The organism is Salinispirillum marinum, from assembly GCF_042650105.1.
Taxonomy (GTDB): Bacteria; Pseudomonadota; Gammaproteobacteria; order Pseudomonadales; family Natronospirillaceae; genus Salinispirillum; species Salinispirillum marinum.
The window spans coordinates 1,489,953-1,547,623 of the sequence record NZ_JBHSAL010000001.1 but is presented as its reverse complement, the minus strand read 5'-3'; the positions used below and the strand labels follow the sequence as shown (position 1 = coordinate 1,547,623).

Sequence of the window (57,671 nt, the reverse complement as noted above, 5' to 3'; positions counted from 1 at the left end):
GGGTTATACAGATGGTCATTAACACCCATCACCACATTCAATACACCCGGCTCTTTAACTGGTGCACTAACCACCACGCGCTTAACGCCTTGATCAAGATAGGCCTGCAAGAGAGCGGTTTTCTTCATCACACCTGAACATTCCAGCACCACATCGCAACCCGACCAATCGGTATCCGCAATGGCTTTATTGTGGGAAACAGCGATAAGTTGATTACCCACCCGAATGCGTTCGCCCTCGGTAACGGCTTCATGCGCCCAGCGGCCATGCACAGAATCAAAATTCAGCAAATGCGCTAGGGTAGCGGCATCGCCAGCCGGGTCGTTGATCTGCACGAATTCAACGTCTGCCCAATCCCACGCCGCTCGCATCGCCAAACGGCCTATGCGCCCAAATCCGTTAATGCCTATTTTAATCGTCATGTGCCACCTTCAGTTTTCAAATACAACGAATTGTTCCGGTTAATGTGTTCTCGCGCTCTATCAGTCTCCGCTCCAAATCGGGCCTAGCCTGCGCTGACGCAACCAGAACACCCCAAGCCCAAGCTGGCAGTTCATCCGCTAAACGGTAGTAGACCCAACGCCCTTGCCTACGGTCGTTGACCACACCGCGCTCCCGCAATAGAGCAAGATGCCGTGAAACTTTCGGCTGAACTTGCTCAACTAATTCAGTGAAGTCGCACACGCACAACTCTTTCGACCAATACAGCAACAGTAGCAATTGGAAGCGCGTTTCGTCGGCCAGGCAACGATGCCATTCAATAGGATCAATGATGTCTTTCATGAGGGAAACTATACATATGCGTTATGACATATATATGACAAGGCATATGTGTTTTTTAACAACACATAAAAAAACCCGGCGATTGCCGGGCTAAGGTGTGATGCTCTATTTCTTGGCGTGCAATTTTTCCTCAATGGTGTCCGGGTCAGTGTGCCGCATATCCTTACCCTTGACCATGTACATAATGTATTCCAACAAATTCTGGCAACGATCACCAATTCGCTCTAAGGAACGCACCGCCCACATGACATTCAGTATTTTAGGGATAGAACGCGAATCTTCCATCATGTAAGTCATCAAAAGACGCAACAATGCTTCATATTCACGATCAATCTTTTTGTCTTCTTGGTGAATCCGCACCGCAGCTTCCATATCCATGCGGGCCAAAGCATCCAATGAGTCCGTCAACACACTCAACACATGCTTGCCCAGGTTATCAACGTTACCCAGTAAGTCCTGCTGCTGCGAATTACTGAACGACTCCAGCGCAACACGCGCGATACGCTGTGCTTCGTCCCCGATACGTTCCAAGTCACCAATCGCTTTCATCGCCACCAGCATCAAACGCAAATCACCGGCTGTTGGTTGACGCTTGGCGATGATACGCGTTACCTCAGCATCAATCGTCATTTCCAGATTATTGATTTTAACATCGGAGGTTAAGACCTTACTGGCCAGCGCTGAATCCGAATTAACCGCCGCTTGCAAGGCATCGCGCACTTGCATTTCCACCAAGCCACCCATTTCCATCAACTGGCTGCGTACGCTTTCAAGCTCATCATTAAACTGCGACGAAATGTGTCTATCTAAATTCATTTTATCCATTGCGCTTCTCCTCGTGGCGTTCAAAGTCAATCATGCCGATAACGCCCGTTAATCAACCATAACGACCTGAAATGTAGTCTTCGGTACGTTTTTGCTGCGGGTTGGTGAACAAGTCGTCGGTCACCGCAAATTCGATCAACTCGCCTAAGTGGAAGAAGGCCGTGCGGTCGGACACCCGCGCCGCCTGTTGCATGTTGTGCGTCACCATCACGATGGTGAAATTATTCTTCAGCTCCGCAATCAACTCTTCCACGATATACGTGGCAATGGGATCCAGCGCCGAACAGGGCTCATCCATTAGAATCACTTCCGGACTTACGGCAATGGTACGAGCAATGCACAAACGCTGCTGCTGACCACCGGATAACCCGGTACCCGGCTGATCCAGCCGGTCTTTTACTTCTTCCCATAACCCGGCTCGACGCAGACTGGATTCAACAATGTGGTCCAGCTCGGCCTTACGCGTTGCCAGCCCATGCAAACGAGGCCCATAAGCGATATTTTCATAAATGGACTTTGGAAATGGATTGGGCTTTTGAAACACCATGCCAACTTGCGCACGCAACTGCACCACGTCGAGCGATGCATCATGAATATCCTTTCCGTCCAAGGCGATTTTGCCGGTTACTCGGCAACCATCAATGGTGTCATTCATGCGATTGAAGCAACGCAGAAAGGTCGACTTACCGCAACCGGAAGGTCCGATAAAAGCCACAACTTCATTTTTGTAGACGTCCATATCGATGCCTTTAACGGCCTCAGTTTCGCCATAAAAAACCTTGACGTTTTCAGCCTTCAGCGTCAATTCGCGCTCAGCCGTATTGGCCTGTGGGGTCGACATGGTTGCACCTACTCCGCTTTGCGTATTCGTTTGTGTACGGCTATTGTCCAGATCAAACATAGTATTTACCACCGTGTTTCGAATTTTTTGCGCAACCAAATGGCTGTGCCATTCAGCGTGATCATCAAGCACAACAAAACAATGATCGCGGCAGACGTTCTCGCTTCAAAGAAGTTACGCAGCTCATTGCCTTGCCAAAGAAAGATCTGTACCGGCAATGCGGTTGATTGCTCAAAGGGAGAGGATGGCACAGCGGCCACAAATGACTTCATGCCAATCAACAATAACGGGGCCGCTTCACCCAACGCCTGCGCTACACCTAGAATTGAGGCCGTGAGAATGCCGGGTATCGCTAACGGTAGTACATGGTGAAACACCGTTTGTACTTTTGAGGCACCCAGCCCCAACGCAGCCTGCCGAATAGATGGAGGAATGGCTTTCAACGTTGAACGGGTTGCAATGATCACCGTTGGCAAGGTCATCAGCGACAACACCAAACCACCCACAACCGGTGCCGAGATGGGCAGATTGAACCATCCGATGAACACCGCAGCACCCAACAAACCAAACACAATCGATGGCACTGCAGCCAGGTTATTGATGTTGACTTCAATCAGATCTGTGATGCGATTTCTCGGCGCAAACTCTTCCAAATAAATCGCCGCTGCAACGCCCATCGGCACCGCCAATACGATAACAATCAGCATCATGTACAAAGAGCCCATGAAAGCTCCCGCTAGACCGGCCGACGCCAACGAACTGCGTGAATCAGCGTTCATAAACAACGCCCAACTGAAACGGTTTTTAATCACGCCGCTGGCATAAAGCTCATCGGCCCATGCACGCACGACGGGGTGCAATTGCTGTTGCGAGTCAGGCAATGAACGGTCTATGTTGCCTTTTAACCAGACATCAATATTCGCGTCTGTCAAAAGGTTCAAGCGCTGCGTTTGACCGATAATGCTGGGGTCATCAATAACCATCTGACGTAAAGCGAAACGCTCACCTGAGGTCACCATACGCAACACGTGACGTTGATTGGAGCGTTGCTCCGAACCTGGTAAAACCGGCGTTAAAGCATTGGTAAGAACGCGACTGAAGTTCGCCATGCCGACTTCAGTTTCCCAATCCAGCATACGATCACGAAAATCTGCCGTGGCCTCACCGTCTTCACGCACTGGCTTTGGACTGATATCAATGATCTCCGGGTCAAAATATACGTCAACCGTGATGCTCGTTTGAAAAAACGCCGGGAGCCCTTTCGAAAATATATTAACGAACAACAAGCCCACCAGCATCAAGCTGATCAGCACGGCAATCAACCCAATCGACTTAAAGACTTTTTCCTGGCGGTGGCGACGCTGTAATGACGCCGCAACACGACTGCGCACCAGTTCTTGATCTTGAGGCTCGATCCGCGGACTGTCGTTATCAATGAATGTATTGGTCATAAATTACTCGTATTGTTCCCGGTATTTGCGAACGATCATCAAGGCCACCACATTAAGCAGCAAGGTGATCACAAAGAGGGTCAACCCCAGCGCAAAGGCGACCAGTGATTGCGGGCTGGAGAAGTCATTATCGCCCGTCAACTGATTCACGATGGTTACCGTCACGGTAGAGACTGCATCGAAGGGATTAGCCGTCAGTACCGGGCTATTTCCCGCTGCTAATACCACAATCATGGTTTCACCGATGGCGCGACTACCCGCCAACAGAATCGCGCCCACGATGCCGGGCAAGGCCGCTGGCAGTACCACTTTACGGATGGTTTCAGACTTGGTGGAACCTAAGCCAAGCGAGCCATCACGCAGTGACTTGGGTACCTGAGTGATGATGTCGTCCGACAGCGACGAGATAAAGGGGATGATCATGATACCCATGACCACACCGGCCGTCAGTGCCGAAGTAGCGCGAATGTCTAAGCCTAGCAGTTCACCAAACTCAGATAAAAACGGTCCCACCGTCACCAGGGCAAAGAAGCCATACACAATGGTCGGAATACCCGCCAACACCTCGATAATAGGTTTGGCAATATTGCGCAGGCGCGGCGAGGCGTATTCCGCAAGATAAATGGCGGCCAGCAACCCGAGTGGTATGGCCACCAACAGGGCAATGCCCGCAATTAACATCGTACCACCCAACAGTGGCAACAGCCCGAAAGCGCCTTGCCCCTCCGAGCCTGTGGTGCTGAACCGCGGGTTCCATGTCGTTCCGAAAAAGAAATCGACAGGACGTATGAAACTGAAGAAGTTTAATGTCTCGCCAACCATGGACATGACAATGCCAATGGTCGTCAGGATCGCAACGGCTGAACTCAGCGCAAGCACCACCTGCACAAACTGCTCGATCTTGTTGCGCGCCCGCTGCAACGGTGAAATAGAACGGTAGCTGTACGCAATACCGAGTGCAGCCAACGCCGCCATCAGTGCAACCATCAAGGTGTTGCTGAGTTGCTGCAGATTTTTTAGGTAGGCCGCCGCTTGGACCTCCCACGCTTCAGCATCTGCGGACGAGCTGAATTCAGATGCCAAGTTACTGATGCGGCGCAACACGGCATTTATTTGTGCGTCCGGAGCCAGGAATTGCTGAATCTCCGCCAACACCATCTGCTCAATCAGGGATGGAGATAACCATCGCCAGAAAACAAAAACCAGAAAGGCCGGCACTACGGCCCAAAGACCCACATACATTCCGTAATGATGTGAGCGAGAGTGCATACGAACGGACGCTGCTTGCCCTACTTTACGGCTACGCACCATACCAGCCTGATAGGCAATCGCCATCACCACCAGCAACAACACCATTAAAGAAATATTACTCATGCAAGCTCCATTAACCCTTAGTCGGCTAGGGTAACCGTACGAACGCAGCTAGCCTATCAAGCCAATATGACAATATTGTTACAAACTAAAAAGGCTGCCGAAGCAGCCTTTTTACCACATTGCCCCCTGTTTGTTACAGAGACGTGCGGTTACGGATGTTACGCAGAATGGTTTCGCGCTCGTCATCAGCCAGTGGAATCAAGCCAGCAGCTTCCAGCGGGCTACCAAAACCGGCATTGCCTTCAGAGATAAAGAAGCTCGCGTACTCTTCCAGACCAGGAATCACACCGATATGATCGCCTTTTACGTAGAAGAACAGAGGACGTGATACAGGATATTCGCCATCCAAAATAGTATCTACGGAAGGTGTGACACCGGATACGGTAGCTACTTTGATGCGGTCACGGTTGCTTTCATAGAAGCTCAAACCGAACACACCGATCGCATCACGGTTGGCATCCAAACGCGCCAGAGTTTCGGTGTAGTCACCGGCGATTTCAATCACACGACCGTCAGTACGCATCGCCAAGCAGAAATCATCGGAGTCATCCATCGCCTGCACTTCTGGGAACGTTTCACAGCCATCCAGAATTACACGCTCTTCATACACTTCACGCGTACCATGGTTTGACGCAGGAATTGCCAAGGTGATTTCTTGGTTTGGCAAAGCAGGGTCAATTTGGTTCCAGCGCGTGTAAGGGTTGGCTACCATGCGGCCGTTTTGCGGCACTTGAGCTGCTTGTGCCAGAAATACATGGCGTGGCTCTAATGCGAAGTCGTTCGCGTCGATGCGCGAAGCAAAGACGATACCGTCATAGCCGATTCGTACTTCAATGATGCTGCTAACGCCAGCCGCTTTACAGGCTTCAACTTCGCCCGGGCGAATTTGACGTGAAGCGTTGGCGATATCGATGGTGTTTTCACCGACGCCTTGGCAGAACTGACGCAGACCGCCAGAAGAACCACCAGAACCAACAACCGGTGTCGGGAAGCGAGCAAAATTGTTGCCGAACTCTTCCGCAGCAATAGACGCGAAAGGCAACACGGTTGAAGAACCGGCAATTTGAATTACGTCACGCGCTTGTACAGAAGCCGCCAACGTGAGGGCAGCAGCAGCGGTAAACGCTACTTTGGTCAATTGGTTAAGTTTCATCTCTAAAGCCTCTTATTGAATGTGTTGTCTTCCAACGCCGCCTAGTGTGCCCAAGGTTTATGACACAGATGTGACAGAGGTTGATGGGTATCGCCAATTTTGTAACAAAATGTAATCATCGCTCTTGCGCAATCAGGCAGCAAAAACCTGCACCGCTGCGACCATAGATGTAGCCTTATGGCGCACTGTTTGACTCCCTGTAGCCGAGCGCACTGCAATGCGTGACACTTCCGTGACATCATCACTTAAGCGATGCACATTCTCGGTAATACTGGCCGCCACATCATGTTGTTCGTGCGTAGCCTCTGAAATATGCTGTGACGCTTGAACCACCTCTTGCATCTCTGCGGCAATACGCGCAAAGGCTTGTTCACTGTGGCGGGCCAACTGCACGCAGTGCTGTGATTTGACCTGACCTTCGGTCATAGCCTGTGCCACCGTATCCGCTTGTGACTGCAACCCCTGTGTCAATACTTTTATAGAATCCGTTGCGGCATGGGTTTCAGCCGATAGCGCACGCACTTGGTCCGCTACCACTGCAAAACCACGGCCGGCATCTCCTGCCCTTGCTGCTTCTATGGCTGCATTCAATGCCAAAAGATTGGTTTGTTCTGAAATGCTACGAATTACGGTGAGCACTTGGCCGATCTTCTGAGCATCTTGCTGCAACAAGCCGACTTCATGGTTGGTCTGCTCCAGCATGGCCGACAAGCTTTCAATATCACGCATGGTTTGTTGTGCCGTCGCTTCACCTTCCTGGCAAGCCCTACCGGTCGCTTGGCTACGCTCTGCGGCCTTAGCCGCTTCTTCCGCCACGCGCTGTATCGCCGTACTCATTTGCTCGACCGCCGTGGCGATTTGATCAATTTGATTCGCCTGTCGTGTCGTACCACCACTGACCTGTTGCGACAACGCATTCAACTCATCCGATTCGCCCTGCTGTGAGGTGGCCGATTGCGCCAACTCCGCAATGGTGTCCTGCAAGTGTGTAATCAAATGATTGAATGCTTGGGCGGCTTCCACAAATTCGTTGCGCCCCTTAATTTGCATACGTAAGCGCAAATCCGACGTGCTTTCCATCTGCAGCAACAGGTCACGCAGGGCGCGTAGAGGCCGGATAACAGAACGTTGAATAGCATAGATAAGAGCGCTGATGATCAACACTACGGCCGAGCCACCGAACAGGTAAACAGCCAGCACTTGTTGCGTCAATGCTTCAGCTCCGGCTTTTACCTCCGTCGCTGCGGCTAGTTGCTGCACAATAAAAGCATCAATGGTTTGCGCAAAACCATTAATGACCGCATCGGTCTGCTGAGTTACCGTAGACTCGTTCAAAATCCGGATTTCTAGAGCATCCGTACCCGCGGGGGTTAACCAGCGTTCATATTGTGCAAGCGCTTTCGCATAAGCATCATCCAGTTCGGCGTAGTCTGCCGTGGTTGGGCGCAACGCGATGAATGATGCCCAATGCTGTTGCGTTTCTTCTAACAACACCGCCATGCGCTCTTCAGTGGATGCCATGGTGGCCCAGCCCGTGCGGTATTGCCGAAGATGAAATACCCCTTCTTGTTGTACTTTGCGCTGTACCGCCATGATGTCTGTTAGGAAGACGAGATGATCATCATACAGCCGGTCGAAATAGGTATCTTTCTGGTTCACCACAACAAAAGAGGCGAGCAGAACGCCCAAGACACAAAACAGGGGGATTAGGCCCAGCCATAACACACGCGTACTGATTCGGAAGTTCGACAACATAGATGATCTCCAAGACTAAACGGCTCTTGACCGGACGCTCAGGAGATTACTGGCAAATACTTGCAAAAATGTGACAACAGGCAGGCGCAATACGTTTTAAGCCCGCATGGCAGGCGGATACCATTCGTCCATAAAAGCATTGATTTGGTCACCGTCAAATCCGATTCGCCCTAACAGCCGACGAATTTCCTTACGCTCGCCTTGGCTGAGCACCAATCCGGCGATGCGCATGATAATACGGTCTACTTTTACCGTGCCGGGTTGTAAGCTGTACATGGCTCCGACACGCACCCGAAGATTGAGCGGTAACCGCCACTGCATTTTCAGTAGATTACCCACTTCCGGCGCATGTTTGGCGAGTTCATGACGACACTCTGCCTCTTCAGGTTCTCCGCCAGCGGTAACCCAACGCTGGATCAGTTGCAAACACGCTAACTCGCCCATGCGGAACAACATAGCCGCATTGATACAAGGATCCGGTGGTGCACCTGCAGCGCGCGCCAACCGCGTGGCAATTGCCGCTATGCGCAAGCTGTCATTGAGAAATTCTTTCACTAAGTCTTGCAGCAGCGGATGCTGAATATCACTGCCCGGTTGCATCGCCAAACCCTGAATCAAGGTATTCGCGGTTTGAAATCCGAGCAACTTTACGGCCTCGGTGAAGCTTTCTATGGCTCTCCCGTCCAGATTATAAGCGCCGGTATTGGCCGCTCCGATCAAGCGCGCTAGGGGCGCAGGGTGCTGGCGCCACAGTTGCAGTGTTTCTGCAGGATCATGCTGCGACCCGTCTGCATTCAGGCGAAGTTTTCCGGTTACGGGTAAACCAAACTGACCACGTTGAATTTCTCGTCGAAGAAAATCAGGGAGGGGTTCGCGCAGTGCATCACCGGTCAGCGATGATTTTGGCACCGCCATGATGGCCGCTAGGCGCTGCATCACGTCTTGGATTTGAAACGGCTTGGCGATAAACCCGTCAACGCCAACCTTGCGCGCCTCAATAACCACTTGCTTATCAACGTTTCCGCTGATCATGACACGGCGTGTAAGCGGTGCTTCGCGGTGTACAACGTCTAGAAAGGCCGTGCCATTTTCGCCCGGTAGAGTCCAGTCCACCAACACCAAGTCGGCTTTATGTTCATACCAGTGCTTGAGCGCACTCGGCACATCAGAAAATGTAGACACCCGTGAACCAGCCCATAGTTGACGCACCACATGGCCCAACAATTCCGCCATTGAAGGGTCATCTTCTAGGATCATCACGCGGTAAGAGACGGCGTGGCTCATCGGTTCCCCTTTCCATGCTAAAGCGCTAATGAAGTTTAGCGCAAAGCGTGCGGAGCCACCAGAATTCCATTTCGATCAGCGTACAAAAACTGACCAGGAGAAAAGGTTACGCCGCCAAAAGTCACCGGCACATTGACTTCACCCAAGCCTTGGCGCGCGGTGCGCACGGGAAAAGCACCCAAGGCTTGCACGCCGAGGTCCAACTGACCCAGCGCATGCACGTCACGCACCGCGCCATACAGCACAACACCTGACCAGCCTTGCTGCACCGCCGACTCGGCTATCATGTCCCCCAACAAGGCTTTGCGCAGCGAACCAGCACCATCCACCACCAAGACCCGGCCATGGCCGGGTTCTGCCAACAGTTCCTTCACCCGCGAATTGTCTTCGCAAGTTTTTACCGTCACGATTTCACCGCTGAACGTTGGACGCCCACCATAGGTCATAAACATCGGCTGGACGATCTGAACGAGTTCTGGAAAGTCGTCACACAAGTCCGGCAATAAATCCTGCCCGGCTTGAAGGTTGTGTTGTGACATCTTATGTGGCCTCCATTAGGCTGTTTGCCGACGCTTGGCTTCCAACCGCCATTGGTGCAGCAACGGTTCGGTATATCCACTCGGTTGAGCACAACCTTTAAACACCAAGTCAGCAGCGGCTTGATAGGCAACTGATGTCTCAAAGTATCCGGCCATGGGTTGATAAAGTGGGTCATGCGCATTTTGTTGATCCACGACGGCGGCCATACGCTGCAGAGTTTCCGTCACTTGTGCCTCGCTGACCACACCATGGCGCAACCAATTGGCGATGTGCTGGCTGGAAATGCGCAAGGTGGCGCGGTCTTCCATCAAGCCGATGTTATTGATGTCGGGCACTTTCGAGCAACCCACGCCTTGATCAATCCAGCGGACTACGTAGCCCAAAATACCTTGTGCATTGTTGTCCAGCTCTTGCTGAATTTCTTCCGCGCTCCAGTTCGGGCTAGCCGCGACGGGTACGGTGAGCAAGCCTTCCAAAAGGCGCGCCCGCTCTTCGCGGAAACCAATGCGTTCCATATCTAACTGAATGGCCGGCACATCCACCTGATGATAATGCAAGGCGTGCAACACGGCGGCGGTGGGCGAAGGCACCCAGGCGGTGGTCGCACCGGCTTTCGGGTGGCCGATTTTTTGCTCCAGCATGGCGGCCATTAAATCCGGCATGGCCCACATGCCTTTGCCAATTTGTGCTTTACCACGCAATCCGCATGACAACCCGGCCAATACATTGTTGCGTTCGTACGATTGAATCCATGCGGTGGTTTTCATATCGCCTTTGCGCAACATCGGCCCGGCTTCCATGGCGGTGTGCATTTCGTCGCCGGTGCGGTCGAGAAAGCCGGTGTTAATGAAGGCAACCCGAGAGGCGGCGGCATTGATGCAGGCGCGTAAGTTCACTGAGGTGCGGCGTTCTTCGTCCATAATGCCCATTTTCAATGTATCACGGGCCAAGCCCAACGCATCTTCTACGCGCGCAAACAGGGTGCTGGCAAAGGCCACTTCTTCCGGGCCATGCATCTTGGGCTTCACAATATACACACTGCCGGTGCGGGAATTCCCGCGCCGTTTTAAGTCGTGCATGGCGATCAGGCTGGTGACCATGGCATCCATAATGCCTTCGGGAATTTCGCTGCCATCGGCCAACAAGATGGCCGGGTTGGTCATGAGGTGGCCAACGTTGCGCACAAACAATAACGAGCGGCCATGCAAGCGCAGCGAGGAACCGTCCGCCACGCGGTAATCGCGGTCGGCGTTCAAACGGCGGGTCATGGTTTTGCCGTTTTTCTCCAACGTCTCGGTCAGATCACCTTTCATCAGACCCAGCCAGTTGCGATAAATCACCACTTTGTCGGTGGCATCTACGGCGGCCACGGAGTCTTCGCAGTCCATGATGGTGGACAGCGCTGCTTCCATCAAAACATCCTTCACGCCCGCCAAATCCGTTTTACCGATGGGGTGTTCACGGTCGAATTGAATTTCAAAATGCAGGCCGTTGTGTTTCAGCAATACTGCTTGCGGGTTGTCAGGTGCGCCCTGATAACCCCGAAACTGATGCACGCTTTTCAGGCCGGTTTCGCGGCCACCTTGTAAAGTCACCAACAATTGCGCACCCGAGACGTGATAGCGCGTGGCTTGGGCGTGCGAGCCTTCGGCCAAGGGCGCGGCTTGGTCCAGAAAATCCCGCGCAAAGGCAATGACTTTCTGCCCACGTACGGGGTTGTATTCCGCACTACGTGCTGCACCGTCATCGTCACTGATGGCATCAGTGCCGTAGAGCGCGTCATACAGACTTCCCCAACGCGCGTTGGCGGCGTTTAAGGCGTAGCGGGCATTCATCACCGGTACAACCAACTGCGGGCCGCACTGTTCGGTAATCTCCGTATCCACATTTTCCGTGGTGGCGGTAACGGCTTCGGGTGACGGCACCAAGTAGCCAATCTCTTCTAAAAAGGCGCGATAGGCGGCGGGGTCTTGAATTGGGCCGGGGTGCGCTCGATGCCAGGCATCTAACTGCTGTTGCAGTTCATCACGGCGGGCCAGTAGGGCACGGTTTTCCGGCGCCAAGTCGTGCGCTAAGGCACTAAAAGCAGACCAGAAGTCAGCGGCGTTAATCCCTGTACCGGATAGGGCTTCTTGCTCAACGAAAGCATGCAAGGCGGCATCGACCTGCAATTGTGCGCATTGGATTCGCTGGGTCATGGTCTGTTTCCTCTTTTCTTATGGTCTATTCACCCGTGGGTGAGTGTCAGGCTCTGGGGTCCAGCACGATGTGTGTATCGGGCGGGAAAAAATGTTCGTCACAGTTCGGCAAGGTGCCCGCACGGTCAACCACCAAAAAGTCGTCAACCGGCATCAACGCAATCACCGGGTGATGCCAGACACCCGCATGGTAGTTCACGCCCTGCGCACCATTGGTAACAAAGGCTTTTATAGCGTCCGGCTCCGGCACATTACCGGGCGGTGCAACCACCACTAAAAACGGGTTGCTCAATAATGGAATAAACGCCTGGCTACCGTGCGGGTGACGCTCTAAGAGCGAAATGGTCAAAGGCAGCTTTAGTGCCGTCGCACGAAACACACTGATGATGGCTTTGCCGTCGTCCGGGCCGGTTTGTACCTCGGCCAGCCGATGAAAGCGCTGAGTACTGCCATAATTGATTGGGAAGGAATCACGCCCTTCGGTTTCGATCACATCACCAAACGGCGCAAAGGCTTCTTGAGTCAGGTATTCAGGTTTCAGGACGATGTTCATAACTGAGCCTTTTGGGCAATCTTTCCAAACAAGCGTAGCCGACTCACACCACCATCGGGAAAAATATTGAGCCGCACATGCGTTACCGGACCAATGTTGACGATGTCTTCCGAGAAGTGGTGTTCACGGTGCATGTCCAATTTTCGGTTCGGCAGCAGTTCGCGCCAAAACAGGCTTTGCGTTTCTATCTGGCTGTCGGTCCCGCCTTTCACGAAGGCCGCTTGAATAGAACAGCTGTCAGGATAATTGCCTTTGAAGTGCAGGGTATCCACCAACACTTCTTCTATAATACCGGGGTGGCCGAGCGCCAGAATCACCCAGTCGTTACCGGGTGTGCGCCGCCGGGCCGTTTCCCAACCATCGCCCATATTGACCCCACGACCGGGGTTCAAGATGTTGCTCATGTGGCCATAGTGTTGGTCGGAACAGGCCAAGGCACGACCACCGTTCAGCGCGGCAGCTAGGTCTAGGCGTTCTTCCGGGTCTTGCGCTGACCAATCACGGAACGGAATGCCATAAACACGTAAACGCGCTACGCCACCATCGGGGTAGATGTTCAGACGCAGATGCGTCCAAGGCCGATCATCCGACACCGGAAATTCATTGTGGCTATTGCCTTGTAGGTTCACCGAGGACACTATTTCCGTCCACACAGTCTTTTCATGCGGATCGCCATCCGCACAGAAACAGGCTTCCAACGAGGCCGACGGAGGGTAATTTCCGGTAAAAAAGCTCGTATCGATGTCGACACCTTTAATCACGCCCGGTACGCCCAACGCCAGCACGGCATAGTCATAGCCTTCGAAACGCTTGCGGCGCGACTCCCAACCGTCCATCCATTTGCCGTTATCGTCGTACACGCCGTCCTTCCACACCGGTGGTTCGGGCTGCAACATGCGGTCTACCGAGGCAAACCAATCGTCGGTGACATAAATAGCTTTGGTGCCCAGCCGAGCATCGGCCAGGTTCACAAAATGGGAATATGCAGATGTTGAAACGCTTGCGGTCATGTTATGCCTACCTGAATGGAAAAGCCGAAGACGTGCAACGGGCCACCACAGCTCATGCTGAACATCGTAATGTATCTGCCCGGCCTTGGCGACCTATGGGCCATACACTCGAGTTATAGCTGATATTTGCGGAAACTTATTGAACTCACCGGAGAAATATGGGTTTTCCGGGTCGGCCATGATTGATAAAGACGACACACTATATGACCACATGGTCAGCTTCTTTGGCAAGTCCTGCTCGATGCACTATGATAGAGACACAGCAAACGAGGATTTCCTATGCGCCCATCCATTCCTTGGCACCAAGCCTTACATGATTGCAAAGTACGCGGTGAGGCCTTTGTTCTGGCGACAGTATTGTCTGCAGGCGGCTCAACGCCACGTGATGTTGATGCCAAGATGGTGATTACCGCGAGCGCCCAGTTCGATACGCTCGGAGGCGGCACCTTGGAGTGGGAAATTATTCACGTGGCGCGTGAAGACATAACTCGGGGCCAAACCGGTTATCGCATTGAAAAGTTCGCGCTTGGTTCGCAACTTGGCCAATGTTGTGGCGGTGCGGTCAGTGTGTTGCTTGAATCGTTTCCCGCTACGGCGTTTCAGATCGGTCTATTTGGTGCGGGCCATGTGGCGCATGCGCTGGTGCCCATACTGGGCGGTCTACCCTGCCAAGTACACTGGGTAGATGCCCGGGCGGATTTATTTCCTGTTGAACGACCTTCCAACGTTAAAGCCTTACCCGCACAAGACCCGATAAGTTGGGTGGCGCGCTTACCCGTCGGAGTCGATGTGGTGATTATGACGCACAATCATGAACTGGATTTTCAGCTGATGGTAGCGGCCTTGCAGCGCGCCGATGTGCGCAGCATTGGGGTCATCGGTTCCGCCACCAAAGCTCGGCGTTTCAAGCATAGGCTGAATGAGCTCGGTATGGGTGATGACCATTGGGCTCGCGTCAACTGTCCTATTGGGCTGCCCAATGTACCGGGTAAATTACCCATGGAAGTAGCGGTGTCCATTGCCGGGGAACTGATCGCCCGTGAACACACAGAACGCCCGAAAACGGCATGGCGGGGCTTAGCGAAATCTGCATTAAAAGAGCTTTTGCATTCCACGGGTGAGACCGTGCACAATGAAGACAATTTAGATGTGCACAGGATGCCAACACCATGACGTTAGACGACCTCAACCAACTGACCAGCACCGAAGCCCAGCGGGTGTTTGAAGGTTGCTGTGCGTCACCTTACTGGGTAAAAGGCATGTCGCGGGCGCGTCCGTTTGAGAATTGGGCCGAATTGTTGTCGACCGCGACAGAATTGGAAGAAGAAATGACCGACGAAGATTGGTTAGATGCCTTCCATGGCCACCCACAGATTGGTGACGTTTCGACCTTGCGCGAAAAATACGCCAGCACGAAGGCGTTGGCGGCGGGCGAGCAGTCGGGTGTGGACAGCGCCGACGAAGCGACTTTGCAAGGCTTGGCCGCTGGCAATAAAGCGTACCATCATAAGTTCGGCTTTATTTTCATTGTCTGTGCCACCGGCAAAAGTGCGGCGGAAATGCTGTCGTTGTTGGAGCAGCGTTTGCCCAATGACCGTAAAACCGAGCTGCGGATTGCGGCAACGGAGCAGGCGAAGATTACGCGTATTCGGTTAGAGAAGTTGCGAGCATAGAGCGCTACCACGTTTGGAGCTCTGCGAGGGCTTTCGGGGTGTGCCTCCGGCGCTTCACGGCAGGCCGGAAGGCGCGCCTTGAGGCACACCCCTACGCCCACGCGATAGCTCATCAGTTAGTAAGAACAAAAGCAGCAACTACTCAGTGCTATGGGGAGAAGTGGAAGAGCGGTGGCGTTCGCCGTAATAGAGCGCAATTAGTAAGCCCAGCAAGACTATTCCACCCATCCCATAAAACTCCGCTGCGCTTTGCCATGCGATCAAAGCACTGGCGAGCAGCGCGCCCACGGCGGCGGCTAAGTCGCGCCAAAAGGTGAAGGTGTTGAGGGTTTGTTGGCGTTCCAGCGCTGTACCCGCTCGGTCGGACAGCAGTTTGGGCACGAGAATCATAAAAGCCCCATGGCCCAAAATACCCAGCACACTGGCCAGCAACACCACATGCAAACCCATCAAGCTGCAAGCCACCAGCATCAGGCCGAGCGCGGTGACCAGCCAGAATCGTTTATGTCGCCAGATATCAAACCGCACCGTCAGCAGGCCCAAGGTGGTGTTATAAATGCGCTTCGACACCAATAACGCCGAGGTGATGGTGAGTGCCATGGGGATAGACCACCCAGTGGCAACCAGCAGCGGCGCTAAAATAACCGTCCACACACCATCGAACAATAGGCACAGTAGAAAGGTGAGGCGATGCCATGCATCCGGCCATGGCCATTGCGCGCCAGTGGCAACGCCACGATCGGTGTGCGGTACGGGGAGCGCCAGCGCGGGAATCAGGGCAAGCAAACACAGAACAAAAGCGAGAAGCAGCACCGCTTGCGCAGAAATGTGTACCACCAATAAAGGCGTCAGCAGAATCACCAACAACGGACCCATCTCTTGAATGCTGGTGTACCAGCCGAGGTTGATCATCCGCCGCTCCGGCTCTTCCGTGGCGTAATGCAAGCAGGCCAAGCGCATCAGGGCGTAGGCACAACCCCAGAGTAAACGCGCGAACAACAACGTCCATGGGCTGAACAGAAACACAAAGCTCAAACTGGCGGCGCTGGCTAACACTACTGCCTGAAGCAGCGCGGTACGGGCACCAAAATACTGAAACCACGGCACCAGCCACGGGTTCACGAACAAACGCACAAAGCGATTGGCAGACAATAAAATGCCTACCCACAACACAGTGAGGCCGAAGCTGTCGAAGAATAGTGGCAGCAGTAAGTACAGTACCGCGTCCGACACCAGCGTGAGTGTCAGTACGAGGCTGGCGAGCACCGTTGACCGGCTACCCTGATGAATCAGGCGCAGCATCTTTTCAGTTCAGCGGTTTCGTTTACTATTTCAGAAGCTGCAGACGATTCGAGTTCATTCTTATGTTCAGAAAACCGATACGTCAGGCTTTCCGTTTGGTCGCGCAACAACAGGGTAAACCGAAACAGCTCCTCGATCACATCCACCACTCGGTCTCTGTAGGGCGAATCTTTCATACGTCCATCGGGGTGAAACTCCTGCCAGGCTTTTGCGACAGAAGACTGGTTCGGAATGGTGAACATACGCATCCAGCGCCCCAAAATGCGCAACGCATTCACGGCGTTAAACGACTGCGAACCGCCACTCACCTGCATTACTGCTAAGGTTTTGCCCTGCGTCGGGCGAATAGCTCCCATACTCAGCGGAATCCAGTCAATCTGGTTTTTAAACACGCCCGTGATGTTGCCGTGCATTTCTGGCGAACTCCACACCATGCCTTCGCACCACTGCACGGCATCGCGCAGTTCCTGTACCTTCGGGTGGTCGACCGATACATGGTCAAACACTGGCAAACCCGTGGGGTCAAATACCTTCACCTCAGCGCCAAAGTGCTTCAGCATGCCAGCGCCTTCGAGTGCCAGTTTACGGCTATAGGACTCCGCTCGCAGCGAGCCGTACAACACTAAAATGCGTGGCGGGTGTGTTTTACGATGCGCCGCGTTTTCCGCTTGCAGCGCCTGCACATCGGCCATTGAGTGATTGGGCACTAAAGACATGATGACTCCTATGTTTCTAGATAGATCGAAGTATTTGAGTAAAAAATCAACAGCGTTGGTCCACACAGCATTCATCACGCAAAAAGCCGAGCAAGGTATTCAATTGATCGTACTGCGCAAAGCAGCGCAACACACGGCCCTCACGCACTTGTCGTACCAAGCCCACGCGCACTAAACGACTGATGTGATGCGACAAGGTAGAACCCGGCACCGCCAAGCTGTTTTGTATGTCGGCAACCGGCATGCCCGTCGTGCCAGCTTTCACCAGCTCCCGGTAAATACCCAATCGAGTGGCATGTCCCAGTTCGGCTAGTTGGTCGGCGGCTTGTTCTAGTGTTAGTGTGCTCATGGCTCACCATTATCGACAGCTTGAGCTGCAAGTAAATATATTTCTAGTAATATCGAAATATTTTCTATGGCTAACTATGTCGTTATGATGGCAGCACTCTTAACCATTCATCATAGAAGCTTAAATTTTATGCCTGTTTTCGAACGATACCTTTCTGTTTGGGTCGCGCTTGCGATTGTCGTCGGCTTAGCATTGGGGCAAGTAGCGCCAGCGCTTATATCTACCTTGGCGTCATTGGAATATGGCTCGGTTAATTTCGTCATTGCCGTGCTGATCTGGTTTATGGTCTACCCCATGATGGTGTCGGTAGACTTCAGCGCCTTGGCCCGCGTGCACGAACGCCCAAAAGGCATTGTTATTACGTTGATTGTGAACTGGCTAATCAAACCCTTCACCATGGCGGCACTCGGCGTCTTGTTTTTCGATTGGATTTTTGCCCCACTGATCGAACCCGGCACCTCGGGGCAATACATCGCGGGCATGATCCTTCTGGGCGCAGCACCTTGCACCGCCATGGTGTTTGTGTGGGCACAACTCACCAAAGGCGACCCCAACTACACGCTGGCTCAGGTGTCACTGAACGACGCCATCATGGTGTTTGCTTATGCGCCCATTGTCGCATTGCTGCTGGGCGTTACCGACATAACCGTACCCTGGGAAACCTTGGTGCTGTCAGTCGTGCTGTACATCGTGATTCCGTTAACGGCGGGTATTCTGACGCGCGTGTATATGACCCAGAAGGCCACCAGCGCAGCGGATGTTCCCGCCAAAGTAAGCGCCTTCACCGCCAAAGTTAAGCCGCTGTCCATTGTGGGTTTGCTCGTGACCGTCGCACTGTTGTTCGGCTTCCAAGGCGACATCATGCTGAACAATCCACTGATTATTGCGTTAATCGCCATCCCGCTGCTGATTCAGTCGTACGGCATGTTTGCCGTTGCTTACTGGTCAGCCAAAGCATGGCGCGTGCCGCACAACGTGGCGGCACCCTGTGCGTTAATCGGCACCTCGAACTTCTTTGAAATGGCTGTTGCCGTTGCCATCGGCCTGTTCGGGCTCAACTCCATTGCAGCACTCGTCACCGTGGTTGGGGTGCTGGTGGAAGTACCGGTGATGCTCTCGTTGGTGTGGTTTGCGAATAGGACGCGGCATTGGTTTCCGTAACCTGCATTGGAGGACTGGAGGGGCCAAGAAACTCTTGCTATTAGGGCATTACATACATGCATAGTGCATCGCTAATAGACAATTGGACGGTGCTCTAATAGGCAATTAGCCGGAATCCTAATAGGCAATTGGACGCCTTCTAAAAAGAAGCACCTTACTCACGACAAACCAAATCAAGACCATCGCAACATAAGCGGTTAAATACAGGCTGACAACAAAAAACAGCGCATGAGCAAGCAGTGGGACAATAAAAAGTGATGTCCGACGGCGATATAGAAACCAACCAACGCCGAGTATAGATAGCGGCGTCAGCGCCAATAACAACGTGATCATCGTTGGAACCAATGGCGAATCGCCATCGAAAAATTGACTGAAGTTGGTATAGAAGCTGCCAATGTCTAAATAAACGATGTACCCGGCGTACACCGCAAGCGGTATAGACGACACTGCCAGCAACCAGCTGCTTTGTGTCATGAGATTCACTCATTAATCTCCCTATTGTCCTGCCTTCTTGGCAACATACCTGACGTTCGGCAGGCCCTTAAAGTCGTTATCCTGTGTCCACAGCAATGCAGAATACTTTTGAGCGGTTGCAAAAATAATGCTGTCTGCTAGTGGCAGTTTATGAAGAACGCCGCATTGAGCGGCATCCATTGCCAGCTCTGAATCCAGAGAAATTACTTTGCCTTGCTTTATATGTGCCGTAACAATCAGCGCCGCTTCTTCTCCGCGCTGGCGCAGCACGTTTTTAAAAACCTCAGTGATCGTGATGCTAGGCACCAGCAAAGTGGTTAGGTTTTCGATTGGCTCAGCGAAAACTGCGGAGTTACTGTCGTTGGCGAAGTACGACAACCACGCAGACGAATCAACAACATTCATAATCGATCATCGTCCTTATCAACCGCGGTATCAATGCCCTTTAGGAAGCCTCTCATTTCGCTCATGGGTTTGAGGGGAATCACCTCAATTCGCCCTTGATAAGACATGATCTGAACTTTCTGCCCAGAAACAATGCCCATGGCCTCACGAATTTCCTTCGGAATGACAATTTGAAACTTCGGAGAAACCGTTACAGCTGTCATGATTGTACCTCTCGACAAAACTTCGGTATTACGATACCCCTATCGATACGAACGGACAATATTTAACGATACCCGCTGCCATAAAATCGAAGCAGCATTGGTTTCCTGAGTGACAATGGTTCTTCTATAACTGCTTCCTAAAAAACACACGACTAAAACCACCCTCATGCCGACGGTCAACTTCGCGGTAACCGAACCGCTGATACATTGCCAAGTTTTCCGTCATTGCTTCGTTTGTATACAGCTCAACCGCTTGGCTTCCTGCGTTCCGCGCAAAGAGTTCCACATGCGCGATTAAGCGCTTACCAATGCCGCCGCCACTGAACTCAGGCGACACCGAAACGTTCTCTAGATGAACATGATCATCCCGTTGATAGTAAACTACATATCCCACCAGCCCGATTTCGCCCACCGCAACATCGACCCAGCCATTGGCTATCTGCAGGGCGAAGTCCGCGTGCATTGGCGCAGGCTCTTGGTTCATGCGCTCAATATACTTTGCATAAGCTTGGCGCGCGCATGCTTGAATATCTGCAAGGTCCGCTTCCGAGGCAGAACGAATTTCGATAACAGTCATGCGTTTAGTTCAACCCTCATAAGCCCGTTGCAGTTCAGCTAAATCCAGCTTCTTCATCTGCAACATAGACTGCGTTACGCGACCCAATCGTTCTTTGTTGTCATCGGCCATCATACTGTCCATAACCTCTGGTACAACTTGCCACGAAAGGCCGTAGGCATCTTTGAGCCACCCGCACTGCTCTGCCGCTGGCACTGCCGATAATGCTTCCCAGTAATGATCAATCTCTGCTTGGTCTTTGCAGTTCACAATGAACGAAACCGCTTCATTGAAGGCAAATTCATGCTCTTGGGCGCTGTCCATGGCGACAAACCACTGGCCTTCCAAAGTGAAATCCGTAAACATCACCGTGCCTTCCTTGTCCGGCTCCATACCCGCAGGGTAGCGCGCTAGTTCACCACGCTTCGCGTGCTCGAACGTGGCTACATAGAAATCACTGGCCTCTTCTGCCTTGCCACACAGGTCACCAACAAACATCAGCGCTGGCATAATGGTAGGGCGTGGTTCACCCGTCGGGTCGGTCAGAATAAGTTGCCATGACAGCCCGTATTTGTCCTGAATCCAGCCATAGCGCTCACTGAACGGGTAGGCATCGAGCGGCATCAACACCTGTCCGCCATCGGCGAGCTTCGCCCACACTTCATCAATTCTGGCTTTCGCGTTCTTGTCCTGCGCCGGGTCAAAATTAATCATGAAAGACACTGACGGGTTGAATTTGAACAGAGGCCCGGCACTGATCGCCATAAAATCCTGCCCCCACAGCGAAAACGACACGATGTCGCAATCGCCCGATGGCGTATCGCGAATGGTCGTAAGGTTCGTCACCGCTGAATCAGGAAAGACCGAGCAATAAAATTCCGCCGCGTCTTTTGCTTCGCGGTCGAACCACAGGTGCGGAACGATCTTTTGTGGGTTTTGAGTTTTCATAACTCTGTCTCCCATGGGCCAGTGATAGCGCTTTCCCTCAAGCTTTGCGTCTTAAAGCAGCTACAGCCATTTCCGCATTGGCCGCTCTCGCCGCAGCAACGACTTCTTTCGTGACAATGGTTTTGCCAATCGGAAAAATGGCGAGCCCGGCCAGTTTGATGTGCTGAATCCCGAAAGGGATGCCAATGATCGTCACAAAGCACACAAACGCAGAAATGAGATGACCGATGGTGAGCCATAGGCCAGCAAAAACGAACCAAATGATATTACCCAACAACCCAAAGCCACCAGTACCGATGTCATTTCGTTGCGTGAGTTCGTTTCGGCTGATGGCTTCTTTTCCGAACGGGAAAAATGAGAAGCTGCCAATCACGAAGCAAGCCCTTCCCCACGGAATACCGACAATGCTGATGAATGCAATGATGCCTATACACCACCACGCCAACCCCATGATGGCACCACCCAAAATAAACCACAGCACGTTGCCGATTGTTCTCATTGGAATCTCGCAATTTGAATTTAGCGCAGCAATAATCAATGTTCAGGCGGTGGCGGAGGGCTACCGGGCTAGGTTATTGCCTTATCGATTCTTCTATCAGTGCAACTTTACCAATGCAAACTGCAGAGTTGCGAAGAGCACCGCGCAAGAATGAAACACTCTCGTGTATAGAGCGACAGTTACTTGTCCGGCATCTGTCGACCTAGTTGTCATTGCTAATTTCCAAGCTTTCTACCGGTCATTGGCTGCCAGAGCTACCATCGACACGGTACTGGTTAGCCGCTTCAGCATTTAAACGCTCAACCAGCCAAACCTTGATGATCGACTGCCGAGTAACACCAATACGAGCTGCTTCACGATCTAATGATTCAACCACCCAAGTGGGAAAGTCGACATTGATACGTTTCTGGTCTTGATTAATGCGCCGCGACGTCGACAAATCAAGATCATCTATGATGTCTTCGTTGTCTTGGTCAAATTTTTTGTCAAATGTCTTAGCTTTCATACAGCTCTACCTCTCGTTTGCGGGAGCGTCGTACAGAAATGATCCGTGCTGTGCCATTCCTATAAGTGATGACGGCAGACCAATGCTTTGAACCAAGGAGGCCGACCACTAGGAAACGAGGCTCATCATCAGATCTGGCCTGTATTTCAAGCAAGTCAGGATCTTTCCAGAGAGCCTGTGCATCCAAGAAATCAATCCCATGTTTTTCAAGATTTGCTTGGCTTTTTCCGTCATCGTACTCGAAGTTGCTCATGAGTATAAATTATTCCTTTTTTACTCATCCAGCAAGATGCTCGGCGGCTCCAAATCCAACATTAATAGCGGCTTCCACTAGGGAAGCGGCTCCTTGGGAAGGGAAGCGCGTCTTTTTCAATCTTCTGGAGATTCATGGGATTAAACTGTCGTTCGTTTATCACTCAATTTTGACACGGAAAGATAGCGGGAGCCACTGACTGGTTTTTGACTTAACTCCGTCACTCTCATCCTTCACAGATTGAGCCGCAAGAAAGTGCGACATCGTTTCTGAAAGCCCAGTACGCTTCAATAAAATGCAGCCCTCAACCTACTAGAAGCTAAATCCTATACTAACCACCAACTTTCCACGATCCTCCCTTGAGAATCATGATGCAAATAAGGCTATTCAAACGACTAGTCAAAAAAACTTACTACTTTAGCTGTTCCTTAATTTCACTGTATGCGAGCGCCTTTGTTCTCATGAGAATATGAACGGCCGTATGGCAGTTCGGGCACAGTAGAGCAAAATCTGAGACTTGGACCTTATATGACTCTGAATATGTCGACACAGGCACCTTATGATGTGCTTCAATGTATTCAACACCATAGCGATCTGAGAACACCTTGCTACAGATATCACATACCCATGGCTGAGTCTTCTTAACTGCCAGAGCCGCATCCCTATTCCGCTCAATTAGCAAGTGTGATACATACTTTCGCCCACCTTCGAGATACCCTGCTTCTTGTTGACGAACTTCATTGCTGGCGGAATAGTCCTCCAACCTCGCCAGCTTCACACACGTGTCTTCAAGCTCTGAAACTCGAAAAGCGCCTTCAAATATCCAAATTAGATGTCGCTTAGTAAATTTTTGCTCCGTAAAAAGAAGGATGGGGTATCCAAATTGAGGCTGATTTATCAAGACCTTGTTGGCCTTTTCTGATTGTGAAACTTGCCCGGATCGAGCCTTGAAAGAGTAACGATAAAATTCCTTCGATCCGGCATCCCAGCCGTCTTTATCATATGAACCGAGCTTAGACTTAATTATTACAGCCCGACATTCTGGTAGCGCTCCGACCCAATTAATGCCCTGCTGAGGCGTGTTACCAATTTTTAAGTCTTCACCGGCCCAGTACGCAGACCCCTCAATTTTTGACTGCTGAATCAATTCGTTCAGATTTTTCTTTGAGACAGTATCCCCTGCTTTTAGAGCGAGAATATCTAGCGGCTTTCTAAGTTCCATATTTTCCTCCTAGTGCAGCAATGATCTTTCGCCCTTGTACAGATGACTATACTCACCGCCCACCAGCCACATCAATAAAGGTCGCTGTCGCATAACTGGCTTCATCAGACAGCAACCACAGTATCGCGTTAGCGACTTCTTCCGGCTGGCCGCCGCGCTGCATCGGCACGCCGACTTTTACACGGTCTACTCTATTCGGTTCGCCGCCTTGGGCGTGTATGTCGGTGTAGATAAATCCTGGCCGCACGCCATTCACTCGTATGCCTTCGGTGGCGACTTCACGCGCTACGCCAAGGGTGAAGGTGTCTATGGCGCCTTTGGATGCGGCGTAGTCGACGTATTCGCCGGGTGAGCCGGTGAGTGCGGCGACGGACGACACATTCACAATGGCGCCGCCCGTGCCACCGTGCTTGGTGGACATGCGTTTAATGGCCTCTCGGGTACACAGCATAGTGCCGGTGACGTTGGTGGTTAATATGCGGTTTATGCGTTCGGCGGTCATGTCTTCTACGCGCATTTGGGTTTCTAATGTGCCGACATTGTTCACCAGTGCCGCCAAGGTGCCCTCTTCTGCATCAATGTGAGCAAACAATCGCTGTACGTCTCCTTCGCGTGAAACATCGGCTTGCACGGCAAAGGCTTGCCCTCCGGCTTGCTGAATCTGCTCCACCACGGCCTTTGCAGCGGTGGCATTTTCCCGATAGTTCACGGCCACACGGTAGCCACGTTGCGCGGCCAAAATGGCGGTAGCCGCGCCGATGCCTCGGCTAGCACCCGTTACCAAAAGTATTTTGTTCATAGCGTCACCTGCGAAATAAAGGGCGCTGATGCCACATGCTGCTGGATCAAGCCCGTAATGTGCTGAATATGCTCGTCGTCGGCGCGTTCCGCCAACACATACAGCCCCACCGTATGCGGGCCTTGCGGTTCATCTATCGGTAAGGGTAGCACGCCCTGTTGGACAAAATAGTCGGCCAGTACATTGGTGTAGGTCATTACGGCGTCGCTGTCACGCAGAATGTCGAGCCCGGCGGTCATGGAGTTGGTGGCCCATACCACGCGCTCGGGCACGTAGTAGCGTTCACGTTGCGCCTGTTTCAGCGCTAAGTTGTCGAGCACTTGGGTGTAGCGCGCTTCGTCGGGAGTAACATCCAAATGCGGGTAGGCGAGCAAGTCCACCAAGCTGCAACTCGGTTGCGCAAGCAAGGGGTGCCCGGCACGCACGTAGCAGCCGTCGAAGGCTTGAAACAGCGGATTGAACACCGCGCCTGCTCGCTCGTTCAGGCCAACAATCTCATGCCCAATGAACAGGTCAATGTCGCCACAGAGCAATTGGTCCATGGAGCGCAAGTGGTTGCCGATGTCGACGTGCACAGGGGCGGTGGGGTTTTCGCGCCGGTAGTCTTGCAGCAGGTCGCGGAAGAACAAATGCCACCACGCCATCCCGACGCCGATGCGCAAGCCGCGTTCGCGTTTCACTTTGAGCTGGGCGAGTTTTTCCATGGCGTTGTCGTGTACGCGCTGCATGATGCGCGTTTGTTCCATCAATAATTCGCCGTAGGGCGTGAGCGCCATGCCTTTGGAAGAGCGCACGAAGAGTTCAACGCCGAGGTTGTCTTCCAGTTTTTTGATGTTGTGGGTGAGTGTGGGCTGGCTGATGAACAGGCGCGTGGCGGCATGGCTGAGGCTGTTCAGTTCAGCGACGGTGAGGAATTGCTTTAAGAGTTTGTCCATTGGCAGACTATAGATTTTATCTATAGAGAGAACAATAAAATGCATTATTTTTTGCGCTTGGGGTGCTGTAGGCTTCACGACATCGGGCAAGACCCACAGATCAGGGGCATGGGTAAGCCTTTTGGGGGACGCCGTAAATACGTCCATGTAGGCTCGGAAGCGCCCGTCCGGGGCGCTTACGCCCACCAAAACACTTACCCATGCCCCTGCTCTGCGATCGATGCCCAGAACACACGTCTAACTGAATTAGGAATATGAGATGACCCAGCCTTGGTGGAAAGACGCCGTGGTGTACCAGATTTACCCACGCAGCTTTAAAGACAGCAATGGCGATGGCATGGGCGACATTCCCGGCGTCATCAGCAAGCTCGACTATTTAGCCACATTAGGCATCAACGTCATCTGGTTGTCGCCGGTCTTCGCGTCGCCCATGGACGACAACGGCTATGACATTTCCGACTATCAGGACATCGCCCCCGAATTCGGCACGCTGGCTGATATTGACCGTCTGATCGCCGAGGCCGATGCACGCGGCATCAAGATCATCATGGACTTAGTGGTGAACCACAGCTCCGACGAACATCCGTGGTTCGTGTCGGCCAAGTCGTCCAAAGACAGCCCCTACCGCGACTTCTACATCTGGCGGCAACCGAACGCCGATGGCTCGCTTCCGAGCGACATGCACTCTTATTTTGGTGGCTCCATGTGGGAGTTCGACGAAGTATCCGGCGAATACTACTTCCACCAGTTCAGCAAAAAACAGCCGGATCTGAACTGGGACAACCCCGCCGTACACACCGCCGTGCACGACATGATGAACTGGTGGCTGGACCGGGGCGTGGCGGGTTTCCGCATGGACGTGATCGACCTGATCGGCAAAGACGTGGATGCTCGCATCATGGCCAACGGCCCGCGTCTGCACGAACTGATTCAAGCCATGAACAAAGCGACCTTTGGCCCGCGTGATGCGCTCACCGTCGGCGAAGCGTGGAGCGCCACGCCGGAAATCGCCAAGCTCTATTCGCACCCTGAGCGCCACGAGCTGTCGATGGTGTTTCAGTTTGAGCACATCACGCTGTCGTTCGACCCCGTACACGGCAAATGGAAGCCACGTCCGTTCAACTTGGTTGAACTGAAAGCCGTGTTCAACAAGTGGCAAACCGAGCTGGCTGGTCAGGGCTGGAACTCGCTGTTTTGGAACAACCACGACCTGCCACGCGCCGTGTCCAAGTACGGCAACGATGGCGAATACCGCGTGCGTTCCGCCAAGTGCCTAGCCACAACGCTGCATTTGATGCAAGGCACGCCGTACATCTATCAGGGCGAAGAACTGGGCATGACCAACGTGCAGTTTCCGAGCATTGAAGACTATCAAGACATTGAAACGCGCAACCTCTACACCGAACGTTTGGCCGCCGGACACAGCGAAGACGAAATGATGGCCGCCATTTACGCCAACAGTCGCGACAACGCGCGCACGCCGATGCAGTGGGACGACTCCGCGCACGGCGGCTTCAGCACGGCACAGCCTTGGTTGGGTGTGAACCCGAATTACCCCCAGATCAACGCAGCGCAGAATGTCGCCGACGAAGGGTCGATCTTCCATCACTACCGCAAACTGATCGCGCTGCGCAAAGCACACCCGGTCATTGTTGACGGGCAGTTTGAATTGCTGTTACCCGAGCACGAACAGATCTTCGCCTACCTGCGTCAACTCGACGGGAAAACGCTGTTGGTGGCGAGCAATTTTTCCAATGAAGCAGCGCACGCCGAGTTACCCGAGGCGCTACGTCTGCGTTCCGGCACCTGTTTAATTCACAATCATCAAGCCCACACAGGCACTGGCGAGCAGTTGTCGTTAGCACCGTGGGAAAGTTTTGTTTTATCGCTTGAGGAGTTAGTTTGATGTCAGCTCAACACACACCTGTTCACGCTGCCAGCCCAGAACGCGCCAACCCAAAACGCGCCTGGTGGAAAGAGGCCGTGGTGTACCAGATTTATCCACGCAGCTTTATGGACAGCAACGGCGATGGCATTGGTGACCTAAAGGGCATCACCAGCAAGCTGGACTATTTGGATGATCTCGGTGTCAACGTGCTGTGGTTGTGCCCGATTTTCCCGTCACCGAACGACGACAACGGTTACGACATCAGCGACTATCAAGGCATCATGGCCGAATTTGGCACCATGGAGGATTTCGACGAGCTGTTGGCGCAGGCCCACGCACGCGGCATCAAAATCCTGCTGGATCTGGTAATTAACCACAGCAGTGATGAGCACGCGTGGTTTCAGGAATCGCGCAGCTCGAAAGACAACCCGAAACGGGATTGGTACATCTGGCGGCCGGGCAAAAACGGCGGCCCACCAAACAACTGGGAAAGCATTTTCACCGAACCGGCGTGGGAATACGATGAGCAAACCGGCGAGTACTTCCTGCACGTGTTTTCACGCAAGCAACCGGATTTGAACTGGGACAACCTCGACATGCGTGCCGCCGTGTACGACATGGTGCGTTGGTGGTTGGACAAGGGCGTAGACGGTTTCCGCATTGACGCCATTACCCACATTAAGAAAACGCCCGGCTTGCCTGACCTTCCGAACCCTGAAGGAATGATCGCCGTGCCATCGCACGACCATCACCGAAATGTGTCGGGGATTCACGAATACATCGCGGATTTATGCGACAACACCTTCGCCCACTACGACATCATGACCGTAGGCGAAGCCAATGGTGTGACCGTGGACGAAGCGCCGCTGTGGGTGGGCGAGGACCAACATAAATTCAACATGCTGTTCCAGTTCGAGCAACTTAAGTTGTGGGGTTCGGAGGCGGACGCTGGCCTCAATTTGCCCGAACTAAAGCGCACCTTAACGCGTTGGCAAAAAGGCTTGGAAGGCAAGGGCTGGAACGCACTCTTTTTGGAAAACCATGACCTTGCGCGCATAGTCTCGACCTGGGGCGACGATCAAGGCTACCGCTACGAAAGCAGCACGGCGCTGGCGACCCTATATTTCCTGATGCAAGGTACGCCGTTTATTTATCAGGGCCAAGAACTGGGGATGACTAATTATCCGTTCCAACACCTGCATGAATTTGACGACGTGGCGGTGAAAAACCTGACCGCCAAACAGCGTGCACACGGCTGGACCGACCACGATATCCTGCACAGCATCAAGGACAGTGCGCGTGACAATTCGCGCACGCCAATGCAATGGGATGACTCACCCCATGCGGGGTTCACTACTGGCACGCCCTGGCTGGCGGTGAATCCGAACCACACCACCATCAACGTGGCGCAACAAGCGGACGACCCACAGTCAGTGCTGAACTATTACAAGCAGATGATTCAATTGCGCAAAGAACACGATGTGTTGGTTTATGGCACCTATGACTTGATTCTGGACGACCATCCCCAGGTTTACGCGTACACACGTACGCTGAACGAACAGAAGGTTTGGGTGTTGTGCAACCTGAGCGGGCAAAACGCCGATCTCGGTGACATGGGCTCCAATAGCTCTGGAACCTTACTGTTGGGGAATTATCCCACCGCTGGGCAGAATACAGAACTCAGGCCATGGGAAGCGCGCGTGATGATAGGAAGCCTGTAAAACCAGAGGCAAGGCACTACGGTGCCTTGCCTTCCAACTTCAATGTCACACCCTGCACGGCATTTTCAAAAAACTGCACATCACCCACCACTCGGGTGCCGACCAATGCGCCATTGAGAGACGACAGCCAGCCCGCCGCCTGCGCGTCAGCATCAGCTTCTTCCGACACCAATGCCGCCAACCATGCGAGGTTCTGTCGGTAGAACTGCCGTAAGCCAAGCACCACATTGTCGGGCAAAACGGCAATATCACTCGCCAACATGATGCACATGGGCAGGCGCTGGTTCTGCTTCAGTTCTGTACGGTACATGTTCACGAAGAACTGCAGTTTTTCTTCAGATGACGCGCAGTGTTCGTCAGCGTAGGCAAAGGCCGAAAGAAAACGTCCGCTGTAGCGTTTCAAAACGGCAACCACCAAATCTTCCTTCGTGGGGAAGTGGTAATGCACGCTCGCGCTCTTAATGCCCACGGCCAAAGCCACTTCACGAAAGCTGAACCCGTTAAAGCCTTTCTCACTCAACAACGCCTGCGTGACATCCAAAATCTGTTCAGCGGTACTGCTCATTACCTGTGTCCTGTCGTGCAGATGAAGTTTGGCCATTATAAGGATGATGGTTACTTTTTGTCATTCTACCTATCAGTTGATAGATTGCAATTATTGAGCTTTCTGAAGCCGTCAAAAGGTAACGATATGGATAAGAATTCAGTGGTCGAAACTGATGTGTTGGTACTGGGCGCAGGCCCAGGCGGATATTCGGCAGCATTTCGCGCGGCCGACTTGGGCGTAAAAGTCACCTTGGTTGAGCGCTACGCAGAACTGGGTGGGGTGTGCCTGAATGTGGGCTGTATTCCGTCCAAGGCATTGTTGCATGTTGCCGCCACCCTACATGAGGCCGAGGAATCCGCGCAGATGGGAGTGCGCTTTGCGCGGCCTGAACTGGATATCGACCGCATACTGGCGTTTAAAGACGGCACGGTTAAAAAGCTAACCGACGGAATTCGGAGAATGACCCGCCAGCGCAAGGTGGACGTGGAGCAGGGTACGGGAACCTTTACTGGCCCCAACCAACTGCTGGTCACTCGGGACGATGAAACAGAGACACAGATTCAATTTAAACACGCCATCATTGCTGCTGGATCTCGACCGGTAAAATTGCCCTTCCTGCCGGACGATGACCGCATCTTTGATTCCACCGGCGCCCTGGCGTTGCGTGACGTGCCGCCTCGCCTAGCGATTTTAGGCGGCGGCATCATCGGGCTGGAAATGGCGACGGTGTATCAGGCGCTGGGGAGCGAGGTCACGATCATTGAAGCGGCGAGTCAATTGGTACCGGCGGCCGATGCCGATCTGGTTCGAGTGTATCAGCGCTATAATCGCGACCGTTTTACGATTGAACTGAAAACGCGTGTAACCGGCGTGAAAGCTGAACCCGACGCGCTGATTCTCACCGTAGAGGCCGCAGACGGCACGTGCCGGGAAATTGCCGCGGACGCACTGCTGGTGGCTGTGGGTCGCCGCCCGAACGGTGATTTAACGGCTGCAACACGCGCCGGGGTCGTGGTCGATGACCGAGGATTCATTCCCGTGGATGCGCAACAACGAACCAATGTGCCGCACATTTATGCCATCGGTGACATCGTGGGTGACCCCATGCTCGCCCATAAGGCCACGCATCAAGGCCATGTCGCCGCCGAAGTCATCGCGGGCCATAATCGCCGTTTTGAACCCTTGGCTATCCCCTCCATCGCCTACACCAACCCGGAAATCGCGTGGACGGGGCTGACGGAACAGCAGGCCAAAGCGCAGGGCATTGCCTACGCCGTGGCGGTATTTCCTTGGTCGGTCAGTGGCCGTGCGCTGGGTGCCGGGCGTGGCGAGGGCAAAACCAAATTGATTTACGACCCAGAAACCGACCGGCTTTTAGGTGCTGGCCTTGTGGGTATTCATGCCGGGGAGCTGTTAGGCGAACTGACGCTGGCGTTGGAGTTTGGTGCCTCGGTTGAGGATTTAGGGCTGACCATTCACGCTCACCCGACACTGCATGAAACCGTAGGGCTGGCGGGTGAATTGGCGGCGGGTACGGTGACGGATGTGTTGAATCCCAAGGCCCGCAAAATAAGATAAAATTTGAATGGGCCCGGAGCGCGAAAACCGTTCACGAGCCTATTTTAAGACACCCGACAGAAGACACACACGCGTCACACCACACAACTCACAGATTTTTCACCAGCCTAAACAACAATGTGTTCACCACAACCCAACAAGGTGAACATCATGACTGACATTCTCTACATCTGGTCCGCCTCGCCTGCACTATCGCTGGCGATCTGGCTGGTTATCGCAATTACTGTTTTGTATCTGGGCCGTCCGCATGCGCACCATCTGTTGCGCAATACCGGGCGTGCGATTCACGGTACGCTACGCGTGGCTGCACGCAGCATTCATCAACTGGAGCAGCGCTTGGAAGCGCGCAACCGTGACGTTCTGTTGGCGATGGGCCGAGACGCTTCCGAAAAAGCCATCGAGCGCGAGTTCAGCCGCGTCAACGCGATTGTGGAACGGGACCTCAGCCAATACCCCAGCCTGCACCGCAAACTGGCCGACACGCTGAAAAAGATTCAAGACGACTATCACGCCGCCACCGATGATGCCCCCCTACCACCCGCATGGACGGAAGTCGTGGAAACCATTACGGCACTGCCCAACACCGGCGACCCAGCGGTGGTGAAGATTCTCGACAACATCAAACAGATGGTGGAAAGCTCGCATCAGCAGACACTGAAGGCGTACCAGAAAGGCACCAATGAACGGCACAAAATCCTGAATGGCATGCAACCTGACTGGCGCGCGCTGAACAACACCATGGAAAAAGTGCAGCAGACCATCACAGGTTTAGATGACCGCACGAAGATTATCGACCGCCAAATGGCCGACTACGAAAGCCTGCGTAAGTCGGAAGATAAAGCGGTACATGCTTTAACTGCTTCGTCGCTGACTCAATTCTTCGTGGCCGCATTGGTGTTAGTTGTTGCGACTTTCGGTGGCATCATCAACTTCCACTTGATCGCCCTGCCCATGTCAGAAATGGTCGGGGGCGCGAGCTACATTGGCTCGGTGCGCACTTCAGACATCGCTGCACTGGTGATCATTGCCGTGGAAATCACCATGGGCCTGTTCTTGCTGGAAGCACTACAGATCACCCGCTTGTTTCCGATGATCGGCAGCATGGACGACAAGATGCGTAAGCGCATGGCCATCGCCGCATTCGCCATTTTGGTCATCTTCGCCAGCATCGAAGCATCACTGGCTTACATGCGTGACCTCTTGGCCTTAGACCGCGAAGCCTTGGCCCAGTCGTTGGCCGGTGCGAGTGCCGCAGTAGAACACAACTTCCGCTGGATTCCGTCCATCGGCCAGCTGGTTCTTGGCTTTATCCTGCCCTTCGCACTGGCTTTTGTCGCCATTCCGCTAGAAGCCTTCGTGCACTCACTGCGCACGGTATTGGGGCTGATTGCACTGGGTACGCTGCGAGTTATGCGCCTAGTGATTCGCTTGGTAGGCGGCATCGCCAACCACGCAAGCAAGATGCTGGTGAGCCTTTACGACCTGTTCATCATGTTGCCGCTGAGTGTTGAGCGCATGGTTAAAGACCGTCGGGATCACCCCATGGCTCGCGGCAACGATGACGAGACCGAAGCCGACAACGCTAAAAGTACTCGCGCGAAACCAACCAAAGCCAAGCGTCAGGCTACCCCATCGACAGCGGATGACCTCGACGCCGACCTGCCGTTGACCACACAGGAGGCCTAAACCATGACCATACATAACGCACAAGTGCAATATTTGGTTGAACGCGAACTGGAAAAGATCGAAGCGCTGGAACAAGAACGCCAACTGCGCCGCAAGGCGCGCTGGAACAAAGCCAAACTGGCCTTGGGTGCTGTGTTCGCGGCCTTCTTGATGGGTTGTGGCGAACCGGCGAACCAAAGCCGGGCCGCATTTATATTAGTCGACATCTCCGGCGATTACGCCGGAGAACTGAACAAAGCGCGCACCCTCAGCAATTACTTACTGGCGAATTTGAACAGCGGTGATTCGCTGGCCGTGGGCTTTATCGACAACAGCAGCTTTACCGAGCGCAACGTTATTGCGCAGGCAACGTTTGACCATCGGCCCAGCGTTACCAACCAGCAGAAACGTGAATTTCAGGCCTCATTAGATGCCTTTTTGCAACGCTTTAGCGTGCCCAGTCATCACAGCGATATTACCGGCGGCGTGTTGCTGGCCACCGATTATTTAAGCGAAGTGGATGCCGGGCATAAGTATTTATTTTTGCTGTCTGATCTGCACGAAGATCTGCCGCCGTGGCTGAACCGCGATGTCAGTATGAACCTGAACAACGTGCAAGTAGTGGCCGTCAATGTGAAGCGCCAACGCAGTGACAATAATGACCCAGCGGCCTACCAACGCCGACTGACGGATTGGCAGGAGCGCATTGAAGCCGGTGGCGGTCATTGGCAAATGGTGAATGACTTAGCCCGTTTGGAAAACGCGGTGGTGTTGCGCTAACGCGCCGGAAAGTACCGAAACCACAACAATGCCACACCCTGCAAACCCCCACACAGCAGGAAGCTGACCTGATACGCCACATCGGGGTAGCCGGTCAGTGGGTCGGCAGGCCACTGAGCTACAATCACCCCCATCAGCCACTGCAACAAGAACGCACTGACAAATAACAACAGGTTCAGCGCAGTATTCACCCGCCCGGCCAAGGCCTTGGGGAATTGCTGCGTTAAGGCGGCGTACATCAAGGAACCGGATGAGCCAAAATACCCCAGTAAGAACCACAGGGGCACGTCAGGCACCGGCATGCGGATGATTAAGGCCATCAAGGCCAAAAAGAACAACGTCATGCAGAACATCGCAACTTGGGTCGTGGTAATACGATATTTCAACACCCAACTGCAAAATCCGCCCAGAGTCATGTAGCCTAAGGCCATACCCAGGGCGGCCCAAAACAGCATATCGGCCGTCGTCGCCGGCGTAAATTGCTCAACCTCGCGCAGCCAAACCGCCGCCCACAAGCCCAACAAAGCAATAAAAATTGCTTGGGTGAACACGCTGGCTGGCGCCACGCGCACAAAGATGGGGTGGACAAATACCGACAGCGCGCCGCGCATCTGTTCACCAAAAGGTGTATGGGTTCGCCCTTTTTCCAAGATGGGTGGCACCACCACACGAACCAAAACCGCGATAAACAGCGTCAATCCGCCCAAGCCCACAAACAACCCGCGCCAACCGATCAACGGCAATAGTGCTTCCACGGGCACCGTGGCCGTAATGGCACCCAAACCGCCAAAGGCCAGTTGCAGGCCATTCACGAGCGCCAAACGCTCGCCCGGCACCAAGGCTACATAAGCCCGGAAGGCTGACATCAAACAAGCCGACACACCCAAACCAATTAACCCACGCCCGAGCCACAACATAAACGGGGTTTGCGCAAAGGCAAATACCAGCGCACCGGCGGCGGCAATCAATAAGATCGCGGAAGCCACGTTACGGGTGTCGTAACGGTCCAGCAAGACACCCAGCGGCAACTGCGCAGCGGCGAAGAACAGGAAATAGGCGCTGCCAATCCAACCCAAGTTGGCGGGGCCGATACCCAGCTCCAACGCCATGGGTTCGGCAATGACTCCGTTAACAATGCGGTAGAAAAACGACAGGTAATATCCCAACGCAAACGGCAAAAATACGGTGAGAAAAAAGCGTCGGTCGAGATTCACATGCACTCCTCAGGGTGGGCGGCGCACTAAATTAAGGCATTGCGAATGGAGTTACAAGTTTAGACCGTGGGGTGGGGTTTAGGTATTTATGGTTCCGTGGTAGGGCTAGGCTCCTGATGGCCCTTTGCGGCAGGACGCCGCAAGGGAGCTCCATGGATGGATTTATGCGTGCCAGAAGGAGCCTAGTCCTACCAAGGAACCGAATAAATACACTGCCATCAGAAAATCATACAGCGGGATGCTCCACCACCCAATGCCGCGCAATATCCACTCGTCGGGTCACCCACACCCGATCGTGCGCTTCAATGTGGTCGAGAAAGCGCTGCAACGCGCGAAATCGCCCCGGCCGCCCAATCAACCGGCAATGCAAGCCAATCGACAACATCTTCGGGCTGTCTTCGCCTTCGGCGTACAGTACGTCGAACGCATCCTTCACATACTGAAAAAACTGCTCCCCACTATTAAACCCCTGCGCCGCGGCAAAACGCATATCGTTGGTATCCAAGGTATAGGGCACCACCAAATGCTGTTTTACCTCGCCTGTGGAGGTCGTCACCGGCGTCCAAAACGGCAGGTCGTCACCATAGTAATCCGAGTCGTACAGCAACCCGCCTTCTTCCACCACCAACCGCCGCGTGTTCGGGCTGTCGCGCCCGGTATACCAGCCCAAGGGGCGTTCGCCGAATAGGCTTTCCATAGTCGCCAACGCCTGCTGTAAATGCGCGCGTTCTTGCGCTTCCGGCATGTCTTGATAATGAATCCACCGCAGCCCATGGCACGCCACCTCATGCCCGAGCGATTTAAACGCCGTTACCGCTTCGGGGTTACGTTGCAACGCCATGGCCACGCCAAACACCGTGAGCGGCAATCCGCGACGCTCGAATTCACGCAAAATACGCCATAAACCCGCCCGAGATCCGTATTCATAGATCGACTCCATGCTCATGTGGCGGCTTGGATACGGTGCAGCGCCGATGATTTCCGACAAAAAGGTTTCCGAATGGGCATCACCATGCAACACACAGTTTTCACCACCTTCTTCATAGTTCAACACAAATTGAACCGCTATTTTGGCCTTACCGGGCCAATTCGCTTGCGGTGGGCGACCGGCATAGCCGATCAGATCACGGGGATATTCGGGTGTCATGGCGTTCACCTTTGCAAGAAGGGCTGTTCAGAATAATAGATCAAAATAGTAGATCAGTGACTGCGGATTGACCATAAGGTCAATTGGCCCAAAGCATGCAAGGTAGGCAAGCAGCACCTAATTCCCGTACATTTGTACACCACCGGGAAAAAACGCACCACCGAAGTGCGCCGTACAACGCACCGAGAGGCCAACACCCCATGACCGAGCACGATGACCGCCAAATACTACGCCAATTGTTTGATGCCGCACTGGCCGTTGCCCAACCGGAGCGCTGTGTGCAGCATTTTTTACCCGAGCCAACCGCAGGTCGCACCTTGGTTATTGGCGCCGGCAAGGCATCCGCGGCCATGGCGCAGGCCTTAGAACAGCATTGGGTCGGAGAGATCAGCGGCTTGGTCGTCACCCGATATGGTTATGCTGTACCCTGCACGCATATTGAAATTGTCGAAGCTGCGCACCCCGTGCCCGATGCAGCAGGTGAGCAGGCGGCACAGCACATGTTGGATATGGTGCAAGGGCTAACGGCAGATGATCAAGTGATTGTGCTGATTTCCGGTGGCGGTTCCGCACTACTCCCACTCCCAGCCGACGGCTTAACCCTCGCCGACAAACAACACATTAGCCAAGCGTTGTTGCGCTCCGGCGCGAGTATTCAAGAAATGAACATCGTGCGGCGACACCTCTCCGCCATTAAGGGCGGGCGTTTGGCGGCGGCCTGCTATCCGGCGCGGGTGGTGAATTTGTTGATTTCCGATGTGCCGGGTGATGACTTACCCGCCATCGCCTCTGGTCCCACGGTGGGCGACCCTAGCACCTGCGCCGAGGCACTCGCGGTGTTGGCACGCTACGACATCGAAGTCCCTGCGTTGGTGCAGGAAGGCCTGGCACAGGGCAGGCTGGAATCCGTTAAACCGGATGATCCACGGCTGCATAACGTCACCACGCATTTGGTGGCCGCACCGCAAGTTGCGTTGGAAGCGGCGGCACAAGCTGCCCGTACCGCCGGTATCACGCCCTTGATTCTGGGCGACAGTTTGGAAGGTGAAGCCCGCGAGTTAGGCAAAGTCATGGCGGGCATAACGCGCCAGGTGAGCACCTTTGGACAACCCATCGCACCACCCTGTGTGTTGTTATCCGGTGGTGAAACCACGGTCACCGTGCGTGGCAACGGCGTGGGTGGGCGTAATGTCGAATTTCTGCTTTCTTTGGCGGTCGCACTCCAAGGCATGTCCGGGGTAACGGCGTTGGCCGCCGACACCGACGGCGTGGATGGGATGGCCGAGGTGGCGGGTGCCTTGATTGATGAACATACGCTAACGCGCGCCCGCGCACTGAGCATTGACCCACAAGCCGCACTGGATACGAATAACGGACACGGCTTTTTTGCGGCGTTAAACGACGCGCTGATCACCGGCCCGACCTTGACCAATGTGAACGACTTCCGCGCCATTCTGATTCGTTAGTGGGCTGCATAATACGTCGGTGAAAAGGCGATAAAAGGCCATTTTAGGCACGAACCGCTCGACTTGTTGACCAAGCGGTCAAGCCATGACTACAATGCGATGGACTATAATAAAGTGACGCTTGCAGCGCAGCGGGAGATTCACCGTGCTTCAGTTCATACTCAACCAGAACATTCACACCGAAGAGACGCTTGACCCCAATACCACGGTGTTGAATTACCTGCGTCAACACTGTGGTAAAACTGGCACCAAAGAAGGCTGCGCGTCGGGCGACTGCGGGGCCTGCACCGTGGTGGTTGGCGAACTGGTCGGTGATGACATCCGCTACCGTACGCTGAATTCCTGTCTCACCTTTGTACCCGCGCTACACGGCAAACAATTGATCACCGTAGAAGACTTAAAGCATGACGGTGCCTTGCACCCGGTCCAGCAAGCCATGGCCGACTGCCACGGTTCGCAATGCGGCTTTTGCACCCCCGGATTCGTGATGTCATTGTTCGCGCTGGATAAAAACCATCCTGAACATGATCACGCGGCTACGCTAGAAGCGTTGTCGGGCAATCTGTGCCGCTGCACCGGTTATCGCCCTATATTGGCCGCTGCGCAGCAAGCCTTAAACACCCCGCATACAGACCATTTTGATGCGGCGCATGCACATACACTGCGCATGTTGCGGGACATTCACCCAACCGGGCCAACCGAACTGTCCGCCAACGGACACCGCTGTTTTATACCCCAGACCACGGCACAATTGGCCGAGTTGTACCAGCAGCACCCGGAAGCTCGCTTATTGGCGGGCGGTACGGACTTAGCCTTAGAAGTAACCCAATTTCATCGAGCCTTACCCACGCTGATTCATGTCGGCCAAATCAGCGAAATGAAAACCCTTACGGTGCTTGAGGATCGTTTGGAAGTGGGCGCGGCCGTGGCCTTGACCGACCTGTACGCCACACTCAGCCAACATTTTCCTGACTTTGGTGAGTTACTGCATCGCTTTGCTTCGCTGCAAATTCGCAACCAAGGTACCTTAGGCGGCAACATTGGCAACGCCTCGCCCATTGGCGACAGCCCGCCACTATTAATTGCTTTGGACGCAAAACTGCAACTTCGTTGTGGTACACAGCAACGTACCATTGCCCTGGAAGACTTCTTCCTTGATTACCGGAAAACCGTGTTAACCGCCGGAGAGTTCATTGAGAAAATCATTATTCCGACGTCCGAGAACGTCGAGTTTCGTGCCTACAAGGTGTCCAAGCGCATCGACGACGACATTTCTGCCGTCTGTGCGGCGTTCGCTGTACGCCTTGAGGCAGGCATCGTCGCGCAGATCCGTATCGCCTTCGGCGGTATGGCGGCGACTCCCAAACGGGCGTTGAACGCCGAACAAGCATTGCTCGGACAGCCTTGGCATGTCACAACCATAGAACAAGGGTGCCTTGCTCTGGCGCAGGATTTCACGCCGCTCAGCGACTTTCGCGCCAGTAAAGAATATCGTCTTTTGGTGGCGCAAAACCTGATGCGCAAATGGCATCTGGAGCTGAACGCACCGCTGACCACCACGCGGGTGACCGATTATGTCTAACCATCATCACCCCGTTGCCAGCCAAGCCGAACAAGAAGCCCAATTTCGCGCCGACTTAAAAACCGGTGTCGGCAAAGGCCTAAAACACGAAAGTGCCGATAAACATGTGACCGGTGAGGCGATCTATATTGATGATCGCCCCGAATTCCCCAACCAACTCCATGTGGTGGCGCGCCTCAGCGACCGAGCCCATGCGCGTATCACACACATCGATATTACGCCCTGTTACAACTTCCCCGGCGTCGCCATTGCCATCACCGCACAGGACGTGCCGGGCGAACTTGACATCGGCCCACTGGTTGCGGGTGACCCCTTGCTGGCCGATGGTGTGGTGCAGTATGTCGGCCAGCCGGTCATTGCCGTCGCCGCCAACTCCATGGACATTGCCCGCCAAGCCGCACAAGCCGCGATCATCGAATATGAAGATCTCGATCCTGTACTGGACGTGGTTGAAGCACTGGAAAAACAACACTTCGTGCTCGATCCACACCAGCATAAACGCGGTGATGCCGTGGGTGCGTTGGCTCAAGCGCCAAATCGTCTGCAGGGCGAACTGCACATTGGCGGGCAAGAACACTTCTATTTAGAAACACAGATTTCCTCTGTCATGCCGACGGAAGATGGCGGTATGATCGTCTATACCTCAAGCCAGCACCCGACGGAAATTCAGAAACTGGTTGCCAGTGTATTGGGTGTGCCCATGCACCGCGTTACCACCGACATGCGCCGTATGGGCGGCGGGTTTGGTGGTAAAGAAACGCAAGCCGCTGGCCCGGCGTGCCTGTGCGCGGTCATCGCCCACCTCACCAAACGCCCGACTAAAATGCGGCTGGCGCGGGTGGACGACATGCTGATGACCGGCAAGCGGCACCCCTTTTATGCGCGTTATGATGTGGGTTTTGATGACCAAGGCGTGCTGCAAGGCGTGAAGATAGACCTAGCCGGAAACTGCGGTTATTCCGCCGACCTGTCCGGTTCGATTGTCGACCGCGCCATGTTCCACGCCGACAACGCCTATTATCTGGGTGACGCCCTGATCACCGGCTACCGTTGCAAAACCAATCTGGCCTCCAATACGGCGTATCGGGGTTTCGGCGGGCCGCAAGGCATGATGGCGATTGAAGAAATCATGGACTGCATTGCGCGCTATTTAGGCAAAGACCCGCTCGACGTGCGCAAGGCCAATTATTATGGCCAAACCGAGCGCAACGTTACGCACTACCACCAAACGGTGGAGCACAATATTTTAGAACACATCACTTCCGAGCTGGAGCGCACTGCTGACTACGCGCAACGCCGGAAGGACATCGTCGAGTTCAACCGCCAAAGCCCTGTGCTAAAAAAAGGGCTGGCGCTGACTCCGGTAAAATTCGGCATTTCGTTTACCGCCTCGTTCCTCAACCAAGCCGGTGCATTGCTGCACGTTTACACCGACGGCAGCATTCACCTAAACCATGGTGGTACCGAAATGGGCCAAGGCTTGAACACCAAGGTCGCGCAGATTGTAGCTGAAGTGTTGCAGGTAGAGCTGGATCAAATTCAAATTTCCGCCACGCGCACAGACAAAGTACCGAACACGTCGCCCACCGCAGCGTCCTCCGGCGCCGACCTCAACGGCAAGGCGGCACAGAACGCGGCACAGACGATAAAAGACCGCTTGATCAACTTCGCCTCCGAACACTTCAAGGTGCAGCCCGACGAGGTGATCTTTCACAACGGCCATATAAAAGTAGGCGCTCACTACCTCTCATTCCCTGAACTCGCCAGCTTGGCGTATTACCACCAGATTTCTCTGTCGGCGACCGGCTACTACCGCACCCCCAAAATCTATTACGACCGCGAAAAAGCCGCCGGGCATCCGTTTTATTACTTCGCCTATGGTGCCGCCTGCTGCGAAACCATTGTGGATACCTTAACGGGTGAATACAAAATGCTGCGCACGGACATTCTGCACGACGTTGGCGCGTCACTGAACCCGGCCATCGATATCGGGCAGATCGAAGGCGGTTTTGTGCAAGGCATGGGTTGGCTGACCACCGAAGAGTTGGTGTGGAACGAACAGGGTAAACTGATGACCAACAGCCCCGCCAGCTACAAAATACCGGCGGTCAGCGACATGCCCTTAGACTTCCGCGTGCATCTGGTCGAAAGTCGCCAAAACCCCGAAGACACCGTATTCCACTCGAAAGCCGTGGGTGAACCGCCCTTTATGCTCGGCATTGCTGCGTGGTGTGCAATTAAAGATGCGGTCGCCAGTGTGGGCGATTATCGCATCCAGCCACGCATCGACGCCCCGGCTACCCCGGAACGGGTGCTACGAGGCATTCAACAACTTCGTGCCGACATCGTATCGAGCACGCACGTTTCTACCGAGCAGGGACAATAACGCATGACCGCACAAATCAAGGCATGGCGCGGTGCCATCGTACACAGTATTGCCGACCCCGCTGAAGTTGGCTTGGAAGCCTCTTATGAATACTTTCCCGATGGCCTGTTGGTGGTATCGGGCAGCCACATTCAAGCCGTAGGCCATGCGGCAGACCTGTTGCCCACCTTGCCCGCCGGAACAGACATTACCCACTGCCCAGATGCGCTGATCATGCCGGGATTTATCGACACCCACATCCATTACCCGCAAACGGGCATGATCGCCTCTTATGGCGAACAACTGCTCGACTGGCTGAACCAATACACCTTTCCGGCCGAACGCGAATTTGCCGACCCGGCCCATGCGGCCGAAGTATCCGAGCGGTTTTTAAACGAACTGTTGCGCAACGGCACCACCACAGCGTTGGTATTCGGTACCGTGCACCCCAGCTCGGTGGAAGCGTTTTTCAGCGCCGCTGAGGCCCGCAATTTGCGCATGATTTGCGGCAAGGTGCTGATGGACCGCAACGCCCCCGATTATCTCCTGGACAACGCCGACAGCGGGTACACCGAAAGCAGAGCCTTGATCGAGCGCTGGCACGGCAAAGGCCGTTTGCATTACGCCGTTACCCCCCGGTTTGCGCCCACCAGCACCCCCGAACAATTGGCGCGGGCGGGGCAACTTTTGCAGGAGTACGATGGCCTGTATATGCACACTCATCTGTCGGAAAACCCGAAAGAAATCGATTGGGTGAAGGCGTTGTTTCCCGAAAGCAAAAACTACCTCGACGCCTACGACCAGTTCAACCTACTGACCGAACGCTCGGTGTTTGCGCATGGTGTACATCTGTGCGACGACGAATGCAAACGGCTGGCGGAAACCGGCTCGGCCATTGCCTTTTGCCCCACCTCGAACCTGTTTTTGGGCAGCGGCCTGTTCAATTTACCGCAAGCTGAACGGCATGGCGTCAACGTCGGGCTCGGCACGGATGTCGGTGCAGGCACCAGCTTTTCCATCCTGCACAGCCTGAACGAAGCCTATAAAGTCATGCAGTTGCAAGGGGCCAAGTTGCACCCGTTCAAATCGCTGTATTTAGCGACCTTGGGCGGTGCACGAGCGCTCCGTTTGGAGCACCACATCGGGTCATTCGCACCGGGTCACGACGCCGACTTTGTGGTGTTAGATTTTAACGCCACGCCGCTGTTGTCGTACCGCATGCAGCACACTAAAACGCTCGAAGAACAATTGTTTGTGTTGATGACCTTGGGCGATGACCGTACCGTGAAAAGCACCATTGCCGCCGGTCAGGTGGTACACCAACGCGATGCCGCAACCGCAACGGAGAACGTTTAGTCATGGCAAATGCTAACAGCCCCATCACCACCCACGTATTGGACACCGTCACCGGCCGCCCTGCCGCCGGACTCAGGGTGCAGTTGTTCCGCCAGGACGGTGATCAATGGACAGCCATTGCCCAAGGCGAAACCAACAGCGATGGCCGTATTACCGACTGGCTGGTCGGGCAGCCCCGTGAAGCAGGTATCTACCGGTGTGATTTTGCGACCGGCGCATGGATGTCGACCCACCAACGCACCTGCTTTTACCCCAGTGTGAGCATCACCTTCGCCCTGACAGCGCCCGATGAGCACTACCACATTCCCCTTTTACTGAGTGACTTCGGTTACTCCACCTATCGCGGCAGTTGAGGACCCGAACATGACCATGGCTTACTTGATGGATTGGCTGCAACTGTTCTTCCGCTGGTTTCATGTCATCGCCGGGATCGCATGGATTGGCGCGTCCTTCTATTTTATCTGGCTCGACAATAACCTTCGCGAACCACCGCAATGGAAGAAAGACAAAGGCATAAAAGGCGACCTGTGGGCGATCCATGGCGGCGGTTATTATGAAGTCGCCAAGTATCAACTTGGACCCGAAGAACAGCCAGAAACCCTGCATTGGTTCAAATGGGAAGCCTACACCACCTGGCTGACCGGCATGGTGTTGATGGTACTGATCTACTACGTGGGCGCGCAGGCTTACTTGGTCGACGCCAGCAAATTTGCCTTCACCACACCGCAGGCGGTTATGCTCTCTGTCGCCTCCTTGTTGGTCGGCTTGGCGATTTACGAAGCCTTGTTACGCAGCCGGCTGCGCCGCAACGGCATGGCTTTTGGCATCGTGCTGTTTCTGATTTTGACCTTCTACGCTTGGCTGATGACTTCGGTTTTTTCCGGCCGCGGGGCTTACATTCAAGTGGGCGCACTGATCGGCACGATTATGGCCGGGAACGTCTTCCTCGGTATCATGCCTGCGCAACGCAAACTCGTTGCCGCCGTACAAGCGGGTGAAACACCCGACCCAGCACCTGCCTTAATGGCCAAATTGCGCTCAACGCACAACAACTACCTAACCTTGCCCATCATCTTCATCATGTTGAGCAACCATTACCCGATGACCTACGGGCATGAACTCAACTGGCTGGTGCTGGCCGCCATCGGTGCGATCAGCGCCTACGCACGGCACTTCTTTAACCTCAAACACCAAGGCAAGGTACAGCCTGCTATTTTGGTCATCGCGCTTGTTGCCTTGGCTGGTCTGGCATTCCTAATGGCACCGCCAAGCGCGCAAACCGCCGTTTCCGAAGAACGCAGCAACGCCATGGCCAACGTCAGCACCGCGCAGATCGACGACATACTGCAAGCGCGCTGCGCCACCTGCCATGCTACCAACCCCAGCTCCACCATGTTCAGTGCCGCGCCCGCTGGGTTAAATTTTGAACACAGTGACCAGCTTTTGGTTGCCGCCGACCGCGCTGTCACCTCCATGCGTAGCGGCTATATGCCACTGGGCAATATGACCGGCATGACGGACGAGGAGAGGGCATTGCTGATTGACTGGGTGGCGGCACAGCGGTGATTTTTTCACTCCCCGCGCAGGCGGGGATCCACCCGCACAGAATAACCTTAAACCATTGCCAACAGCAGCTCATGGATTTACGTTTCCGTGTTATGGATATCTGTTCCCGAGCAACCAACTGACCGACTGGTCATAAAAATGTGAACCCCGTCACATTACGCACCATATTTACAGAGTTTCCAGCTAAAAACAGACCGACTTGTACCATATGGTAGATGCCGGATTCTGCCAATCCCTTTAGCCTCAGCCTTCATTGAATGCACCGGGTCAGAAACCTGACTTACCTTTGTGCCAACTTTCAATAAAGGAAGCTGATAGCCCATGAATAAACACCTATTAACTGCATTGCTCTGTACCAGCACCCTTATGCTGGCAGCGTGCAACAGTACAAGTGAGTCTAGCGGGACAAATAGCACGTCTGACGGCACAACTCAGAGTAGCTCAAACGGAAGTAATAGTTCGGGCTCGTCCGATGGTTCGTCCAATAATGGAAATACCGGTGGTTCTAGCTCTGGTTCTAGCTCTGGTTCTACCAACACAAACACCTCGACGTTAACTGCTCGTCATCAAGCCGTTAGTGGTGGGGTCATTGTTAACTTTGCAACAGCATCTGGAGCGACAAGCTACATAGTTTATACCAACACATCTGAAATAAGTGCGAGCAGCCCTTCAGCGGGAGGAAGCGCTACATTCACCTGCTCGCAGTCGCCATGTTTGGTTACCGGCCTGGAAAACGGCAAATTACTCAACCTAAGAGTGGAGGCTGTTTCCGGGTCCTCTCAATTAGCGATCAGTTCCCAGTTAGCGGTGGTAGCAGGAGCGATCAATGACACAGGTGAAGCCAACTGCATCAGCATTACTACCGGTAGTTTCCCCAATGGAATTTCGAGCTGCGACGACCTACCCAGCGGCGCCAATCTTTGGCCAAAAGCAGTATTTTCAAATGCTGTGAATCTTCCATCTGGCCGAGCCCCACAGCAAGACGGCAATACGGGCCGTGATGCCGATGACCAACTAATCAAAGTGGGCAGTGGTAAAGCCGGTTTCGATTACACCAAGCTGGGGCCCACTGGACAAGCCTTGCCAGCGACAAGCACTGACCAAGAATGCTTCCGCGACAACGTCACGGGTCTTGTATGGCGGTCCGATGCAGGAAACTCAGCCCTCGACTATGACACGACCATTGGAGCGGCTGAACGAGCTTCAGCATGTGGCTTGACCAGTGGCTGGCGGCTACCCACTAAGGCCGAGGCCGAGAGCCTGTTGCAGTACAGCCGCACGGGGGTCAGCGTAGACACCACTTGGTTTAGCTTCGCGCCCCAAGATGCGTGGTATTGGACAAGCTCACCTTATCCAGCAGCTTTATCAGGCCCAAATGCCGGTACTGGCGTTCAGAACGATAGCCTTGGCTCCAACTTCCACAACTGGGTCATCAATTACACCACCGGGGTGCGTTCAACCTTCGACACTAATGGTACAGGAGCGTCGAGCAGCGCGCGCACGCTGTATGTTAACGACCTGAGCAGCCAATAAGGAGCATATTCATGAAAGCACAACTTTTAGCCTTCGGTATTGGAGCGCTCTTTACCGTTCAAGCCTTAGCGCAAACCTGTCAACCAAGTACGCCCACCAGCGACTTCTTACGCTACACCGATGGGGTGGTCATACACAAACCAACTGGTTTGATGTGGCAGGCTTGCAGTGTTGGCCAAACATGGGATGTCAGTGGAGCCTGTACAAACCCAACCGATCTAGGTGATACCCGCGTGACTTTTGAGGATGCGCTTGCCTATATGGAGTTTGATGGCGAGATCGACTTACAAGCCTATTTTGGAAGTAGTTGGACAAATGCCCTACCCGAGAAAATTTCAAATCCACTGGGCGCTGCCTCCCGTTTGGCCGGTTACAATAACTGGCGCATCCCCAACGCGCGCGAAATGCTCACTCTATTCGAGACCTGTGCCACGCCGAGCAGCAATGGCAACAGCTATGTGAACAACGTGGTTTTTCCCAACCAGTTTGTTGATGCTAGCAACTATCAGCACGACATTAATCGAAGCAACGACTCGGCGGCGAGCACTCGCCCTTATGGTATTTATTCCCGAGATGCTGCTACCGTCAACACTCAAGCTAGCCTCTATAACAACAATGCTACAAAGAACTTTTTCTTTAACACCTTCCTAACCTCCACACTCGGAGGGGATCGCCCAGGAGCCACGAGCACAAGTATTGTCGAGTTGATTCACGTAGCACATTTTCACCCAATCAGTGCAGAAGGTAATTTGCCTGGAACTGGAACTGCCCTATACGCGCCAGGCCAACGCTTGGGTACGACCAGCTTAGTGACTTATGACTATGGTTATACGGGAGGAGAGAAGAGCTTTCGGATTACACCCTGGGGCCGCGCCAATCCATTGGATTTGTATGAAGTGGCGTGCACGGATGCCAATATCGTTAATTGCGCACCCAGTGCCAGTGCCAGCCAAGTGGTTGACCTCGGTTTCCGTCTGCGCCCGGTACGTACTGCCCAACCGGCCGATTTCAACCGATCAGGCTTGATTCAGTAGATTCAATAAGAGGCCATGGATGGCTATGCTGACGATCGGGCAATTTCTCGATAAATCCGCTCGGGCTCACTCAATGCCAATGTGAGCCCGCTTTTTTCTATGCAATGAATCTCCACGTTAGGGTTCAGCGCTTGGAATACACTCAAGTATTCAACCGGCGTAGTCGGGTTGTCGTTACCATGCAATAACGTCAGCGGTACGTCGCACTCTTTCACTAAGTGCCCCCAATCCCGGATCATGACCTGCAGATCCACCTCAAACCCGGCACCGGATTGTCGTGTATAAAAGGGATATACCGCCACCACACCTTGATGAAATGCAGGCCTCTGTGTCACGGAAAAGTCATTGGGTACATCACCAAATACCGCTTCATACCAGCGTTCAGACCCCAGTTGACGCAGCCGTATAACCAGTAATCGCAACAACAATTTCGCCATCCATGGGGCATGCCGTGCGGCAAGTATAAATATGCCTTGCTGGGCAGGCATGTCACTGAGTTGTTCAATGCTGTGAAAAGGCGGGGCACAGGATACACCCACGATACGCTGAACAGGCTGGGGTTGCTGAGCCGCCCATGCCAAGGCAATGATCAATCCCACTTCATGGGCCACCACGCGTTTGGGCGTTACATCGAGCGTATCTAATACCGCTTGAATATCGTCCACCTGGCATTGCAACGCATCATCATGCCGATGCGGTCGATCCGTACGGCCGTACCCGGGACGCTCAATGGCGACCACATCCAGCCCGAAATGCGTGGCCCAATAACGGTCATGCTCAAACTCACCCGCACCAAACGATGGCCCGTGCACGAACAATACCGGTACGCCACCGGCTTTACCAAAGCGACGCCAGCCTATGCGTCGGCCATCCCGTTGCTGTTCACCGGTCAACCAGGGCGTGCGCTGGTTCGGCAACGCACCCATCACATCGGACTCCAGTGTTCGGTTGACGGCATTGGAGGCCGCTGCAGCTAAGGTGGCGGCTTGGGTTTGGGTTGCCGCGCCCATTTTTTTTACCAAAGACTTGGTTTGCTGCCGCACGGTGCTGAGTTTGCGTTCATTCTGCAGCGCGATTTCTTCCAGGGTCAGCCCGGAGGCTAAACCGGCCAGCACCGCCGACTCGCGCGGGGACAAACCAAATAAGTCCGTAACCGCACGTTCAATTGAGGCGGGCCAATGCTGTTGCAAGGCCACGAGGAGATACACCCCCGGCTGGGTTCCGCGCTGCCCTAGCATGAGTAGTGGTTTGCTGTACTGTGATCGGTGCTGCGGACTTAGATTGAGGAGTGTACTCTTTGCGTGCTCGGTCAGTCTTGCTTTGAAGTCCTCAAAAGACGACTCCGTCACACCCAGCTGAGCAAGAGTCGCACCAGCACTCAAGTCGATTTGTTGCCGCAAACCTTGGTTGGTCGACAATACACGGCCATATTCATCCAGCACCAAGGCAGGTGCGATATAGCCGTCGACCATGCTGTTCAGTGCATCTCGCGTGTCAGCCACATCTTCCAGCTCATGCAAGGCATTGGATAGCGCCAATGCCGTTTCGGCGGGCAGTTCTTCGCCACTTGTTAACATGGGCTGCAACAAGGCCACTAAAGCCTGAAACTCTTCGGCCTTGGTGCCGATACGGAGCACCAGTTCTCGAATTTGGTGCGGGCTTAATGGATTATCGTTTGTTGTTAAATCGGTCATGTCGCCTTACTTTAGGGCCGCTTACGTTGCTACCAACTGCGGATAGATCACGTCGGGTCGCTCGACCGCCAGCGTTTGCCCACTGCCCGAAACACCAATGAGCCTAATGTTCGGATTTAATTGGGTGAAAATCTGGGCATATTCGTAGCGGGTGGTTTGGTTGTCTTCACCATGCAGCAAGGTTACGGGCACTTTATTTTGCTGGATCAATTCTGCCCAGGCACCGAACGTCAGTTGTAAGTCGACTTCGAAACCGGCGCCCATTTGGTTTATGTTGTAGCTGTACGAACCGATAATGCCGGGTTGCAATTCAGGGCGATTCAGCACGGCCATATCGCCTGGTACTTCACCGAACACGGCATCCATCCAGCGATCTGGCCCTAACTTACGCAGCCGAACCATGCCCAAACGGATAAGTAACCGCACTAGCCATCGGGCGTGTTGGGCAGCCCAAATAAAAATGCTTTGTTGTGCCGGCATGGCGTTAACTTGCGCCAGCGCTTGAAACGGTGGGGCGGCGGATACACCTACGATTTTGACCAAGCGATCCGGTGCTTGTTGCGCCAACTGCAAGGCTGGAATTAGGGCGACTTCATGGGTAAGAAAAGTAGCCCGTTGGATACCTTGATCCTCCATTAACGCCAGAATGTCGCCGACCATGGCCTCTACTACCGGTACTTTACGATCGGAAATATCGGTCCGGCCATAGCCCGGACGTTCGAGCGCAAAGACATCCAAACCCAGTTGTGCAGCCCACTGACGGTCGGCCACGAACTCCCCTGCACCAAAGAACGGGCCATGCAGAAACACCACCGGTTGGCCACCTGCTTGACCAAACCTGCGCCAACCGATGCGGCGACCGTTACGCGTAAATTCAGCCAGTGTCATATCAGAACTGGCTTGACGTAGCATGAGCGTATCACTGCCTTGCGGCATATCGACCAGAGCATTGGCCGCTGCCGATGCCAAAGTAGCCGCTTGCACCTGGGTTGTAGCACCCAACTTGTGCAACACCGTTTTGATTTGTTGGCGCACGGTGCCTAGGGTGCGGGAACGACTGTGCGCGATCTGTTCCGCGGTTTGCCCTTGTGCCAAACAGGACAACACATCACGCTCGGAACGCGTGAGTTGAAAGAGTGCTTCCAGCGCCTTGTCGATAGACTCCGGCCAATGATGCTGCAAGGTGGTGAGGACAAAGGCACGGTATTGATGGTTATAGCGCCCAATCATCACCATGGGCAAGCCATCGGCGTCCGGGCGAACCACCTTGAGCATAGTTGGCCCGGACACCTCAGCCAAACGTTGTTGAAATGCGTGCAGCGCCTCCTCGTCCACACCCAATTGCGCCACGCTATCACCCAGCGCCAGACCAAACAACTGCCGGGCCGCCACATTCAGCGCCAGGACAGTACCCACTGCGTTCATGGCAATGGCCGGCGCAGATTGCTGATTCACCAGGCGGTATAGGGCGTCTTCTTCCAGCGCTTCCGCTTCAATGTCGTGCAGGGCCACCGACAATTCCAAGGCAGTTTCCGTAGGTAAGGCGCTGCCTTGGTGAATGAGTGGCGACAAGGCAACAATGAGATCGGGAAAGTCGGCCTTACGTTCAGCCACCATGTTGACCAGCTCGCTGAGTGACGGCACTAGGTCGATAGAAGCCGAACCGCTACCCTCATCGGGTACTTGTGGTGTTACATAAGACATGCAAAAAAGGCTCAACAACAGGGTTATGGCGGAACAGCACGTACCCTTGGGCTAATAACGTTGGTAACACAATCCATTCAGTATAGGCGGATCTGAATGCGTCTGAAACTTGAAGGTTCGTTCGATTCAACGCGGCACCGTGAATTGCCGCCGTGCTGTGGCCACCTGTTCCCGAGCCGCACAGCCTTCGGCATGATCGTTCACCAAGCCCATGGCCTGCATAAAGGCATACGCGGTGGTGGGGCCGACGAATTTCCAACCGCGCTTTTTCAATTCTTTCGACAGCGCAATAGAAATTGCCGTGGTGGCTACGGGTGGGCTGGCCGGTTGGTTGGCACTGGGTTCTTCATAGCGCCAGAAGAACGCTGCCAGCGAGCCTTCTTTCGCGACCATTTCTTGAGCTCGTGCGGCGTTGTTGATCACCGCTTCAATTTTGCCTCTGTGCCGCACAATACCGGCGTCTTGCAGCAGGCGTTCAACATCGGCTTGGGTGAACCGGGCGATGACGTTGAAATCGAAACCCGCAAAGGCAGTGCGGAAGTTTTCGCGCTTGGTGAGAATCGTGCGCCAGCTTAACCCGGACTGAAAACCTTCTAAACAGATTTTCTCAAACAGCCGTAGGTCATCCACGACCGGGAACCCCCACTCCCGGTCGTGATAGGCCATGTACTCGGGTGTAGCGCTGCACCATGAACAACGCGCTTGGCCATCAGGGCCGGTAAACAAAGACATAATGTGTCCTTTTGCCGAATTTAAGGGAAATACATGGTGCTCACTATAGCCCATCATGGTTACGCTGGCAGCCTACCGCTAGGGAAGCTACTCTAGTAAGACCTCTTTGGCATTGGATACTGTTATGAACATCCTTTGGCGTTACAAAACGGCTTGGCCACTGCTGCTGTTGGACGCCACATTTTTGTATGCCTTCACGCTCACCGGGCAATTCCCATGGATAAGTTATGCCCTGTTGTTTGGAACGGGCGTTGGTCTGCTGAGTTTCAAGCAATGGCTGAAGGTACACACAGCCAAGGATACGGCTTTGGGCTTGCTGTGTTTCTTGCTGCCCTTCACCACATGGACAAGCCAGTGGCTACACGGGCGTAAAACCGTTGCAGAACCTGACCAACCTCCCACTGTACGGCAAAAACCCAAAATCGCCCGCCCCATCCCACTGTCACGGCGTTGGGTGGCAGGCGCTGTATTGGCGGCTTTCTTTGGCGTTTTGGTCACGGGCATGGCGGAAAAACACGTCATTAACCCGGCTTTGGCACCCTTAGAAAGCACAGCCACAGAAACCCTGCAACGTTCACTGTTGTTGGCCGCAAGTTCCTATGCCTCGGCACGGTTAATTGACCGTGCCATTGCGTTTTTTGCGGAAGCGCAAGTGGGTGTTGGGGTAGCGTCGTTCAAACCCGGCCAAGTGTTTAAACCGGTACAAGACATGGCCGTACGCTACTCTGATGTGATGGTGTTGGCGATGACCTCCATCGGTATTCAATTGCTGGTGATGGAAATGGGCCAAACCATGGCCATAGTGGTCTTCGGCCCGGCGTTATGCGTGTGCTTACTGTTATTGTTTGTTTTACCACCGAGCTATCATGCCCCGCCCAAAACCTTTGCCCGATTATTTGTGGCGTTGATGGTGGTGATGCGCTTGGGCATTCCTTTGGGTGCTGCGGCAGTGGGGTTGATTACGGAACAGGTACTGGACGGCCCGCGCCAACAAGCACAGCAGGAAATCAACATTACGACCGACCAGTTACAAACTGGCGAAACCTTAGTAGAAAGCCAGCAAGGCATGCTGGGGTGGATGCGTGACATCGCCGGGCAAGCCACCGAGTTGTTAGATGGCCTGAGGGCATTTTCCGACGGTTTGATTGAGCGGCTGATTCAGCTGTTGGTGATTTACACCATGGAAACGCTGATTCTGCCGCTGGTGATGTTGTACATCATTTGGCGGCTAACCCATGCCTATGTGTTACCCGCCGTACGAACGGAATGGCCGTACTAGAGACGTTTACTGAACCACGGCCAATAACGCCTTCGCGACTTGCTCAGCCTGTGCTTCGCGCATACCCGCGACGTTGATACGGCCACTGTCGACCAGGTAGATCGCGTGGTCATGACGCATCGCCTGTGCCTGTTCCGGCGTAATGCCCAGCACCGAAAACATCCCCTTATGGCGGGTGATGAAATCCCAATCGTTGGTGCCGCTTTGCTCCCGCAAGGCATCCGCCAGCAGGCCACGCAACGCCTGCACCCGTTTGCGCACCGTGGTGACTTCGGTCATCCAGTTCGCGCGCAAGGCTTCATCGCGCAGAATCATGTCCACCAAGGCAGCGCCGTGGTCGGGTGGCATGGTGTAGGTGCCACGTGCCGATTCCATAATGCGGCTTTTCACGGCTTGTGCTTGTTCCAAGGTTTTACCCACCACCATGGCAGCTCCGGTACGCTCGCGGTATAAACCAAAGTTTTTCGAGCAGGAAGTCGCAATAACCATCGACTCCACCCGTTCAACCAAATAACGCAACCCCGCCGCATCTTCTTCCATGCCATCGCCAAAGCCTTGATAGGCCATGTCCACAAACGGCAAAAAGCCCTGTGAAACCGCCAGCGTGGTCACGTTCTTCCAGGTTTCGAGGTCGATATCCGCACCCGTAGGGTTATGGCAAGAGCCGTGCAACAACACCACATCGTTTTTACCCGCCTGACGCAGTGCGTCAAGCATCGCAGCGGTATTCACAAGCTTGGTGGCAGGGTCAAAATAGGGGTAGAAACGCACCTTCAAACCGGCGGTTTTCATGATGGGGGCATGATTCGCGTAACTAGGATCACTCAGCCATACCGTGGCATCCGGTGAAGAAAGCTTGATCACATCGGCCAACATGCGCAGAGCACCGCTGGCACCGGGGGTTTGGATGGCCGCCGTACGAGCGGCTGCCTTGCTGTTGCCCAACAACAGGCCAATCATCGACTCGTTGAACGATTCGTTCCCACCCATACCCACGTACGACTTACTGCTTTGCTGTTCCAGTAACCGCGCTTCCGCCATCTTGATGGCGACCATGACCGGCGTTTCTCCATGGCTGTCGCGGTAGACCCCAATGCCTAAATCGACTTTGTGCGGTCGGGTATCGGCGCGGCAGGCCGCCGACAACGACAGAATAGGGTCCAAGCCTACGGGGGTGAGGTTATCTAAAATCATGGGCAATTCCTGCACTCTGAATGGTCGCGCTGGTGATCCCAGCAGCGATGATGATTCGAATAATTGACGCATAGTATCGCAGAGCCAGCGAGGCGGGGAAATAGCGCTGTGCGGGTACAGCTTGGTGCTGTTCACCGGAGCTTACGGGGAGGTTTACACCATCGTCACACAACTTTATACACAATCATCGTTAACCCATACCGACCAATGGCGCTTTACCTCCATCGCCCGACAGCGGATACTCCCCTTTTTCCCAAGCAAGGCCCAGCTTCATGGCAAAAACCGCCACCGTGTTCAAAGCCAACATCAACATTGCCGATATGGACAGGGGTTATTACGCCGACCATGCCTTGACGCTGGCGCAGCACCCTTCAGAAACCAACGAGCGCATGATGGTGCGGTTATTGGCGTTTATTTTGAACGCCAGTGAACAGCTTACTTTTGCCCGTGGGTTAAGTGCTGAAGGCGAGCCGGAATTGTTTGAGCAGGCGTTGACCGGTGAGATTGATCTGTGGGTTGCCTTTGGCCAGCCTGATGAAAAATGGCTGCGGAAGGCGAGTGGCCGCGCCAAGCAGGTTAAGTTGTACGCCTACAGCGGGCGTTCGGTGGCGGTATGGTGGCCGCAGCATGAAGCGGCATTGCAACGCTATGAAAACCTAGCCGTTTGGGAAATTCCCGAGCCGCAGGTAAAGGCAATGGCAGCCTTGGTGGACCGCACCATGACCTTGCAGGCCAGCATCAGCGAAGGGCAAATTTGGCTCTCGAACGCCACTCAGAACGTGCATATAGAACCGGTATTGTTGAAAGCGGCGCACTGAGGTCTTAGGCCGGCAAGTCCGGCTCATTGTGCTGCAACAACGTTAGCCATTGCTGGTTCTCTTCCGCCAGCGTATCCGTAAACGCCTGTACCAACTCACGCAATTCTTGTGTGCGCGCCCAGGCCAACGCTTGGTCGTTCAACGCAATGCCGGTTTCGGTAATGGTGCGGTGCATGGCCATGGCATCATCCAAGGTGTTCAAGCGCTGCCAGGTATTGGCGGCAATGGTCGCTACCCGACTGACTTCATTCTGGCTCAAAATGCCATGTATGGCCGCCCCCCAGGCCGGAAAGAACGCGGTAAAAAATAAAATACCCGGAATATGAAACACAAAATGCGTCAGCACAGCCACAAAGGTTAAACCAAACAACACCAACGACAACCGATGCAAATGGTGATGCTGGCCGTGTAGCGTATGATATTGCCGTTGATAGTACTGTCGGTTGTTATCCAAGGCGTGTTTGACACTGTGCACAATGGCGTCGTTATGATGTGTCATGCGGAAATAGGCTTTACCCGCCGCACTTTGCGGCAAGCCCTCGGCCACCAAGATGCGATGTAAAATCCACGCCTCGGGTTTGCTGATCCGTATGACCGACTCGGCCTCGTCCGCCGGTTGCCAAATAGGCTGACGCAGGCTTTCGGGCAGTACCAAAAGTGGAAAGCCAATACGCAGTAGACGCAGTTGTTCAGCGACATATCGATGGCTCATCCAGCGCTCATGCCACCCCTTAAAGCGTGCGATCAACACCCGCCCAACCACAAAGCGCAGCAAAAGAAATTCCAAGATCACCCAGATCAAATGCCAGCCGGGCTCTTCGGCGGGCCATAAAGACGTCGCACCGGCGACGGCACAAAACACGGCAAGGGCGGCGGCGTAGTACACTACCCAGGTATCATCGCGGTAACGCGTGGCATAAACGCGCGCTTGCGCATCGGCCCAATGATAAAAACCGGGCAATGACGTTTCTCGCACCGGATGGTCCGTGGCATCCGCCGCCATGTCCCGATGCCGGATCAAACGTTTTTGCCGCACACTGCCCAAGGCGTCGGCTAATGACAGGCGCAACAGACCGGAGAAGAAGCCATGCAACCGGCTCATCAAATTATCGCGCCAATGGAAGGCGCGGATATTGCTGTTGAGGTGGTCCACAATACGCAACTCTGCACTGCGCTTGGGCGGATTGAGCATCACCTGCAACCATAAAACGCCACCCAGCAGCCAGTTCAGTGGATTCAGCGGGCGCTGGGTTCTCCCCATGCTCAACACAAACAGTAAACAACTCGTGAGGTAGCCGAGCAAGGTGTCTTGTTGCGCGATACGGCGGCGCATGACCCGCTCGTGGTGCGCAGCATCCAAATGCGGTAAAAAGGGCACCAACAAGCCGTTAAACCAACCATCGAAAAGATCGTCGGCAGCCGTACTGCCCACATCCAACGGCACAAAGGCCGTCTGCAAATGCTCGGGCGTGGTATCCAGCACCTCGATTTCCATGAGAAAGGAATCGGTCAGTTTCTTCGGGTCGGTTACCCAGACTTCGGCTCGTGCGCCCTTGGGTTGAGGCTGCACCCAGACCACCGGCACACGACGCAAGATGGCGGCTTTGGTGGCCAATGCTGCACCGCTTTGCATGGGGAAAGGTTCATTGCCATCCCACACCACCACCAGCACATCGGAAAAGCTCAGCGCCAGTTCATCACGCTTGGAGTAGTCTTCCTGGCGCAAACGTTGCCGATCTATCCCGGTCGGTTTCATGCCCAGTGACACGGCACGCTCGGGCTCTGGTTCAGTGAAACTCGCATCGGCAGCGCGGCCGGGGGCCAGCATATGTAACTCAAACCCCACCTGCGCGGCCAAATTGGCCGCCAGTTCATCGGTTCCATCGGCCACACCGGTTAACAAGCGAAAGCGGGGCGACTCGTCATGATACAGCGCAGCCCCAAGTGCAAAGGCACGCCCGGCGCGCTGCCGAAGCTGCATGAGCACGCGTTCTAACGGGTGCGCCAGATGCCTGTCCTGCACACCGTAACCACGCTCGCTCAGCCGGGCTTGCCGGTGACCCACGACCATAACCGTGCACACAGGACTGAGCTGATGACGATAATCGTTCGTAGCGCCTTTGGGATGCGAGGGCGTAGACTGAGACATGGCTCAGTTGGCCACGGAATGAGATTTCAATTCGGCCATTGCACTGTCCGCAAACGCCACGCCCGCCTCGTCGTATAAATAAAACACCGCATCCGCGCCTCGCTTTTTGAGCGGCATGGCTTCATCCGCGTATTCGACAATGGCGGCTATTTTACCCTTAAACGATCGACCTCTGAGCTGATCTATCGCAAACAAATTACCCGCATGATGCGGCATGGCCAACATCACCAAATCAATCTGCTCGGATAACAGCAATTTATCCCAAAAATCGGAATCTACGGCATCGCCTTCCAAAACCCGAAGGCCTTCCTGGGCATATTTTTCTACCGTCGCCGCATTGCTGTCTACACCCAACACCTTCAAACCATACTCTTGCGTTAAACGGTCGTATGCCCCGCGTCCCATCCGGCCCATACCCAGCACCACGACTTGAGCGTCGCCAATTTCAATCGGCCGATCGTGTGCATTTAAACGATGTGCCGCCACTTCACGAAGGAAAGGACGTAACCGACAATACAGTGCCTCACTGTATTGGTTTAGCACTGCACCCAGCACAAAGCTGAACGCAACCGCGAGCGACAAGATCACCAGCCAATCCGCCGACAACCACCCCTCCGACAACGCCAAAGCCGCAACGATCAGGCCAAATTCCGAAAAGTTGCCGAGCGACAACGTTGCGAGCACCGACGTACGAATGCGCAAGCGGAAGCGAGAGAACATCATGAGAAACAGCCATGACTTCAGCGGTATGGCCACCACCAGCAACAAAGCCCAGCCAACATGCTCCCAGGTGGGCAGCGCCGTCAGGCCAATGGACAAAAAGAACCCCACCAAGAACAACTCTTTAATGTTGAACAACGCCTTTGCCAAGCCACCGGCAGCGGCGTGGGGC

54 protein-coding genes (2 of these 54 cut by a window edge) are annotated in these 57,671 nt (G+C 54.1%); 18 read left to right on the top strand and 36 right to left on the bottom strand.

Annotated elements, in window-relative coordinates; all coding sequences use genetic code 11:
* From ACFOSD_RS07200 to alc, 13 genes are all read right to left on the bottom strand, one after another.
* Positions 1-422 carry the 5' portion of an ArsJ-associated glyceraldehyde-3-phosphate dehydrogenase gene (locus ACFOSD_RS07200; protein WP_380692306.1) on the bottom strand. 580 nt of this gene lie to the left of the window's left edge, so only the first 422 of its 1,002 coding nucleotides appear in the window; it begins with the start codon at positions 420-422; its stop codon lies off the left edge, out of view.
* A 16-nt stretch (positions 423-438) separates the two neighbouring features.
* The gene (locus ACFOSD_RS07195) at positions 439-783 is read right to left on the bottom strand and encodes a metalloregulator ArsR/SmtB family transcription factor (RefSeq protein WP_380692308.1); all 345 of its coding nucleotides are present in this window, start codon (positions 781-783) and stop codon (positions 439-441) included.
* A 105-nt stretch (positions 784-888) separates the two neighbouring features.
* Positions 889-1,608, bottom strand: a complete 720-nt coding sequence (gene phoU, locus ACFOSD_RS07190; RefSeq protein WP_380692309.1) for a phosphate signaling complex protein PhoU — start codon at positions 1,606-1,608, stop codon at positions 889-891.
* A 52-nt stretch (positions 1,609-1,660) separates the two neighbouring features.
* Entirely contained in the window at positions 1,661-2,449 is a 789-nt protein-coding gene (gene pstB / locus ACFOSD_RS07185; protein ID WP_380692310.1) for a phosphate ABC transporter ATP-binding protein PstB, read from the bottom strand.
* Positions 2,450-2,514: 65 nt separating this feature from the next.
* Positions 2,515-3,900 carry a phosphate ABC transporter permease PstA gene (gene pstA / locus ACFOSD_RS07180; RefSeq protein ID WP_380692312.1) on the bottom strand — a complete coding sequence of 462 codons (1,386 nt, stop codon included), beginning with the start codon at positions 3,898-3,900 and terminating at the stop codon, positions 2,515-2,517.
* Positions 3,901-3,903: 3 nt separating this feature from the next.
* The gene (pstC, locus tag ACFOSD_RS07175) at positions 3,904-5,274 is read right to left on the bottom strand and encodes a phosphate ABC transporter permease subunit PstC (RefSeq protein ID WP_380692313.1); all 1,371 of its coding nucleotides are present in this window, start codon (positions 5,272-5,274) and stop codon (positions 3,904-3,906) included.
* Between the two features lie 133 nt (positions 5,275-5,407).
* Complete coding sequence (locus ACFOSD_RS07170; protein WP_380692314.1) at positions 5,408-6,427, bottom strand: substrate-binding domain-containing protein; 1,020 nt, start codon at positions 6,425-6,427, stop codon at positions 5,408-5,410.
* Between the two features lie 132 nt (positions 6,428-6,559).
* A complete protein-coding gene (locus ACFOSD_RS07165) occupies positions 6,560-8,182 on the bottom strand; it encodes a methyl-accepting chemotaxis protein (protein WP_380692315.1) in 1,623 nt (540 codons plus the stop codon).
* A 96-nt stretch (positions 8,183-8,278) separates the two neighbouring features.
* On the bottom strand, positions 8,279-9,466 hold the full coding sequence (locus ACFOSD_RS07160) for a response regulator (protein ID WP_380692316.1): 1,188 nt from the start codon (positions 9,464-9,466) through the stop codon (positions 8,279-8,281).
* Positions 9,467-9,501: 35 nt separating this feature from the next.
* The gene (gene rraA / locus ACFOSD_RS07155) at positions 9,502-10,005 is read right to left on the bottom strand and encodes a ribonuclease E activity regulator RraA (protein ID WP_380692317.1); all 504 of its coding nucleotides are present in this window, start codon (positions 10,003-10,005) and stop codon (positions 9,502-9,504) included.
* Positions 10,006-10,020: 15 nt separating this feature from the next.
* Positions 10,021-12,204, bottom strand: coding sequence for a malate synthase G (locus tag ACFOSD_RS07150; protein ID WP_380692318.1), 2,184 nt, complete (start codon positions 12,202-12,204; stop codon positions 10,021-10,023).
* 46 nt (positions 12,205-12,250) lie between these two features.
* Complete coding sequence (locus tag ACFOSD_RS07145) at positions 12,251-12,757, bottom strand: ureidoglycolate lyase (protein ID WP_380692319.1); 507 nt, start codon at positions 12,755-12,757, stop codon at positions 12,251-12,253.
* Positions 12,754-13,767, bottom strand: coding sequence for an allantoicase (alc, locus tag ACFOSD_RS07140; RefSeq protein WP_380692320.1), 1,014 nt, complete (start codon positions 13,765-13,767; stop codon positions 12,754-12,756). Before alc ends, ACFOSD_RS07145 begins: the two co-directional genes overlap by 4 nt.
* Before the next feature lie 279 nt (positions 13,768-14,046).
* Between alc and xdhC the strand changes: the two genes are divergently transcribed.
* Both xdhC and uraD read left to right on the top strand, forming a co-directional pair.
* A complete protein-coding gene (gene xdhC / locus ACFOSD_RS07135) occupies positions 14,047-14,940 on the top strand; it encodes a xanthine dehydrogenase accessory protein XdhC (RefSeq protein ID WP_380692322.1) in 894 nt (297 codons plus the stop codon).
* Positions 14,937-15,440 carry a 2-oxo-4-hydroxy-4-carboxy-5-ureidoimidazoline decarboxylase gene (gene uraD, locus ACFOSD_RS07130; RefSeq protein WP_380692323.1) on the top strand — a complete coding sequence of 168 codons (504 nt, stop codon included), beginning with the start codon at positions 14,937-14,939 and terminating at the stop codon, positions 15,438-15,440. Before xdhC ends, uraD begins: the two co-directional genes overlap by 4 nt.
* Positions 15,441-15,578: 138 nt before the next feature.
* On the opposite strand, the gene ACFOSD_RS07125 is transcribed toward uraD, so the two are convergent.
* The 3 genes from ACFOSD_RS07125 to ACFOSD_RS07115 are packed head-to-tail and all read right to left on the bottom strand — an operon-like array spanning position 15,579 to position 17,807.
* Positions 15,579-16,742, bottom strand: a complete 1,164-nt coding sequence (locus tag ACFOSD_RS07125) for an MFS transporter (RefSeq protein WP_380692324.1) — start codon at positions 16,740-16,742, stop codon at positions 15,579-15,581.
* Positions 16,730-17,458 (bottom strand): arsenical resistance protein ArsH, encoded by a 729-nt coding sequence (gene arsH / locus ACFOSD_RS07120; protein WP_380692325.1) that lies wholly within the window; start codon positions 17,456-17,458, stop codon positions 16,730-16,732. The genes ACFOSD_RS07125 and arsH overlap by 13 nt, the downstream gene beginning before the upstream one ends.
* Positions 17,459-17,504: 46 nt before the next feature.
* The gene (locus tag ACFOSD_RS07115) at positions 17,505-17,807 is read right to left on the bottom strand and encodes an ArsR/SmtB family transcription factor (protein ID WP_380692326.1); all 303 of its coding nucleotides are present in this window, start codon (positions 17,805-17,807) and stop codon (positions 17,505-17,507) included.
* A 129-nt stretch (positions 17,808-17,936) separates the two neighbouring features.
* Between ACFOSD_RS07115 and arsB the strand changes: the two genes are divergently transcribed.
* Complete coding sequence (gene arsB, locus ACFOSD_RS07110; RefSeq protein ID WP_380692327.1) at positions 17,937-18,968, top strand: ACR3 family arsenite efflux transporter; 1,032 nt, start codon at positions 17,937-17,939, stop codon at positions 18,966-18,968.
* Between the two features lie 117 nt (positions 18,969-19,085).
* On the opposite strand, the gene ACFOSD_RS07105 is transcribed toward arsB, so the two are convergent.
* From ACFOSD_RS07105 to ACFOSD_RS07055, 11 genes are all read right to left on the bottom strand, one after another.
* Positions 19,086-19,442: a hypothetical protein gene (locus ACFOSD_RS07105; RefSeq protein ID WP_380692328.1), complete on the bottom strand. Its 357-nt coding sequence runs from the start codon at positions 19,440-19,442 to the stop codon at positions 19,086-19,088.
* A gap of 21 nt (positions 19,443-19,463) precedes the next feature.
* On the bottom strand, positions 19,464-19,847 hold the full coding sequence (locus ACFOSD_RS07100) for a type II toxin-antitoxin system VapC family toxin (RefSeq protein ID WP_380692329.1): 384 nt from the start codon (positions 19,845-19,847) through the stop codon (positions 19,464-19,466).
* Positions 19,844-20,050: an AbrB/MazE/SpoVT family DNA-binding domain-containing protein gene (locus ACFOSD_RS07095; protein WP_380692330.1), complete on the bottom strand. Its 207-nt coding sequence runs from the start codon at positions 20,048-20,050 to the stop codon at positions 19,844-19,846. The genes ACFOSD_RS07100 and ACFOSD_RS07095 overlap by 4 nt, the downstream gene beginning before the upstream one ends.
* A gap of 124 nt (positions 20,051-20,174) precedes the next feature.
* Positions 20,175-20,627, bottom strand: a complete 453-nt coding sequence (locus tag ACFOSD_RS07090; RefSeq protein ID WP_380692331.1) for a GNAT family N-acetyltransferase — start codon at positions 20,625-20,627, stop codon at positions 20,175-20,177.
* 9 nt (positions 20,628-20,636) lie between these two features.
* Positions 20,637-21,554, bottom strand: a complete 918-nt coding sequence (locus ACFOSD_RS07085; protein ID WP_380692332.1) for a VOC family protein — start codon at positions 21,552-21,554, stop codon at positions 20,637-20,639.
* Between the two features lie 37 nt (positions 21,555-21,591).
* Positions 21,592-22,053, bottom strand: coding sequence for a YccF domain-containing protein (locus tag ACFOSD_RS07080; protein ID WP_380692334.1), 462 nt, complete (start codon positions 22,051-22,053; stop codon positions 21,592-21,594).
* A 238-nt stretch (positions 22,054-22,291) separates the two neighbouring features.
* Positions 22,292-22,558, bottom strand: a complete 267-nt coding sequence (gene brnA, locus ACFOSD_RS07075; protein ID WP_380692336.1) for a type II toxin-antitoxin system BrnA family antitoxin — start codon at positions 22,556-22,558, stop codon at positions 22,292-22,294.
* Positions 22,548-22,811 (bottom strand): BrnT family toxin, encoded by a 264-nt coding sequence (locus tag ACFOSD_RS07070; protein ID WP_380692337.1) that lies wholly within the window; start codon positions 22,809-22,811, stop codon positions 22,548-22,550. Before ACFOSD_RS07070 ends, brnA begins: the two co-directional genes overlap by 11 nt.
* A 412-nt stretch (positions 22,812-23,223) precedes the next feature.
* The gene (locus tag ACFOSD_RS07065; RefSeq protein ID WP_380692339.1) at positions 23,224-24,033 is read right to left on the bottom strand and encodes an HNH endonuclease; all 810 of its coding nucleotides are present in this window, start codon (positions 24,031-24,033) and stop codon (positions 23,224-23,226) included.
* Positions 24,034-24,085: 52 nt separating this feature from the next.
* The gene (locus ACFOSD_RS07060; protein WP_380692340.1) at positions 24,086-24,832 is read right to left on the bottom strand and encodes an SDR family oxidoreductase; all 747 of its coding nucleotides are present in this window, start codon (positions 24,830-24,832) and stop codon (positions 24,086-24,088) included.
* A complete protein-coding gene (locus ACFOSD_RS07055; protein ID WP_380692341.1) occupies positions 24,829-25,767 on the bottom strand; it encodes a LysR family transcriptional regulator in 939 nt (312 codons plus the stop codon). Before ACFOSD_RS07055 ends, ACFOSD_RS07060 begins: the two co-directional genes overlap by 4 nt.
* A 259-nt stretch (positions 25,768-26,026) precedes the next feature.
* Between ACFOSD_RS07055 and ACFOSD_RS07050 the strand changes: the two genes are divergently transcribed.
* Together ACFOSD_RS07050 and ACFOSD_RS07045 are read left to right on the top strand one after the other, a co-directional pair.
* Complete coding sequence (locus tag ACFOSD_RS07050; protein WP_380692342.1) at positions 26,027-27,673, top strand: glycoside hydrolase family 13 protein; 1,647 nt, start codon at positions 26,027-26,029, stop codon at positions 27,671-27,673.
* Positions 27,673-29,376 (top strand): glycoside hydrolase family 13 protein, encoded by a 1,704-nt coding sequence (locus tag ACFOSD_RS07045; protein ID WP_380692343.1) that lies wholly within the window; start codon positions 27,673-27,675, stop codon positions 29,374-29,376. The genes ACFOSD_RS07050 and ACFOSD_RS07045 overlap by 1 nt, the downstream gene beginning before the upstream one ends.
* A 16-nt stretch (positions 29,377-29,392) precedes the next feature.
* On the opposite strand, the gene ACFOSD_RS07040 is transcribed toward ACFOSD_RS07045, so the two are convergent.
* Positions 29,393-29,941 carry a TetR/AcrR family transcriptional regulator gene (locus ACFOSD_RS07040; RefSeq protein ID WP_380692344.1) on the bottom strand — a complete coding sequence of 183 codons (549 nt, stop codon included), beginning with the start codon at positions 29,939-29,941 and terminating at the stop codon, positions 29,393-29,395.
* A 126-nt stretch (positions 29,942-30,067) separates the two neighbouring features.
* Here ACFOSD_RS07040 and lpdA point away from each other — a divergent pair, with 126 nt between their 5' ends.
* The 3 genes from lpdA (at position 30,068) to ACFOSD_RS07025 (ending at position 33,946) form a co-directional block, all read left to right on the top strand.
* The gene (gene lpdA, locus ACFOSD_RS07035) at positions 30,068-31,501 is read left to right on the top strand and encodes a dihydrolipoyl dehydrogenase (protein ID WP_380692345.1); all 1,434 of its coding nucleotides are present in this window, start codon (positions 30,068-30,070) and stop codon (positions 31,499-31,501) included.
* A gap of 150 nt (positions 31,502-31,651) precedes the next feature.
* Positions 31,652-33,187: a hypothetical protein gene (locus ACFOSD_RS07030; RefSeq protein WP_380692346.1), complete on the top strand. Its 1,536-nt coding sequence runs from the start codon at positions 31,652-31,654 to the stop codon at positions 33,185-33,187.
* 3 nt (positions 33,188-33,190) lie between these two features.
* Positions 33,191-33,946 (top strand): VWA domain-containing protein, encoded by a 756-nt coding sequence (locus ACFOSD_RS07025; protein ID WP_380692347.1) that lies wholly within the window; start codon positions 33,191-33,193, stop codon positions 33,944-33,946.
* Here the strand turns inward: ACFOSD_RS07025 and ACFOSD_RS07020 are convergent.
* Positions 33,943-35,160 carry an MFS transporter gene (locus ACFOSD_RS07020; RefSeq protein WP_380692348.1) on the bottom strand — a complete coding sequence of 406 codons (1,218 nt, stop codon included), beginning with the start codon at positions 35,158-35,160 and terminating at the stop codon, positions 33,943-33,945. The genes ACFOSD_RS07025 and ACFOSD_RS07020 overlap by 4 nt on opposite strands.
* Before the next feature lie 226 nt (positions 35,161-35,386).
* Complete coding sequence (puuE, locus tag ACFOSD_RS07015; RefSeq protein ID WP_380692349.1) at positions 35,387-36,307, bottom strand: allantoinase PuuE; 921 nt, start codon at positions 36,305-36,307, stop codon at positions 35,387-35,389.
* Positions 36,308-36,507: 200 nt separating this feature from the next.
* Here puuE and ACFOSD_RS07010 point away from each other — a divergent pair, with 200 nt between their 5' ends.
* From ACFOSD_RS07010 to ACFOSD_RS06975, 8 genes are all read left to right on the top strand, one after another.
* A complete protein-coding gene (locus ACFOSD_RS07010) occupies positions 36,508-37,773 on the top strand; it encodes a glycerate kinase type-2 family protein (protein ID WP_380692351.1) in 1,266 nt (421 codons plus the stop codon).
* Positions 37,774-37,918: 145 nt separating this feature from the next.
* Positions 37,919-39,355 carry a xanthine dehydrogenase small subunit gene (xdhA, locus tag ACFOSD_RS07005; RefSeq protein ID WP_380692352.1) on the top strand — a complete coding sequence of 479 codons (1,437 nt, stop codon included), beginning with the start codon at positions 37,919-37,921 and terminating at the stop codon, positions 39,353-39,355.
* On the top strand, positions 39,348-41,741 hold the full coding sequence (gene xdhB, locus ACFOSD_RS07000; protein WP_380692353.1) for a xanthine dehydrogenase molybdopterin binding subunit: 2,394 nt from the start codon (positions 39,348-39,350) through the stop codon (positions 41,739-41,741). The genes xdhA and xdhB overlap by 8 nt, the downstream gene beginning before the upstream one ends.
* Positions 41,742-41,744: 3 nt before the next feature.
* Positions 41,745-43,076, top strand: a complete 1,332-nt coding sequence (guaD, locus tag ACFOSD_RS06995; protein ID WP_380692354.1) for a guanine deaminase — start codon at positions 41,745-41,747, stop codon at positions 43,074-43,076.
* A 2-nt stretch (positions 43,077-43,078) separates the two neighbouring features.
* Positions 43,079-43,429, top strand: a complete 351-nt coding sequence (uraH, locus tag ACFOSD_RS06990) for a hydroxyisourate hydrolase (protein WP_380692356.1) — start codon at positions 43,079-43,081, stop codon at positions 43,427-43,429.
* A 10-nt stretch (positions 43,430-43,439) separates the two neighbouring features.
* Complete coding sequence (locus ACFOSD_RS06985; protein WP_380692357.1) at positions 43,440-44,642, top strand: urate hydroxylase PuuD; 1,203 nt, start codon at positions 43,440-43,442, stop codon at positions 44,640-44,642.
* Between the two features lie 714 nt (positions 44,643-45,356).
* Positions 45,357-46,175, top strand: coding sequence for an Lcl C-terminal domain-containing protein (locus ACFOSD_RS06980; protein ID WP_380692358.1), 819 nt, complete (start codon positions 45,357-45,359; stop codon positions 46,173-46,175).
* A gap of 11 nt (positions 46,176-46,186) precedes the next feature.
* Positions 46,187-47,209 (top strand): Lcl domain-containing protein, encoded by a 1,023-nt coding sequence (locus ACFOSD_RS06975; RefSeq protein WP_380692359.1) that lies wholly within the window; start codon positions 46,187-46,189, stop codon positions 47,207-47,209.
* A gap of 23 nt (positions 47,210-47,232) precedes the next feature.
* Here the strand turns inward: ACFOSD_RS06975 and ACFOSD_RS06970 are convergent, their stop codons facing one another.
* The 3 genes from ACFOSD_RS06970 to ACFOSD_RS06960 form a co-directional block, all read right to left on the bottom strand.
* Positions 47,233-48,903 carry an alpha/beta fold hydrolase gene (locus ACFOSD_RS06970; protein ID WP_380692360.1) on the bottom strand — a complete coding sequence of 557 codons (1,671 nt, stop codon included), beginning with the start codon at positions 48,901-48,903 and terminating at the stop codon, positions 47,233-47,235.
* Positions 48,904-48,924: 21 nt separating this feature from the next.
* Positions 48,925-50,607, bottom strand: coding sequence for an alpha/beta fold hydrolase (locus ACFOSD_RS06965; RefSeq protein WP_380692361.1), 1,683 nt, complete (start codon positions 50,605-50,607; stop codon positions 48,925-48,927).
* Positions 50,608-50,733: 126 nt separating this feature from the next.
* Positions 50,734-51,339 (bottom strand): DNA-3-methyladenine glycosylase I, encoded by a 606-nt coding sequence (locus ACFOSD_RS06960; RefSeq protein WP_380692362.1) that lies wholly within the window; start codon positions 51,337-51,339, stop codon positions 50,734-50,736.
* 124 nt (positions 51,340-51,463) lie between these two features.
* On the opposite strand from ACFOSD_RS06960, the gene ACFOSD_RS06955 reads away from it, so the two are divergent.
* Positions 51,464-52,618, top strand: a complete 1,155-nt coding sequence (locus ACFOSD_RS06955; RefSeq protein WP_380692364.1) for a hypothetical protein — start codon at positions 51,464-51,466, stop codon at positions 52,616-52,618.
* A 6-nt stretch (positions 52,619-52,624) separates the two neighbouring features.
* On the opposite strand, the gene ACFOSD_RS06950 is transcribed toward ACFOSD_RS06955, so the two are convergent.
* Entirely contained in the window at positions 52,625-53,812 is a 1,188-nt protein-coding gene (locus ACFOSD_RS06950) for an amino acid aminotransferase (protein ID WP_380692366.1), read from the bottom strand.
* A gap of 272 nt (positions 53,813-54,084) precedes the next feature.
* Between ACFOSD_RS06950 and ACFOSD_RS06945 the strand changes: the two genes are divergently transcribed.
* Complete coding sequence (locus ACFOSD_RS06945) at positions 54,085-54,630, top strand: YaeQ family protein (protein ID WP_380692368.1); 546 nt, start codon at positions 54,085-54,087, stop codon at positions 54,628-54,630.
* A 4-nt stretch (positions 54,631-54,634) separates the two neighbouring features.
* On the opposite strand, the gene ACFOSD_RS06940 is transcribed toward ACFOSD_RS06945, so the two are convergent.
* Both ACFOSD_RS06940 and ACFOSD_RS06935 read right to left on the bottom strand, forming a co-directional pair.
* A complete protein-coding gene (locus ACFOSD_RS06940) occupies positions 54,635-56,779 on the bottom strand; it encodes a hypothetical protein (RefSeq protein ID WP_380692369.1) in 2,145 nt (714 codons plus the stop codon).
* A gap of 3 nt (positions 56,780-56,782) precedes the next feature.
* A protein-coding gene (locus ACFOSD_RS06935; RefSeq protein ID WP_380692370.1) for a cation:proton antiporter domain-containing protein crosses the window boundary here: on the bottom strand, positions 56,783-57,671 show its 3' portion. 698 nt of this gene lie beyond the right edge of the window; only the last 889 of its 1,587 coding nucleotides appear in the window; its start codon lies off the right edge, out of view — the gene reads right to left on this strand; the stop codon is at positions 56,783-56,785.

Coding starts and splice junctions, on each gene's coding strand:
- ACFOSD_RS07105 (WP_380692328.1), bottom strand. CDS start 19,442: ATGACACAAAGCAGCTGGTTGCTGGCAGTGTCGTCTATACCGCTTGCG.
- ACFOSD_RS06950 (WP_380692366.1), bottom strand. CDS start 53,812: ATGATTTTAGATAACCTCACCCCCGTAGGCTTGGACCCTATTCTGTCG.
- ACFOSD_RS06970 (WP_380692360.1), bottom strand. CDS start 48,903: ATGACCGATTTAACAACAAACGATAATCCATTAAGCCCGCACCAAATT.
- ACFOSD_RS06960 (WP_380692362.1), bottom strand. CDS start 51,339: ATGTCTTTGTTTACCGGCCCTGATGGCCAAGCGCGTTGTTCATGGTGC.
- ACFOSD_RS06945 (WP_380692368.1), top strand. CDS start 54,085: ATGGCAAAAACCGCCACCGTGTTCAAAGCCAACATCAACATTGCCGAT.
- ACFOSD_RS06965 (WP_380692361.1), bottom strand. CDS start 50,607: ATGTCTTATGTAACACCACAAGTACCCGATGAGGGTAGCGGTTCGGCT.
- ACFOSD_RS07160 (WP_380692316.1), bottom strand. CDS start 9,466: ATGAGCCACGCCGTCTCTTACCGCGTGATGATCCTAGAAGATGACCCT.
- brnA (WP_380692336.1), bottom strand. CDS start 22,558: ATGAAAGCTAAGACATTTGACAAAAAATTTGACCAAGACAACGAAGAC.
- ACFOSD_RS07030 (WP_380692346.1), top strand. CDS start 31,652: ATGACTGACATTCTCTACATCTGGTCCGCCTCGCCTGCACTATCGCTG.
- phoU (WP_380692309.1), bottom strand. CDS start 1,608: ATGGATAAAATGAATTTAGATAGACACATTTCGTCGCAGTTTAATGAT.
- ACFOSD_RS06955 (WP_380692364.1), top strand. CDS start 51,464: ATGAACATCCTTTGGCGTTACAAAACGGCTTGGCCACTGCTGCTGTTG.
- ACFOSD_RS07090 (WP_380692331.1), bottom strand. CDS start 20,627: ATGACTGTTATCGAAATTCGTTCTGCCTCGGAAGCGGACCTTGCAGAT.
- pstB (WP_380692310.1), bottom strand. CDS start 2,449: ATGTCGACCCCACAGGCCAATACGGCTGAGCGCGAATTGACGCTGAAG.
- ACFOSD_RS07050 (WP_380692342.1), top strand. CDS start 26,027: ATGACCCAGCCTTGGTGGAAAGACGCCGTGGTGTACCAGATTTACCCA.
- uraD (WP_380692323.1), top strand. CDS start 14,937: ATGACGTTAGACGACCTCAACCAACTGACCAGCACCGAAGCCCAGCGG.
- alc (WP_380692320.1), bottom strand. CDS start 13,767: ATGACCGCAAGCGTTTCAACATCTGCATATTCCCATTTTGTGAACCTG.
- xdhB (WP_380692353.1), top strand. CDS start 39,348: ATGTCTAACCATCATCACCCCGTTGCCAGCCAAGCCGAACAAGAAGCC.
- ACFOSD_RS07010 (WP_380692351.1), top strand. CDS start 36,508: ATGACCGAGCACGATGACCGCCAAATACTACGCCAATTGTTTGATGCC.
- arsB (WP_380692327.1), top strand. CDS start 17,937: ATGCCTGTTTTCGAACGATACCTTTCTGTTTGGGTCGCGCTTGCGATT.
- ACFOSD_RS06940 (WP_380692369.1), bottom strand. CDS start 56,779: ATGTCTCAGTCTACGCCCTCGCATCCCAAAGGCGCTACGAACGATTAT.
- arsH (WP_380692325.1), bottom strand. CDS start 17,458: ATGTCTTTAGTGCCCAATCACTCAATGGCCGATGTGCAGGCGCTGCAA.
- ACFOSD_RS07125 (WP_380692324.1), bottom strand. CDS start 16,742: ATGCTGCGCCTGATTCATCAGGGTAGCCGGTCAACGGTGCTCGCCAGC.
- ACFOSD_RS07150 (WP_380692318.1), bottom strand. CDS start 12,204: ATGACCCAGCGAATCCAATGCGCACAATTGCAGGTCGATGCCGCCTTG.
- ACFOSD_RS07080 (WP_380692334.1), bottom strand. CDS start 22,053: ATGAGAACAATCGGCAACGTGCTGTGGTTTATTTTGGGTGGTGCCATC.
- ACFOSD_RS07100 (WP_380692329.1), bottom strand. CDS start 19,847: ATGAATGTTGTTGATTCGTCTGCGTGGTTGTCGTACTTCGCCAACGAC.
- ACFOSD_RS06985 (WP_380692357.1), top strand. CDS start 43,440: ATGACCATGGCTTACTTGATGGATTGGCTGCAACTGTTCTTCCGCTGG.
- lpdA (WP_380692345.1), top strand. CDS start 30,068: ATGGATAAGAATTCAGTGGTCGAAACTGATGTGTTGGTACTGGGCGCA.
- xdhC (WP_380692322.1), top strand. CDS start 14,047: ATGCGCCCATCCATTCCTTGGCACCAAGCCTTACATGATTGCAAAGTA.
- ACFOSD_RS07195 (WP_380692308.1), bottom strand. CDS start 783: ATGAAAGACATCATTGATCCTATTGAATGGCATCGTTGCCTGGCCGAC.
- ACFOSD_RS07040 (WP_380692344.1), bottom strand. CDS start 29,941: ATGAGCAGTACCGCTGAACAGATTTTGGATGTCACGCAGGCGTTGTTG.
- ACFOSD_RS07045 (WP_380692343.1), top strand. CDS start 27,673: ATGTCAGCTCAACACACACCTGTTCACGCTGCCAGCCCAGAACGCGCC.
- ACFOSD_RS07085 (WP_380692332.1), bottom strand. CDS start 21,554: ATGAAAACTCAAAACCCACAAAAGATCGTTCCGCACCTGTGGTTCGAC.
- puuE (WP_380692349.1), bottom strand. CDS start 36,307: ATGACACCCGAATATCCCCGTGATCTGATCGGCTATGCCGGTCGCCCA.
- ACFOSD_RS07025 (WP_380692347.1), top strand. CDS start 33,191: ATGACCATACATAACGCACAAGTGCAATATTTGGTTGAACGCGAACTG.
- ACFOSD_RS06975 (WP_380692359.1), top strand. CDS start 46,187: ATGAAAGCACAACTTTTAGCCTTCGGTATTGGAGCGCTCTTTACCGTT.
- ACFOSD_RS07065 (WP_380692339.1), bottom strand. CDS start 24,033: ATGGAACTTAGAAAGCCGCTAGATATTCTCGCTCTAAAAGCAGGGGAT.
- guaD (WP_380692354.1), top strand. CDS start 41,745: ATGACCGCACAAATCAAGGCATGGCGCGGTGCCATCGTACACAGTATT.
- pstA (WP_380692312.1), bottom strand. CDS start 3,900: ATGACCAATACATTCATTGATAACGACAGTCCGCGGATCGAGCCTCAA.
- ACFOSD_RS07165 (WP_380692315.1), bottom strand. CDS start 8,182: ATGTTGTCGAACTTCCGAATCAGTACGCGTGTGTTATGGCTGGGCCTA.
- ACFOSD_RS07170 (WP_380692314.1), bottom strand. CDS start 6,427: ATGAAACTTAACCAATTGACCAAAGTAGCGTTTACCGCTGCTGCTGCC.
- rraA (WP_380692317.1), bottom strand. CDS start 10,005: ATGTCACAACACAACCTTCAAGCCGGGCAGGATTTATTGCCGGACTTG.
- ACFOSD_RS07060 (WP_380692340.1), bottom strand. CDS start 24,832: ATGAACAAAATACTTTTGGTAACGGGTGCTAGCCGAGGCATCGGCGCG.
- ACFOSD_RS07070 (WP_380692337.1), bottom strand. CDS start 22,811: ATGAGCAACTTCGAGTACGATGACGGAAAAAGCCAAGCAAATCTTGAA.
- ACFOSD_RS07115 (WP_380692326.1), bottom strand. CDS start 17,807: ATGAGCACACTAACACTAGAACAAGCCGCCGACCAACTAGCCGAACTG.
- ACFOSD_RS07055 (WP_380692341.1), bottom strand. CDS start 25,767: ATGGACAAACTCTTAAAGCAATTCCTCACCGTCGCTGAACTGAACAGC.
- ACFOSD_RS07095 (WP_380692330.1), bottom strand. CDS start 20,050: ATGACAGCTGTAACGGTTTCTCCGAAGTTTCAAATTGTCATTCCGAAG.
- uraH (WP_380692356.1), top strand. CDS start 43,079: ATGGCAAATGCTAACAGCCCCATCACCACCCACGTATTGGACACCGTC.
- pstC (WP_380692313.1), bottom strand. CDS start 5,274: ATGAGTAATATTTCTTTAATGGTGTTGTTGCTGGTGGTGATGGCGATT.
- ACFOSD_RS07145 (WP_380692319.1), bottom strand. CDS start 12,757: ATGAACATCGTCCTGAAACCTGAATACCTGACTCAAGAAGCCTTTGCG.